Raw genomic sequence first — 54,324 nt, 5'->3', positions numbered from 1 at the left:
TGAAGATCGACATGCGCCACATGGTCATGCCCGGTGCACGCAGGCAAATGATGGTGGTGATGAAGTTGACCGAACCTAGGATCGTGCCAAAGCCCGACAGGGCCAAACCGAAGACCCAGAGGTCACCGCCGACACCGGGACTGAACGTGGTGTTCGACAAGGGAGCATAACCAAACCAACCGAAGGCGGCCGAGCCCTGCGGCGTCAGGAAACCTGCAACAACGATGGTTGACCCGAACAGGTAGAACCAGAAGGCCAAGGCGTTGAGCCGGGGGAACGAGACATCCGGGGCCCCGATTTGCAACGGCATCATGACGTTGGCAAACCCTGCAAAGAGAGGAGTCGCGAACATCAGCAACATCAGCGTCCCGTGCATGGTGAACAGCTGGTTGTATTGATCCTTGGTCTGTACGATCTGCAGCCCGGGCTCGAACAGCTCCGCCCGGATCAGCATGGCCATCACACCGGCGAGACAGAAGAAGAGGAACGAGGCGATCAGGTACATGTACCCGATTTTCTTGTGGTCAGTGGTGGTGAGCCACTCCACGATCATCCTGCCCTTGCTGATCGGTACGACCTTGGGCTGGCTGCGCGTCAGTTCATTGGTTGCATATTCATAGGTTGCCATTTTTCATCTCACGTTTTCCTCAAACGGGGTGGCAGCTGAACTGGCTGCTTGAGCCATGCAACCGTCTCCCGACGTTTTTGCGGTGCGAAATATGTAATTGTCCCCAGCATCCTCCACTTTGAGCCAGGTTTCTAGGGTTGGTGGCCGCAGACCCGCACCGAATCGCAGGAGCGGTGTAGTTATCGTGCGCCCAGTTGCAGTCGAACTGCTCGGTATCCGAAGCCGACGGCAAACATCGCAAGTCCGCCCATGACTGCACCGGTTGGGAGCGCTGCAACAACCACCACACATCCGACCGCCCCGGAAACACCAAGCCAGACGGGACTCGTACGCTCTGCGCGCGGCTGCTTGATGGCGGAAATGTTGGCGATCAAGTAATAGACCAGAACGCCAAAGGATGAGAAGCCGATGGCGGTGCCCAGATCAAAGAATGCCACGAGCACCAGGACAGCTGCACCGGCAACCGCCTCCGCCCGGTAGGGGGTGGAAAACCTTGGATGGACCGCAGACAACCAATGCGGCAGGTCATTCTCCCGTGCCATGGCCATGGTCGTGCGTCCTATCCCCGCAACCAGTGCCAGCAGCGCACCCAAGGAGGCCAACGACGCCGCTATCTGCACCAGGGGAAGCGCCCACGAGTCCCCCAACGCGGTAGCCAACGGCTTGGTAGTTTGGGCAATTCCCGCGGTGCCCAAGATCTGGATGAGCACCACAGCAACCGCTGTATACAGAAGCACCACGATTCCAAGACCGATTCCGATGGCACGGGGAATACTCGTCCCCGGATTCCGCACTTCCTCCCCCAACGTCGCGATGCGTGCGTAGCCGGCAAATGCGAAGAACAACAGGCTCGTTCCCTGAAGAACACCCAGCACTCCGGTGTAGGTCCCCGGCGCATGCGTCGGCAAGGAGTGGTTTCCTGCTGCGATCATGACCAAGATAACGGCCACGAGCGCCAAGACCGTGATGGCGATGATCTTGGCGACAGTCGCCGTGCGCGTAACACCAAGACAATTGACTCCCACCAGCACTACAACGGCCAAGGCAGCTGCTGGCTTCACCCAGGATTCAGGAACTGTGTATGTCGCAAAGGTCAGGGCCATGGCAGCGGCGGACGCCGTCTTGCCGATCACGAATCCCCACCCGGCGATGAACCCGGGCCAGGGCCCCAACACCTCGCGTCCATATGCGTAGGTGCCGCCCGAAGTCGGGTATTGTGCCGCGAGCTGGGCGCTGGAGCGTGCGTTGGCGTAAGCTAGGGCCGCGGCAAGGAACAGGGACACCAAGAGTGCGGAGCCTGCGGCCGAGGCCGCTGGCGTGAACGCCGAAAAAAGTCCCGCGCCAACCATGGCCCCAAGCCCGATCATGACGGCGTCCGACGTGCCTAGCCGACGTTGCAGGCCCTGGCCCGCCTTTTCCCCACTTGTATCTCGCATACCTAACTTCTACTACGCAGAGGTGAACAACTGGTGTCATATCGGCCTTGGGTTCGGTTACGACCCAAGCCCGACTCCCCCGCACCGGGCAACAAAAATGCTCTTCATTCCGAACTGCCCGGAATCACCTACTGCATTTCGGACCATATTCCGATCAGTGCAGAAGTGCACAATCACCCGGTACGCGATTTCAGCAAATGCGACCGCGCCGGGGGCTCAAGCACTATCGAGGCGGCTCGGGAAAACCTGAAACCATTGGAGTCTTCCCGTCCCGTCGGTTTTCTTGGAATCTTTTGTCTTCGACTTATCAGGACGTTCCAGAGACAAACACCACTCCAAGGATCCATGGGATGCGAGACCCGCTTCCCGGAATCGGTGTTTCCCCTGAAGACATCGGGGCATGGAACGTCTAGCGTTTGATTCCAAGATAGTTCAGAAGTACATGCTCGGCGATGGCCATCGCTGAAGTTGCTGCCGGCGACGGGGCATTGCGAAGCAGGGTGATCGGTCCGATTTGGTCAACCGCGAAGTCGTCCAACAATGATCCGTCCTTGGCCCATGCTTGCGCGCGAACCCCCGACATGGTCTTGTGAGTCAGGTCCGAGAGCTTCAGTTCCGGGATGAATGCCTGCGCAGCACTGAAATACAGCGGCTTCAAAACCGATGCAGCAATTTCCTTGCCGCCCATTTTCCAATGTTCCCTGGCCAGACGGCCGGCCCCTGGCCAGCGCAGCACTTCCCAGAGCTCTCGAGGCGAAATCTTGCCCCACGAATATCCTTCCCTGGCCAACGCAGGCACGGCGTTGGGACCGACATGAATATCGTCATAGACCCCGCGAGTGAAATGGACGCCGAGGAATGGAAACGCAGGATCTGGTACCGGGTAGATCATGCCGTTGACGAGGTTGCTACGTGCTGGATCCAGCGCCCAATACTCGCCCCTAAAAGGCAGGATCCGCGGTGCATCGGCAGCACCGACAAGCTTTGCAATCACATCGGAATGGAGTCCTGCGCAAACCACCAGGCGGTCGAAGGTATGGGTGCCGCCGGTGGTCGATACCACGCAGGTTCCGGAAACAGACTCAACAGCAGCAACTTTTTGGTTCAGCAACACGCTCCCACCGGCCAACCGGATTTGGTTTGCCATGGTTTCGGCGATCGCAGCGTAGTCGACCACCGCAGTATGTGGGGAGTGCAGAGCTGCGACTCCCGCTGCGTGCGGTTCGATTTCACGCATTTTTTCCTGAGACACCCTGGCCAGATCCGGCACCTTGTTGAGTGCCGACCGACGCTCAATCTCATCCAGGCGGGAGATTTCGCCCGCATTCAAGGCAACCACTAGCTTCCCGGTTTCCTTATAGGGCAGCGAATGTTCCTGGCAGTATTCACGGGTCATCACCCGTCCCTTGGCACAGAGCTTGGCCTTGAGGGAGCCTGGTTGGTAGTAGATCCCTGCATGGACCACTCCGGAATTGTGCCCGGTTTGGTGCGCCGCGACCCGGGGCTCCTTTTCAAGAACCGTCACTTCATGGTCACCTGTGCGGGACAATGCCTGCGCGATGGCAAGGCCTACGATTCCCGCACCGACCACACCAATGCGCTCTGTCATCGTTTCGGTATCCCCTCGTAGTACCAGACGCTCCTCCCAAGCTGTCCTTGGGAGTCGAATCATCTCACGTACTCGGCTACTTCCACGCCGCAACCCAGGGCACGTCCCAAAGTCCTTTGCCGCGTGGCCGGTATCGGTGGTCCTCAGCCATTGCGAGCAAATCCTGGGTACGTCCTACTCTGTGAGCGTGGAAGAAACCTCTTCCCCATTGATGCTCTGCACTTTCCAAGAGCCACTGTCATTGTCAACCAGCGAGATCGAGCCATTGTGGATACTGTCGAATCGGTGGCCTGCGAGCGCGGAGAGGGTGTATCTAATGATCGTTCCGTGGCATACCACCGCGACGTTCTTTCCCGGGAAATCGGCGGCAATTCGTTCGATCGCGGAACGACCACGAGCCACCACGGATTCCAGGGGTTCTATTCCGCCCCCGGTCTTGTTGGGCCAGAGGTTCTCGGAGTCTGCAACGCGCATGCCTTCGGCTTGACCGTAATCGCGCTCAATCAGTTCGCCATAGCTCTGTCCCAGCTCAATGCCCAGGCCCGAGGCGATTATTTCGGCTGTTTGCCTAGCCCGGGACAGGGGAGAGCTGACGACCACGTCCCAGGTACTTGTACCGAGAACCGCCACGGCGTCACGGGCCTGCTCCCTGCCCACGTCGTTCAGCGGGATGTCGCTTGATCCCTGCAGCCGGTCTTCTGCGTTCCAATTGGTTTGGCCATGACGGATGAATCCAAGTTTCATGCTTCTATTCTCCTTCGTTTTGTTCCCGACCCCGATTATTTGTAACTCCGGTTGGTACGAAGCCTTTCGAACGCGGTTTTCTACCCGGAAGCTGTGGTTCGACCCGTGGCTACTCCTGGTTTCCATATGCGTGTGGGTGCTGCGGGCAGCCCAAAGACCTGAAGTCCACCGGTGGGCCGCGGCAATGCCACGGACAAAAGGTCAGCCCGCCATGCTCCGTTCCTGTGGTCAAGCGATCGGACAGCACCATCAATGCCGGCTGGTTTCGGGCCGGCGCTGCCGCTAGGTCCTTCCCGGGCATCACCTTCGATCAAAATGGGGATGACGCCTAGGCATAGGTTGGATGCATGACTACCATCGAGGAAGCCTTCTCCATCACCGTCAATGGATCACGGATCTCCGCACTCTTCTCCGAACCTGTTGAGGCGGTCGCCACGATCGTGTTGGCCCACGGGGCCGGTGCCGGCATGGACCACCCATTCCTCACTGGCTTTACCGAGGCGCTGAACGATCTTGGCCTCACCACGTTGCGTTTCAATTTTCCCTACATGGAGGCTGGCAAGAAGTTTCCTGACAAGCCGCCTGTCGCGCTCGCAGCATGGCGCGCTGCAATGGATTCTGCCAGGGAGCGTTCCGCGGGACGTGCCGTTTTTGCTGTCGGGAAGTCATTTGGCGGGCGCATGGCATCAATGGCGGTCGCCGAAGGCATGGATGCCGCCGGACTGGTGTTCCTTGGCTACCCCTTGCATGCGCCCAAGAAGCCGGAAAAAATGCGCGATGCGCATCTCTACGGCTTGGAGCTTCCCATGCTGTTTCTTCAGGGAAGTCGGGACCCATTTGCCCAGCCAAGGGAACTGGAACCGGTGGTGGAGCATATTGGGTCCAACGCAAACCTGGATTGGTTCGAAGGCGCAGACCATTCATTCAAAGTTGCCTGGTCCAAACGCACCACCGGGCAAGACGGTGCGTTGCTGGCAGCCCCGGTGTTGGCGTTCGTTCGCGCCAATTCCTAGATGGGTGCAGCGTACTGAAACAGCACGCTCAAAAAAGACAATGGCGGCACCAGCGAGTTTTTTGCTGGAGCCGCCATTGCAGGGTTCACCTGTCATTTCAGGTCTTTGAGGACTAGTTCCAGATGTCGTCTCCACGCAGGGAGGCATCCGCGCCACCATCTGCGTAGATGGTCTGACCGGTGACATGCGTGTTCTCTTCGCTACTCAGCCAAGCCAACAAGCGGGCCAAGACGATTGATTCCGAGTGGTAGTTCAGCGGCATAGGAACATGGCTGTCCGTCATTTCGCGGCCCTCAGGGGTGGAGAGCAGCTCAGCGGTCATCGGGGAGATCACGGTTCCCGGAGCGATGGCGTTCAGCGGGATGCCGGCACCTGCCCACCTCTCGGTGATGCATTCGCGACGAACCCAGCGGGAGAGCGCACGCTTGCTCGAGGGGTAGTTAAGGTAGCCCTGGCCGGGCCCCTCCGCAGCCAATGCGGTACCGATCCTTACTGCCGTCTCTTCGTCACCGGCCAGCATTGCATCGACAAGTTCACCGGAATTCGGCTGCAGCGACGCCATGGAGCTCACGACAACAGCGCGTGGGGAATCACTCTTGGCGAGGGCCGGCGCCATGTGCTCGAGGAACTCGGTGACACCGAAGTAATTGACCTTGACGGTCAGCGGCGACGGAGCGGCGATGCCTGCACAGGCAATCACTGCATCGACCTTGCCGTCCGCAAGCTCCAGTGCCTTTTCGGCTGCGGCAACGCGCCCCTCGGAAGTACTCAAATCGGCTTCCACTTCTGCGCCACGAAGGTCAACACCAATGACATTTTCCCCGCGTTCGCGCAGCAGCTGCGCGGTCGACGCCCCGATTCCCGAACCTGCTCCAGTGATGATGTATGTGCGACTCACGATGTTTCTCCTTCATTGACGTCCATGTTGGACGATCCGTAGGGGGATCCGGAAATACTCCGTTTTGGCGGGCAGCGCTCCCGCATGGGGCACTGGTTCTACGCTTCCCGTTCAATCAACATCATAACATGTTTACTGTCGTAAGGACAGTACTCCGCATCTTCGGCAGCTCTCACGGACCAGCACGCCATGCGCAAAAAAATGCCGGCAGTGCCCTTACGGACCCACCGGAGCCCTTCGCTTCCCCTGCCGCGCAAAGCCTTCATGGCGCCAACCAATCACTTACGCGGGCCGTATCGAACCGCACGGAAGGCCTGGCTGGTCGGCAACGAGGAAGGCCGGGTCCTGTCAGACCCGGCCTTCTTCGCTGTGTTTCCTACAAAAATTTCGACTCGGTTTAGACGTAGTCCTTGTACTTTTCCAGGTGGCGGACCGGGGTGGAGAGCGCATCGCGGCGGAACGGGTCGCCCAGTTCGCGGGTGCACATGACCTCAATGACGGTGGTCTTGCCCTCAAGCATCTGGGCGTCGATTGCTTCCTTGAGCGCAGCACCGACGTTGTCCAGGTTGTCCACGACGACGCCCTCAGCGCCCATGGAGCGGGCCATTTCGGCAAACGACTCGCCATTGTCCAGCTCGCCTGCAATGAAGCGGCGGTTGTAGAACTCGACCTGGTTCTTCTTTTCCGCGCCCCACTGGCGGTTGCGGAAGACCACCGCGGTGACCGGGATGTCGTGCCGGACGGCGGTGAGGACCTCGCCCATGCTCATGGCCCAGGCTCCGTCACCTGCGTAGGCTACGGCCGGGCGGTGCGGCGCAGCGGCCTTGGCGCCGATGATGGTCGGCAACGCGTAGCCGCAGTTGCCGAAGGACATCGGGGCGAAGAAGCTGCGCGGCTTCTCGAAACGCAGGTAGCTATGGGCCACGGAGTTGATGTTGCCGATGTCGGTGGAGATCATGACGTCCTCCGGCATCGCATTCTCCAACTCACGCAGGACCTGGCGCGGGTGCAGCCAGTTGCCTTCCTCGCCCTTGGCCTCTTCGATGACATCGAGGGAGTATTCGTCCTTTTCGTGCGTCCAGTCGGAGAGCTCCTGCTCCCAGGCTTCCTTTTCGGACTTGATGGTTGCCGCGCGCTCTGCCTTGGTGGCATCCGAGGCAAGCTCGATGCTCTCGAGGCGCTTGGAAAGTTCAATGGCAACGGCCTTCGCATCGCCGGTGATGCCCACGGCGATCTTCTTCACCAGGCCGAGCTTGGTGTGGTCGGCATCGATCTGGATGATCTTGGCTTCTGTGGGCCAGTAGGCCTGGCCGTACTGCGGCAAGGTGCCGAACGGGCCAAGCCGGGTGCCCAAGGCGATCACGACGTCGGCCTGGGAAATCAGCTTCATGCCGGCCTTAGAACCCTGGTAGCCCAGCGGTCCCGCCCAGAGCGGGTGGCTGGCCGGGAAGGAGTCGTTGTGCTGGTAGCTGTTGACCACCGGTGCGCCCAGGCGCTCGGCCAACGCCTTTGCTTCCTCGACGCCGTCGGCCATGACCACGCCGCCGCCGGAAACGATAACCGGATTCTTGGCCGTTTTGAGCAATTCGACGGCCTCGTCCAAGGACTTGGTGCCACCGGCACCGCGGTCGACCCGGCGCGGGGCCGGGATCTCGGTGATGGATTCACCGTAGAAGTAGTCACGCGGGATGTTCAGCTGGGTCGGACCGTTTTCACTCATCGCGCGGTCGAAGCAGCGGGCGGTGAACTCCGCCATGCGGTTCGGGTGGGTCACGTGACCCTGGTACTTGGTGAATTCCTGGAACATCGGCAGCTGGTTGGCTTCCTGGAAACCACCCAGGCCGATGGTGTTGGTTCCGGCTTCGGGCGTGATGATCACGACGGGGCTGTGGGCCCAGTATGCGGCGGCGATGCCGGTGACGCAGTTGGAGATGCCGGGACCGTTCTGGCCAATGACAACCCCGTGGCGTCCGGAGGCACGTGCGTATCCGTCGGCCATGTGGGCCGCACCCTGCTCGTGAACCACCGGCACCAGTCGGATACCGGCCGGGGCGAAGATGTCCATGGCGTCCATGAAGGCGGAACCCATGATGCCAAACATGTCGGTGACATCGTTGGACACCAACGTCTCAACGAAGGCTTCCGACGAGGTCATCTTCTGCGCGCCCTTGACGACTTCGCGGGAAGTGGGCTTTTCGGTCAATACATCGGTCATTACGACTCTCCTTCGTTGAAAATTAAGACCCCATGGATACGCAAAGTCTCAAAAAATGATTCAAACCGCTCCCATAAACGGGATTGAATACAAATCTATGCGTCCCAGATCACATCCGTCAACCCCCTATCTCATTTATTACTGCTCCTGATACGATTTAATGAAACTTCGCATACCTGCAGATTGGACTGATCATGGAAAACCTCACGGAACCGGCTCTCGGCCCCGCGGGCGCTGTCCAGGGAGAGACTCCGGCCCTGCGCCTGTTCGCCTTGCTGGAGCTGATCACTACGCGTGACCAGCTCTTCACGTTGCAATCGCTGGTGGACCAGACGGGACTGCCCAAACCGACCGTGCACCGCATGCTTCAGCAGCTCGAAGGGGCGAACTTGCTCACCCGCCAAGCGGACGGAAGGCACTACGGAACCGGTTCGCGCATGCGCCGCATGGCAGAGGACGTGCTGCTCAACGACACGCGGCACGGCACAAGGCACGCGATCCTGCGTGGACTGGTCGATGAAATCGGCGAAAGCTGCAACATCACCTCCCTGTCGGGAACCGAGGTCATTTATCTCGACCGCGTCGAAACCAACGAGCCGTTGCGGGTACACCTTGGACCCGGATCCCGTGTACCGGTGCATTGCTCGGCCAGCGGAAAAATAATCCTCTCCCAGTTCGGCCCCACACAGCGCGAACGGGTGCTCTCCACCGGGCAACTGCAAAAGTTCACCGCCCACACTCTCACCGACAAGGCCGGGATCGAAGAGGAGTTGAACCGGATCCGGCTCGATGGATATGCTGAAGACCGCCAGGAGTACCTGGACGGCCTGGTCTGCCTGGCCGTGCTGGTGCCCAACCCCGCCGGACGCTCGAACCTCTGCGTCGCGGTGCAGGCGCCGGTGATGCGAAAATCCTCGGCCGACCTGCTTGAACTGCTGCCGGCCCTACGCCGGGCGGCCGAGGCAATCGCCCGTATCGAAGACCATTCGGATCTGGGTTCGCCCGAGTCCGAGCCGGTAGCTGTGGGATGGTGAACAACATGAATCCGGAATCACCCATGACCCCGGCACCGGAAATGGTCTCGGCCCGCGAACTCTTCGGCATAGACCACGACCTGCTTGTACCCCGGTTCCCCAAGGCCACCGAGCATGTCCCGGCCATCGATCCGGCCTATAGGTTCAACCCGGACGTCACCCTCGCCATACTGGCCGGCTTCACCCACAACTCCAGGGTGCTCATCCAGGGACTTCACGGCACCGGGAAGTCCACTCACATCGAGCAGGTGGCCGCCCGGCTCAACTGGCCCCTGCTGCGGGTGAACCTCGATGGTCACATCAGCCGGCTGGACCTGGTCGGCAAGGACACCGTGGTGATCCAGGACGGCCAGCCGGCAACCAAGTTCCAGGAAGGGGTGATTCCCTGGTCAATGGTCCAGCCCATGGCGCTGGTCTTTGATGAATACGATGCCGGACGTCCCGATGTCATGTTCGCCATCCAGCGGCTGCTTGAACGCGACGGCGGCTTCACCCTCCCGGACCAGAACCGCGTGATCCGCCCGCATCAGCATTTCCGGCTCTTCGCCACGGCCAACACCGTGGGCCTGGGCAACCTCAACGGCCTCTACCATGGCGTCCAACGCCTGAACCATGCCCAGCTGGACCGCTGGAACATCGTCGCCGCGCTGGACTACCTGGCGGTGGAGGACGAAATCGGGATTGTTGCCGCCCGCGTCCCCGCCTTGGCGCAAACACCATCGGGCATGGACTTGATCCGCTCCATGGTCCAGGTCGCCAACCTGACTAGGGACGGCTTTGCCGCCGGTGACATCTCGACCCTGATGTCACCGCGCACGGTGATCACCTGGGCGGAAAACATCTCCATCTTCCGCGACCCGGCACGCGCCTTCAGGCTCTCGTTCATCAACAAGTGCGACGAAGCGGAGCGATTCATCATTTCCGAGTACTACCAGCGCGTCATGGCCTCCGAACTCGACGAGTCCTACGCACTGCTTGCCGCCGGTACCTGAGATGCCGGGGCAGGAAACGGTCCCATCCCGGCTGATGGAACGGCGCGCCCAGGAAATCAGGCAGCTGTGCGCTGCCTCCCTGCGGGCGCTCGGTGCAGACCCGCGCCTGGAATTGCTGGGCACCAGGGCCTATCGCGGCACCTCCGTGCTGCCCTTCAATGCCCCACACCTCTATCCGGCACTGCCGGATGCCGATTTCGTCTCGTTTCGTGGGGCCAGCGACGGGCTAGCCCTGCGGGCCACGCATTCGGATGACGAGAAGCACCAGGCATTGCTCCCTGGGTCCCCCAGTGCCAGGTTGGTCTTCGAGGTGCTCGAGCAATTCCGCTGTGAATCATTGTCCACCTTGCCCGGCGTCGTGGAGAACCTGCGGGCACGGCACATCTCGTGGTCCAAGGAATTCATTGCCTCGGGGCTCACCGAGACTTCGCTGGGAATGTTGCTCTACACGATCATCCAGGTCACGCGATCGCGGATCACCGGTGAACCGGTGGTGCCCGAGTCCGAGGACATGATCGAGGCAACTCGTGCCAACCTCTCCTCAAGTCTTGGCCCGTTGCTTCCGCACCTGCGCCGCAAGGCACACAGCCAATCCGCCTTCGCCCCGCATGCGTTGGACATCGCTGGCCTTGTGGACGAGGCGGTCAACGCGTTGGAGTCCAAACGGCCCGCGCGCGCGCGTTCCAAGGACAAGGAAGCCAAGGCTCCCTCGTTCTCCCTGCTCATGGACGTCGAGTCCGATGCCGCGGCCATCGGCGCCTTGGTATCGGGAACCAGCAGCACGCTGGAACAAGCGCAGGACGGGTACACGGTCTTCACCCGCGCCTATGACAAGGTTTCGGTTGCCGGGGATTTGGTGCGCGCGGACCTGTTGCGCGGATATCGCGAGCGCGTCGCCCAACGGGTGCATGAGGAAGCGGTGAATGTGGCGCTGCTGGCCAAGAAACTCCAGGCGCTGCTCTGCGTCCAGGAGCGTTCCGGCTACGATTCCGGCGCCGAAGAAGGGCTGCTCGACGGCGCCCGGCTGGGCCAGCTCGTCGCATCGCCGACCGAGCGCAGGGTGTTCAAAACCGACCGTTTCGAACCATCCGCCGCGGCAACCCTGACGTTCCTGGTGGACTGCTCGGGCTCCATGAAGCAAAACGCACCGGGCTTGGCAGCCTTCCTCGACGTACTGGTGCGGGCACTGGAACGAATCGAGGTGCCCTGCGAAGTTTTGGGCTACACCACCGGGGCCTGGAACGGCGGTCGCGCCCTGAAGGACTGGCGGCGCGCCGGCACCCCCGCGAACCCCGGCCGGCTCAACGAGCTTAGCCATCTGGTCTTCAAGGACGCCACGACCTCGTGGCGCACAGGACGCACTTCTCTTGCCGCAATGCTCAAGTCCACGCTGTACCGGGAGGGAATCGACGGGGAGGCGGTGCGCTGGGCGTTGGGACGGCTACGGGATCAGGATGCGGATTCCCGGTTCCTTGTGGTGATATCGGACGGCAGCCCCGCCGATGGCGCCACGGCCAACGCGAACGACGAGAACTACCTGCAACATGACCTTGCGGGGGTGCTGCGCACCGCCGAGGCCGCCGGTGGAACGACGATCCTGGGCCTGGGCCTGGGGCTGGACATGAGCCAGTACTTCCGCCGCAGCACCATCCTGGATGCCGAACGCCTCGGTGGTTCCGAATCGGTGCGCGACCTCCTGGGTCTCCTGGAACGCTCGGTACGCGCAGCACGCTGAGCCCGGCCTGGAACGACCGTGGACCAAGAACGTCCTTGGCTGCTACCGACACAGGCAGAGCAAGGACGTCCCACTCATGGCAAAAACAGGAATCGACGGTGCAGTCAGAGATTCCGGCGCATGACGAGCCGCGGCATCCGGCTGGCCACGGCATCGGTGGTGCCGATGACTCGGAACCCTTCCTGCTCGAACATTCCCCGGGTCCCGACGAACGCCATGGTGGTGTCCAGGCGACCCACCGGGTCCACCGGTTGGGCTTCGATTACCGGTGCTGCGCATGATGCGGCGTATTCAACGGCACTCTCGAGCAGGTGGGTCGGGATGCCCTGCTATCGGTGCCCGCTGCGAACGACCACGCAAATGATGCTCCACACGGGAACCACGTCCTCGGGGCGGATGAGCTTGGATCCCGCAAGGCGCGGGATCCCTGTCCGGGGACCGATGCTGCACCACCCGACGGGTTCGCCGTCGCGGTAGGTGATCACACCGGGTGGGCCCTCCCGCTCGCACAGCCTGCGCATGGCGTTCTCGACCATGGAACCATTCTGTCGTTCTGCCTCCGTCCTGGCCATGGAAGGCCCCACAAGCAACTTGGCATCGAGAAGAAGTGCCGATGGCCACCACGCCGTTGAACCGGGCATGGCAGCCATCCGCATCCTGGTGCAGGCCCGGCCTAGTGGCTCGATCAGGACGTTTGCTAGCGAGCGGACCAGCCCCCGTCCATCGTGTAGCTGGCACCGGTCACCATGGACGCTTCGTCGCTGGCCAGCCAGGCCACTAGGGAGGCCACTTCCTCCGGTTCGATCAGGCGCTTGATGGCGCTTTCCGTCAACATGATCTTGGCCAGCACCTCGGCCTCGGGGATGCCGTGTACCCGGGCCTGGTCCGCCACTTGTTTTTGCACCAGTGCCGTGCGCACGTAGCCGGGGTTGACGCAATTGCTGGTCACACCGCGCTCGCCACCTTCAAGCGCGGTGACCTTGGACAGACCTTCGAGTCCGTGCTTGGCGGTGACATAGGCCGCTTTGAAGGGCGAAGCGCGCAGCCCGTGCACCGAGGAAAGGTTGATGATCCGACCGAATCCCTGCGCATACATATTCGGTAGGGCCGCACGGATCAACAGAAACGGGACCTCCAACATGAGGTTCATGATCCGCCGGAAGTCCTGCGGATTGAAGTCCTGGATCGGGCTGATGTGCTGGATCCCGGCATTGTTGATGAGGATGTCCACCCCATCGAGCGCTTTATCCAGCCGCTCGTCGGCAACCGCGGCCGGATCCAGCAAATCGACCACCCAGCTTGAGCCGCCGGCTTCCGTTGCCACCGCCTCGGCCGCGGCCCCATCCTTGTCCGCGACGATGACGTGGGCGCCTCGGGCAGCCAGCGCGTGAACCACGCCCAGTCCTATACCGCTGGCGCCGCCGGTGACCAGCGCCCGTCTGCCCGCCAACGGCTGGGAAGCACTCCGGCTCATCGGTTCGGTTTCTTGGTTGGTCATGATTCTTCCCTTACGTGGAGCATGGTGGTTCTGGTTCCGGCGGCGGAGCGGCTCAGGCGTTGACCCGGGCCGTGGTGAGCCCATGCTTGCGGGCATCGGCGTCGTCGATGTCGTGCAGGGAAACGCCCTTGGTCTCTTTCAGGGTGATCACCGCGAAGGCCGTGATGGCACAGGCCACTGCCACGTAGATGGCCACCGGCAGCCAGGAGCCGTAGTTCTGCAGCAACGCGGTAGCGATGATCGGCGCCATTGAGCCGGCGATGATCGAGGTGACCTGGTAGCCCAGGGAGACGCCTGAGTAGCGCATGCGGGTGGGGAACATCTCGGCCATGATGGCCGGCTGGCCCGCATACATCAGCGCGTGGAAGCACAGGCCGATGGTGACCGCAGCGATGATGATGAACGGGTTCCGCGTGTCAAACATCGGGAAGGCAAAAAACGCCCAGCTGGCTCCCAGCACCGCACCGGCAAGGTAGACCGGCTTGCGGCCGAAGGCATCCGAGAGCCGCCCGACCTGGGGGATCACGATGAAGTGGATGATATGGGCCACCAGCAGGGCCAGCAGCAGCTGGCTCGTGTCATAAGAGTGCACGGTCTTCAGGTAGACGATGGTGAAGGAGACGATGATGTAGTAGAGGATGTTCTCTGCAAAGCGCAGGCCCATGGCGCCGAAGATGCCCCTGGGGTACTTCTTCACGACCTCCAGCACGCCGTAGCGGACTGCCTTGTCGGCCTCCACCTGGGCACGGGCCTCAAGGAAGATCGGCGCCTCGGAAACGTGGGTCCGGATGTAGTAGCCGATGATGACGATCAGTGCGGAGACCCAGAAGGCCACACGCCAGCCCCAGCTCAAAAACTGCTCGGTCGGGAGGATCCATGACATGCCCAGCAGCACCAAGGTGGCGAGCAGGTTGCCCACCGGCACGGCGGCCTGGGGCCAGCTCGACCAGAAGCCGCGCGATTCGTTCGGGCTGTGCTCGGCGACCAGCAGGACCGCTCCGCCCCACTCGCCGCCCACGGCGAAGCCCTGGAGGAAGCGCAGGATCACCAGTAGCGCAGGCGCCCAGTAGCCAATGGCGTTGAAGCCCGGCAGGCAGCCCATCAGGAAGGTGGCCACGCCGACCATGATGATGGTGACCTGCAGCGTGTGCTTGCGCCCGAGCCTGTCTCCGATCTGGCCAAACACGATGCCGCCTAGCGGACGGGCGATGAATCCCACCGCGTAGGTCAGGAACGCGGCGATGATGCCGTCCAGTTCCGTATCCGAGTTGGGGAAGAAGAACTTGCCGAAGACCAGCGAGGCTGCGGTGGCGTATAAGAAGAACTCGTACCATTCCACCACCGTGCCCACCATGGAGGCGGCCACGATCTTTTTCAGCCCCGATTTCTCCGACTTCGGGACCTCATTCGATCTGACGAAACTCATGGGCTTGCTCCTTATTGTTCTGCGGATGTCGGCGTTGACATCGACGCTGTAGGGGATCTGTGCGCCACCTCACAGGACGGCTTTATCCAGTATGGATACTGCAACGCTGTGCAACAATGCCCAAATTGGCACAGTTCGGTTGCTTAATTGCAGATATGAACCCTCCGCCCCTTACTGCTGCTTCCCCGAATCCCCATCACCTGCTGGTTCTTCTGACGGTGGCACGAACCGGAAGGTTCACCACCGCGGCCGAGGCCCTGGGCTTGAACCACACCACCGTTTCACGCCAGATCGCTGCGCTGGAGAAAAGCCTCGGTGGCCGCGCACTTGCCCGCACCGTGGGCGGTTGGGAGCTGACGGACCTGGGCCGCCGGGCCGTGCGGGCGGCAGAGGACGTGGAAGCCGCGGTGGCCACCATCAATGAAGGCGAGGAAGAAGCCGACAGGATTTCCGGCGTCGTCCGCATCTCTGCCACGGACGGGTTCAGCGCGTTCATCATCGCTCCGGCGATTGTGCAGCTGCGGCGCAAACACCAGAACCTCAGCGTGGAGATAGTCAATGTCACCCGCCGGGCGCTGCAGCACCGATCAGGGCTGGATCTGGAAGTGGTGGTCGGTGAACCGCAGGTCCACCGGGCGGAAGCGATCCGGCTTGGCGATTACACGCTGGGGATGTACGCCTCGCGCCGCTACCTTAAAGACTTCGGCACACCCACCAGCATGGCCGAACTGGGCGAGCACCGATTGGTGTATTTCGTCGATTCGATGCTGCAGGTCGATGACTTGGATGCCCCGCGGCGGCTGGTTCCCGGGATGCAGGATTCGCTGAGTTCCACCAACGTTTTTGTCCATGTCGAAGCCACGCGTGCCGGCGCCGGGATCGGCTTCCTGCCGTGCTACATGGCAGGTCGCCACCCGGACCTGGTGCGGCTGCTACCCGAGGATTTCGCCGAACGCCTACCGTACTGGATGGTGCTGAGACCGGATTCGCTGCGCCAGCCCGCGGTCGCGGCAGTGGCCGAGGCTCTGCGCCGCCGGACGACCGTCGTCGAAGAAGCCTTGTTGGGCAACGAACCGCTGGGCTCCTGACAACAAAGGGGCGCGTGTGCACCCCGGAGGAACTCGCCGAACACCGCGGCGGCCATACGTCAAACAGCAATGGGCGTGTGGGGGGGGGAAACCCTTCCGCCCCACACGCCCATTCCTGGTGGCCGGGACACATCCCCCGGCCGTCTTGCTACATCTGCAGCAGCAGCACCCCGGCGTAACCGAGTCCGGCAATCAGCGCCCACGAGCACAGTGCCATGACGATCGAGACGCCCTTCGAGTGGAAGAGCTGGCGGATCCGCACGGCGGAACCGAGTCCGAAGAGGGCGGCGGCAAGCACGATGTCCTGGACGATCGTTGCGGCGTCCAGCAGCTCGGGCGGCAGGTTGAAGATCGAGCGCACGGCCACCAGGGCAACGAACCCGATGATGAACATCGGCACGATCGGGGGCAGCTTCAGCCCCTCTTGCTCCGATCCGCCCTTGCTGGACCGCCGGCTCATCACCCCGGCAATGGCGACCATGGGAGCCAGGGTCAGGACGCGGGTGAGCTTGATGACGATGGCGATGGCCAGGGCAGAGGCCCCGGCGGTTTGCGCGGTGGCAACAACCTGGCCCACGTCGTGCACGGAGGCTCCGACCCACTGGCCAAAGGCCTCCGGGCTTAGGCCCAATGGACCCATGAGCAAGGGAAGCACCGCGATGGCCAGGGTACCGCAGAGAGTCACCAGCGCCACCGGGATCACGGTGTCCTCCTCCTTGGAGCGGCGCACCGCACTCATCGCACCGATGGCCGAGGCCCCGCAGATGGAGAAACCCGTGGCGATCATCAAAGGTTGGTCCCCAGGCAGGCGGAAAGCCTTGCCCAGCAGATAAGTCCCCCCAAAGGCCAACAGCACGATCACCACGACCACCACGAAGGTGGCCCAGCCCAGCGCAAGGACGTCAACAATGCTCAGCTTCAGGCCCAGCAACACGATCCCTGCCCGCATCAGCTTCTTGCCTGCGAAGCCGAGCCCCGCCTTCCACGGGCCCGCCACCAGCTTGCTGGGACCGGGAATGTTCGCCGAGAGTACCCCGAGCACCACCGCGGTGGTCATCACCGGGATCGAGGGGATGAGCATATGAACCAGGAACGCCAAGGGTACGGCCACGGCGCAGGCAGCCAAACCGGCCCAGTGCTTCCGTATCCATGGGCTGGTCTTGCCCGGTGCCGGGGCGGGAGCGGGCGAACCGGGGGGCTGCGCCAGAGGCTCCTGTGTTTGATGGGCCATAAAGTTCGCTCCTTCGTGAAGTCGTGGCAGCGGGGTGAGCCCGCAAGACCCGGACCGGATGTATCCGGTAAGGATCCAGCGGAAGCACCCCGAGCATTGCCTTGGTTAGAATCCTTGGACTGCCCGTTTCTCAGGCATCCCCAATCACCGAGGGACGGAGGACTTGAATCGGGTGCCCTCGGGACGCGGTGCGCCCAAAACGAGGATATCAACCTGGTCGTTGGACAGCGTCTTGTTGTGCTTCCTGCGCACCAGGAAGAACACGATGCCCAGCAGGGTCCAAACGGCCAGCGCCGTCATGGATTCCTTGCCCAGCACGCCCGGGGAGCCCGGGATGAGGAGCAGGGCCATGAAGACCAGGGCGGTGACCGCGCCCAGCGCACTAAGCACCTTCTTCGAGGTGGAGTGGATCCCTTCGAGGTCGCCCGGAAGTTCCGGGGATTTGGACGTTCGGAAGATCCTGAAGGCGCACAGGCAGGTGTAGAGGTAGGCAACGGTCACTCCGACCGCGGACATGTCCACGACCCAGGTCAACGCGGCACGACCGAACCAAGGGCTGATCAAGCAGATGGCGCCGACGAAGATAATGCCCACGTAGGGTGTCTTGTACTTGGGGTGCAGTCGGGCGAACATCTTCGGGACCATCTGCGCCCGGCCCATGCCCAGCAGGACGCGGCTTGCCGCAACGTAGAACCCGTTCAGGCCGGTGCTCACGCCCATGGTGATGCCGATGGTCAGCAGCAGCAATCCGGATCCTCCCATGACCCCGGTCAGCGCGTCCGCGGTGCCCCAGGCCGAATCCCCGGCAACGAGCGCCTCCCACGGGGCGGCCATGGCTACCGCGGCGATCATTGCCCCGTAAAGCAGCGCAGCAGCCAACAAGGCCAGCACGATTAGCTTCATGGCCTTGGACGGCGGGAAGTCGAACTCCTCCGCTGCCTGTGGCACGTTGTCGAAGCCAATGAACGCCCAAGGTGCGATGGCCACGATGGCGGCAATCGCGGCAATCGGGTTCACGCCCTCGGGGAAGGCCGGAGTTACGTTGGAGAAGACTGCTTCCGGGCTGGCCAGAACGGCAACCAGGATGCAGGCGACAGCGATGAGCATTATGACGCAGGCGATGAACTGTATGCGTCCGGAGATCGCGGTGCCTCGGATATTCAGGTAGGCGAACACTGCAAGGGCAGTCATCGAGATGAGCACCTCTACGAGGTAGACGTCCCATCCGGCCACCGTATACAGGTAACCCTGCTGGACCACGTCGGGCATGATCTTGCGGAACAGCAGCGCCAGCGCAGAGGCGTTCAGCGCCACGATGCAAATGTACCCAAGGGTCAGGAACCAGCCGCAGAAGAATGCGTGGGTCCTCCCGAAGCCGACGAGTGCGAAAGCCAGCTCGCCGCCGGAGACAGGGAAGGTCTTGATCAGGAATCCGTAGCTGACGGCGATGAGCACCATCAGTGCGCCGCCGATCATGAACCCGGAGATCGCGCCGAGCGGGCCTCCCATCGCCAACCAGTCGGTGGGAAGGATGAAGGCGCCCCAACCGACCGCCGAACCCAGGGCAATGGCCCAGACCCAGTGGGCCTTAAGGGTCCTTTGCAGGCGCTCCGGCTGATCGCCTTCGTAATTTGGGGCAGTTGGGCCCGATGGGCCACTCACTGGTGGTGCCGGCATATCTGGTTTGGCTTTCATTGGAACCTCGTTGGTAGGCGGGATGACAGCATTGTCATTCCGTGTGAAGTACGGTACCTGCGGAACCGTTCCTGGTCACGTCTGGTGAGATTGCAGCATGCTGATAAGGGAGACATTGACAATGTCCGCGACGCTCGCGCCGCGTGAAAGATCGTTGATCGGTGCAGCCAACCCTTGCAGGATCGGCCCATAGGCTTGGGCCCCGGCAAGACGTTGGGTGATCTTGTACCCGATGTTACCCGCGGCCAAGTTGGGAAAGATGAAGACATTAGCGTGGCCGGCCACCATCGAGTCCGGGGCCTTGGATTCGGCAACCGAGGCAACCAGGGCCGCATCGAACTGCAACTCCCCGTCGATCATCAGTGTCGGGTCGACCGCCCTGGCCAAGGCCGTTGCGGTGCGCACCGTGGAGATAGTCTCATGCTCCGCCGATCCGGCCGTGGAAAAGGACAGCATGGCCACCGCCGGCTCCTGGCCCGTCAACGTGGCGAAGGTATGAGCCGTTGCGATGGCGATGTGCGCCAGCTGGGTGGAATCGGGTACGGGAATCACGGCGCAGTCACCGTACCCCATGTAGCGTCCATCGCTCAGCCTCATGAGAAACGAGGAGGAAATGGTTCCACCGGTTTGCGGTGTTCCCACCACCCGAAGCGCCGCACGCAGCACGTCCGAGGTAGGCCTGGTAGCCCCCGCGACAACAGCCGAGGCCAGCCCCGCCGGCACGGCGGCGACGGCAAGGAACAACGGGTCATCCATCCAACCGGCGGTCTTGGCCGGATCCAGGGCTTCGATGGCCCCCGCCAAGTGGATCCCGGCGGGACCTGCCCTCAGCTCTTCCACGCCCATGACGGTGGTGGAATCGGTGAGGGTAACCCCCGCGGTGAGCGCAATCGCCGCAATGCGCTCGCGCTCACCAACAAGGATGGTTTCCAGACCGAACTCGCCCAGCAACCCGGCCGCCGCGATGGCCCGCTCGTCTTGGCCGTCGGCCAGGACCAGCGGCCCGCCGACACCTGGCACGTGCTGGGCCATGAAGCGGGCCAGCATGTTTTCATCGACCCCCTGGGGCCGCACCGGTGCGATGGTCATGAGCGGATTTCCCTTTCCCGGGTCCTAGGCCGAGGCCGAGGCCAGTGCGGCGGGCGCCTTCAGGAAGCTGTCCACCGCTCCCATGACATGGTCGACCTTGTGCAGCAGGTCATCGAGTACGTCTTGGTCGGCAACCAGCGGCGGGGAGAGCACCAGCATCGTCGCGCCGCGGTTGTCCGGGCGGGTGATGAGGTTGACCTCGCGCATGGCCTGGGGCATGACCTGGCCGAGCAGTGCCTTGGACTCGTCGGCGGTGAGCTCGCGGCCGGTTTCCCTGTTGCCCATGAGCTCGATGGAGTAGAAGAACCCTGCGCCGCGGTATTCCTTGATGCTGCTGTGCGCCGAAACGATCGAATCCAGGCCGTTCTGGAAGTACGGCTCGAGGCTGCGTACGTTGCCCACGACATTTTCTTCCTTCAGCGCCTTGAGGTTCGCCACCGCGACCGCCGTGGACACCGGGTGCCCGCCCCAGGTCGCGCCGTGGGTAAAGACACCGGCCTGCGGGGAGGCGAGCATGCCATCGGCCAACGGCTTGCGGATGATCACCCCTCCCAGTGGTGCGTAGCCGGAGGTGGCGCCCTTGGCGAAGGTGATCATGTCCGGGACCACACCGTATTTGATGCTGCCGAACCATTCGCCCAAGCGGCCGAATCCGGTGATGACCTCGTCGGCGACCAGCAGGATCCCGTGCTCGTCACAGATCGAGCGTAGTTCCTGCCAGTAGCCCGGCGGTGGAACCAAGGCGCCGCGTGAGTTCTGCACGGGCTCGGCGAACAGCGCGGCAATGGTGTGCGCGCCTTCGCGGGCAATGACCTCGCGGATGGCTTGGATGGAGGGCAGGTCTGCGGCGGATCCGCCCTCGGGGATGACTTCCCCCAAGGTGTTGGGCACGTGGAATACCCCGGGCATCAACGGGCCGAAGGCTTCCTTGTAGGCTGGGATGCCGGTGACGGCCAGGGCGCCTAGGGTGGTGCCGTGGTAGGCCATGTGGCGGGCGATAATCTTGGTGCGCTCCGGTTCGCCCTCGCCGCGGTGGTACTGGCGGGCGAACTTGATGGCCGATTCCACGGCCTCGGAGCCCGAGTTCACGAAGAAGACGACGTCCAGGTCTCCGGGGGCCTGCTCGGCGATGGCGGTGGCCGCGTCGACGGCCGCGGGGTGCGCCGAACCCCAGTTGGTCCAGAAGGCCAGCTTAGACATCTGCTCGTATGCTGCGGCGGGGATGTCCTTGCGACCATGGCCGATGTTGGCGCAGAAGAGTCCGGCCAATCCGTCCAGGAACTTGTTGCCGTCCTCGTCAAAGAGGTAGCTTCCCTCGCCCCGGACGATGATGGGCAGGTTCGGGTCGTTCCACACCTGGCCGGTAGTGAAGTGTGGGTAGAGATGCCGTTGCGCACGATTGCGGATATCTGAGTTGGTCACGAGACCCCTCCAATTCAAAGTTTTCGTCTCAGGGGCCCTGTCGCGTCATCGCTGCCGGCCCCCGCACCATCCGATGTTGCGGTGTGGTGGGTATCACTCTGCCCCTATGCTGGGTCCTTTTCCAGACCCAAAACGGCGTCCCTTTTTAGGTACCAGAAACCTACCTACAAGTAGATCCGCTGGACCCTGGATCCCACACCGGTCAAAACCTCGTAGGGAATGGTCCCCGCCGCGGCAGCCCAAGCCTCCACATGCGGCTCCTTCGAGTCCCCTGGCCCGAAAAGAAGCACCTGGTCACCGGCCACGACATCGTCATCGCCCACGTCAACCACGAACTGGTCCATGCAGACCCTGCCCAGCACCCGGTAGCGGCCCTCCCCGACCTGCACCGGCCCCACCGAGCTGGCACTGCGGAAAACACCGTCTGCGTAACCCAGCGGGACCACCGCCAAGGTGGTCTCCTTGGAGGTGGATTCGGTGTGGCCGTATGAAATTCCTGCACCCGCGGGGGCACGCTTGGTTTGGACGACCGCAGCGGCCAAGGTCATGGCCGGACGCAGCCGCGGGCAGGTCTCCCGGGCTTCTTGTGGCAGCGGGTTCACCCCGTAGATGGCAATCCCGGGGCGGACCATGTCGTAGTGCGCCTCCGGGTTTCCCAGGGTCGCTGCCGAGTTGGCGATGTGCCGCAGCTCCGGCTCCAGGCCCAGTGAACGCGCGATGGAGAGCGCGGATTCGAAGACCGCCAACTGCGCCGCAACCGAGGCGTGGCCGGGCTCGTCCGCGCACGCCAGATGGGACCAGATACCCACCACCTTGATACGTCCGGCGACCTCAAGTTCCCGGGCCGCGGCACACAGCTCGGGCCAGTCAGCGATGGTTGCCCCGCCACGCCACATGCCGGTGTCGATCTTCAGGTGGATCCGCGGCGCCGCGGACACCAGGTTCCCGGCGTCCGCGATTTCATGCAGCTGGCCCAGGGAATACGCTGCCAACTCGATGTCCGCCTCGACGGCCCGGGCATAGGGCGCCCCCGGAGCGGAGAGCCAGGAAAAGAGCGGGGCCTCGATCCCGGCTTCGCGCACGGCAAAGGCCTCCTCGAGCACTGCAGTGCCCAGGTAGTCGGCCCCGCCATCCAGTGCCGCCCGGGCCGCGGGAACAATCCCATGCCCATAGCCATCTGCCTTGAGCACAGCCAGGAGCTTGGCCCCGGAGGCAACCCGCCGCAATGCCCGCACGTTGGCGGTGATTGCAGCCGTTTCAATGTAGGCCGCCCGCTGCGGCACGGACCCGGCGTTCCCTCGCGCCCCTGCGTCCGAGATGGTTTTGTCCATGTTGGCCTGGTTCATCGAAGACTCCCTTGTCCATGTTGCCGGTGCCGGCACCGTTACGGGACGCGAAGGCAGGAGCCTGCGCGTCACCTTCCACTGTTCTGTACCCGGGGCTGTCGGCCCAGATCCAGATCGCACGCGATTGATTGGGTCCACCGCGGTCCGGGTTACCGCGCGAGGCTACCCGTCGAGTTCCGCGATGACGCGGCCGAGCTCCTTGATGCCGGGGCGGATGGCCTCGAGCTTGATGGCTGCAAAGCCCAGCCTGAAGTGGTTGCGGTTTGCCTCGGGGTCATCGAAAAAGACGTCCCCGCGCTCGATGACGATTCCTGCTTCCAGCGCGGCAGAAGCAAGCGCCACGCAGTCAAGCCCCTCGGGTCCGCGGATCCAAATGCTCACCCCACCCGGGGGCGCGGTGACCGACCAAGGAACGAATTCCTCTAACGCCTCGGTGAGCACTTGCCACTTGCGCGCCAGTTGCGTGCGGCGGCGCGAGATCGTGCGCCGGTACTGCCCCGACTCGATCAACAGCGCCATGGCCCGCTGCGGGTGCCCGGCGATGTGCCGGATCTTGTAGCGTCGCTGGTTACGCAGCTCGGTGATCAACTCGGCCTCGGCCACCAGGTAGCCCATGCGCAACCCCGGGGCCAGGAACTTGGTGAAGGACCCGAGGTAGATGACGTGTTCTGAATTCGGCAGTGCTTTCAGCGCCGGGGTCGGCTTGCCGCGATAGCGGAACTCGCTGTCGTAGTCGTCCTCGATGACCAGGGCTCCGCCCGCGGCGGTGCCCTCCAGGATCTGCCGTCGCCGGCTTGATGAGAGCGTGACGTTGCTGGGGCTGTGGTGGCTGGGTGTCAGGTAGAGCAGGTCCAGGTCCGCCAACGAAACCGGTGGCACCAGGCCGTGCTCGTCCACTTGAAGCGGGCACAGTGTTGCACCAGTGCGGGCAAAGGTGTGCCGGGCATCGACATATCCGGGATCTTCCACTCCCACGAGGGTGCCCCGGCCCATCATGGTCTGCGCCAACAGGTCGAGTCCCTGCTGGGAACCCGCGGTGATCAGGATGTTCTCCGGGCGCACCAAGATGCCGCGGGCCGGCAGCACATGCTTGCACAGCATCTCGAGCAGAAACGGGTCGTCCTCGTCCACTGAGTCGCGCAGCGAGTAGAAAAGATGCGGTGGGTCAAGGGCCTCGCGAAGCGCCCGGGACCAGCCCAGCCGCGGGAAGTCGCGCTCATCGACCTGCCCCGCCACGAACGGGTAGGGATAGGTGCGCCAGTCGCGCACCTTGGTGATCTCCGGCATTCCCGCGTCCTCGCGCGGACGGATGTGCCTGGACCAGTCGACTACCGAGGTTCCGGCACCCGCCTCGGCGCCCGAAGGCTGGGCCCCGCGCAGCATCTGCGTATTGATGAAAAAACCGCGGCGCGAATGCGACTCGATGACACCCGAGGCCAGCAGTTCCTGGTAGGCGGCATTCACGGTGTTGCGCGAGAGACCCAGCTCCCGCGCCAGCTCCCGGGACGAGGGCAACGGCAGGTTCGGCGGGAGCGATCCGGCGATGATCTGGCTTTCCAGTGCCTCGCGCAGCTGCCTGTACAGCGGTTTGCCCGAATCAACGCTCACGGCGATCGGCGCCATGACCCGGGCGTAGGCGTTTTGTGGCAGCTGTTGGTCATCTTCGATCATGGCGTTGTGCCGGGTGCGACCCTAGAAGCGTCCCGGTCCCTGGGACGCGGTTGCCGGGACGTGGAACCGTGGGACCACAACCATGGGCACTGGCAGGGCACGGAGCATCTTGTTGGCGGTGGAACCCAGGAAAATGCGGCTGCGTTCGGCCAGCCGGCTGGAACCGATCACCACGATTTCCGAGTCGTCCCATTCCAGTGTCTCGATGGCGGCCTCGATCGATCGCCCTTGGGCGACGTCCGCAGTGACTACCGTGCGGCTGTGGACCCCTTCAATGGCACGTTCAAGGGTGGAGTTTGCGTGGGCGCGTGCCCACTGCCCCGAATCCCCGTGGTGCGAGTCCTTGTCCAGCGCCACTAGGGAGATCAGGCGCAGCGGAACGTGGCGGGCTGCCGCGGAATCCACAGCGACCTCGAGCACCGAATCGGCGCCGGCCCGGGTTCCCAGCGCTGCGGTGATCCTGGTGATCTCGCGCGGCGGCAGGTACCCGGAAGGCGCCAACGCCACCGGGACCGGGGAGGAGTGCAGCAGTGCGTTGGCCACGGAACCGACGGTAAAGCGCCTGAAGGGACCGGCGCTGGCGGCGCCCACGACCACAAGGTCAGCCTTGAATGCGGAGACCGCCTCGAGCAGCCCCTCGGCCATCGACCCGGCGAAACGGATGTGGGTGCGTGCGTTCATGCCAGAAGGGACCAGGGCCAGTGCGCGCTCCATCCACGTTTGCGCGGTTTGCGCAAGGAATTCCTGGTAGACGCGCTCACTGTGCGATCCCGCATCCTCCGGGGCCGAGCCCCTGATGATGTGGACCAGTTCCAGCTCGGCCTGCGCCGGGTCGGCCAGGGACTTGGAGAGGGCAAGGGCCAGCGAAATGGCCTCTCGTCCGCGCTTGTCTTCCGTGCATCCGACGACATACTTCATTTCAGTGGTCCCTCCGTTGGGTATCTGGCAAAGCTCGCTTCCTGCTTCACATGCCTATCAGCATTGCCCGTCCCAAGGAAAGGATGACGCCTCTATGACGCAGCTCACTGCTTGTCGCCTGAGTGCTGGGCCAGGAAGGAATACACTTCGGTTTCGTCCACGCCAGGGAAGGCGCCCTGGGGCATGGCCGCGAGCAAGTGGGTCTGGGCGCGGGCACTGGGCCAGGCTTGGCCGGCCCAAGCCCGCTGCAGCGCCAAGGGCGGTCGCCGGCAGCACGATTCATCGGGACAGGTAGAGGCGGAGCGCTCGGTGGTGTCGCGTCCACGGAACCATTTCACGTGCACGTATGGCACCCCGATGCTCAGCGAGAACTTCCCGGTGTTGGAGCGCTCGGTGCGCGCAGTGCACCAGAAGGTGCCCACGGTGGTGTCGGTGTACTGGTTGTAGGCGCTGAACTGGTCCGGCACGTCAAAGACCTCACGGCTGGTCCAGTGCCGGCACACCGTCTGGCCCTCGATGGCGCCGATGTGGTCCATCGGGAAGTTTACCCCGTCGTTTTCGTAGGCCTTGTGGATGATGCCGGACTCGTGGACCTTCTGGAAGTGCACGGTGATGCCCAGGTGCTCCGTGGCCAGGTTCGTAAAGCGGTGTGCAGCAGTCTCGTAGGACACGGCGAACGCGTCGCGGATATCTTCAACGGCAAGTTCGCGGGCGCTCTTGGCGCGCTGCAGGAATTCGACGGTGGCCTTCTGCGGCATCATCAATGCGGCGGCGAAGTAGTTGGTGGCAACGCGTTGGCGCAGGAACTCGGCGTAGTCCGACGGCGGGGCGTGCCCTAGCACGTGGTGCCCGAACGCCTGCAGCAGCACAGAACGGGTGGAATGCTCGGAGCGCTCGGACTGGGTGAGATACACGCGCATGTTCTTCAGGTCGGTGACCGAGCGGGTGGAGTGCGGCAGGTCCGAGACGTTGTGCAGCGAGAAGCCCAGGTGCGAGGCGATGTCGGCGACCTCGTGGTGCGAAAGCGGACCGGCCGCGTGGCCAATGGCCCTGAGCACGTTGGAGGCTTCCTTTTCGATCTCCGGGTAGTAGTTGTTGCGTTCGCGCATTTCCCCGCGTAGCTCTGCGTTGGCCCGCCGGGCTTCCTCCGGGGTGGCCGACTGCTCGTTGAGGCGTCGCTCCAACTCGCCTTGCAGCCCGACCAGGGACTCGAGGACATCCATGGGCAATCGCGAGGAAATCCGCACCTTGGGCAAGCCAAGCGCCTGGTAGAGCGGACCGCGCTGGGCACGTTCCAGTTCGATCTCCAGGGCCGCTCGCCGGGTGGCCGGTGCCGCCCCGAGCAGTTCCTCGAGCCCGACCTCGAAGATCCCGGCCAGCGCTTTGAGCATGCTCAGCTTGGGTTCGCGCTTCCCGTTTTCCATCAGCGAGAGCTGGCTCGGTGCCGTTCCCACGGCCTGCGACAGGTCGTCAAGGGTCATCGACTTGGCCTTGCGCAGGTGGCGGATCCGCCGACCAAGGGAAATGACATCGAGTTCCTCGGTGTCGGCAGTTGACAAGACGCTCTTCTCCGGCAATGCGGGCCGGTTCCACGTGGGGGTGCTCACATTTTCATGGTACGGGAAGAAGTCAACTTCTTTCCAAAGATCGAACCCAAGCGCCTCAGTCGGAAGTGACGGGTTTGAGCTTTTGGGGAGAAGTGTGGGGCGGCCCTGTTGGCCCGCCCCGCACTTGCTAGATCTGCTGGCGTCGGGCCAATCGCGTACCGGTCTTGACCAACATCATGACCAGCAGCAGGATCCCTACGTAGCCGTTGACGACGTAGACGATGTTGACCATTTTTGAGAAAGGCAGGATCAAACCGATCAATGTCCCGATCGCGGCCAAGGCAATGGTCAGGTACTTGAACCGCAGCGTCTTATCAGCAAAGAACCGCGAAGAGACCGTCCACAGCAAGGGGACGGCAGTCGTGTAGATGCCGGCAATGACCATGACTGAGATACCGGCGGCAAGCACGGGGCTCATGTCCTTCGCCAGGACAAGCATCGGGATCTCGGTTCCGCCGACCCGAACGATGTTCGCGAGCAGGCCCAGTCCCACGATGATGCATGCCACCGAGAAGGCGACGGCGCCAAGCATTCCGCCGGCGGCTGCTTCCTTGCGGCTCCGCGCCGTCTTGCCGAGCGCAGTCAAGAATGCCGCGAGCCACAACATGCAGAAACCGACGTAGGACAGGCCGGCCATGAACCAGCTGGTGGAGGCCTGCGTCAGCTCAAGACTGGGAAGCAAGGCATTTCCCTCGGCGATTCCGCCGGGATTGCGCAGGATGCCCAGGATCCCGAGCGCAACCGCGACCACGACGATCAGCGGGCCGATCTTACCAATGACATCGACCAGGTTCTTCAACCCGAACCACACGCTGATCGCTACGGCCAGCGCCAACCCGACGCCCCCGATGTACTTCGACAGGCCGTAATGCTCCTCGAAGACCGCGCCTGCGCCGGCAACCATGACGGTGAAGCTAAGGAACACGAACAAGATCGAGAAGAAATCGAAGAACGTGCCCAGGTGCTTCCCGCAGTAGTAGTGGAAGATTCGCGAAGGTCGATCAAACTTCTTCTTCTGGCCGACCACGAAGAACTCAACGGCCACGTATGTCATCAGGACGAGAACCAGAAGCCCGGTACCGAAGACGCCCCAGTATCCGTAGGAAGTGAAATACTGCATGATCTCTTGGCCGGTGGCGAATCCGGAACCGATAAGGAATGCAATGATTGCCCCCGCGTAGGTGAGAACGCGCAGGACGCTGGTCTTCTCGGTGGTCTCCAGGTGCGCTCTGGTATTCGTCCTCAGTGCCATGTACTTCACTTCTCCCTTGGGGGTTCTCCACAACAACCAAAAGTTGTCGCCAGCTGATATATCAACCGCATGGAAAGGCTAGGGCCTGGCTGTGAGCCAGTCAACATTGCTGGAAGATGTGACGCGCCCAACGTCGTCTCGAGATGACCGTATCCTCAGAGATTCCATGGCTCACCAGTACGGACTGACTGCGAAACCTCAGGCCCTGCGTCGTAGGCCGCTCGTGCACCGAACACTTTCACCTGACTCGTTGAGCGGTCTGCCGCAAGCCCCGAAAAGGCCATGTCCCAGCGTACACACCGGGCCAGGTTCGCTTTCGCGGCGATCGGATCACCGCTGATCGTGAGGCACGGGAACCATTCTTTCGACGGAACCTCGTTCAGTGCTCTGATAAGATCGGGGCCACTTCCGCGACGCGTGGCTTCGAATTCATCGACGCGGTCGACATCTTCAGAAGGCGCATAGTTTTCCCATGTCCGATTCTGTTTCGGCCTACCTGCCCTTGCGGCTTGCGGAGGTAGCCGGCGTCTTTTTTGCCGGCTCGAGATAGATCTGTCCTCCCCCGGTGATTTCCTGCCATGCGGCTGCCGCCCAGAACCGGACGGCCCTCGCCGGTGCCCTCTCCACACCGAACCATTTCCCCGCTGCGCCTCAGCCACGGCCGTGCAGCGAAAAGGACAGTTAGGCATCATTTTCAATGCAAAAAATATCCGAGCACCAAATCCGCGCATCCTTGATCGATGCTTCCCTTCGCGAACGCAAGTCCCTCTCCCTACCCAAGCACTTTGGTGAACTCGACTGGGAAAACCTCGACTTCCTTGGGTGGCGCGATGAGAAGCTTCCGCTTGTCGGTACGTGATAACCGTTCTGGACGGGGAATCTGTCGGCGTCATGTTCCGCAAGGCCCAAGGCAAGACCCGCAACAGGCCGCAGTGCTCGTGGCGCGAGGACGTGAACCTGCCCAACGACGTGACGTTCTTCAATGCCAGGCAGGCGGGGCCCGCCGGCCGAAACGGCGACACCATCAGCACCCTGGTGTGCGAAAAGTTCGAATGTTCAATCAACGTGCGGACCCCCCAGCCCTAGCCCTACATCGGTTTCGACCGGGAAGCCGCCATGGCACACCGCATCCAGGTGTTGCAGGAGCATGTGAAGAACTTTTCCCAACGGGTTCGCGACGGCGACAAGTAACCGGTTGACGCCGGAGGCCGAACGTGCGGTCTGCCGGCGCACCGTTCCTGATTGCCCCAACGTGTAGCGGCGGTTACCACGGAGCACGCCCATGCGTTCGATGGCATTTGCCTGTTGCCAGCAATCGGTTCAGCAGCGTTGGTCAGCAACACTGGCAGCGCATATGCGGGGGAAGTGAAGTGGGGATTTGATTGCCCGTACCCCGGTTTTTGCCAGACTGCGTTTTGGGCTTCGACCCTGCGGAACCACCGCGTGCGGCCAGGAGAGAATCACTGATGGACGCGATCGTTCATGACACCTTGAGGTTCGCGCGGTCATTCGATACCCGACTGGCCAATATATGGGCCGCCTTCGCGGACTCGAACCAACGCGCCAGCTGGAGTGTTCCGCCGGGCGAGGCGCTGGTGCACGACGAAGCCAATTTCCACGCCAGCGGCAGGGACATGTACCGGTGCGGACCACCTGAAACCTTGGAATTCCGCGGTGTCCTCCACTACGTGCAGATCGTTCCGGAGTCCGTTATCGTCCACACGGACACCGTGACGCACAAGGAACAGGTAATCGCCGTTGCTCTCCTGACCTGGGAATTTGAGGATCACGGTGATACGACCGTGGTTCGGCTCACAGACCAGGTGACCTCATTCGTAGGAATGGGGATGATCGATGGCCATAGCAACGGCCATGCCAAAGCACTCGAACAGCTCGGCACCTTCATCGAAAACCGCGCGAGCAGCACATGAAAACGACCGGGATTCAATGCCAACCGTCACGGGATTGACCAGCAGGCCGGTGTCGTACAGACGCCCGCAACCCGCTTAACCTGGCTACGCTCGAGCATGAGCACAGCCAGGTAAAGTTTGGTATCTTCTCTGCTCCAGTGCAATGGCTGCAAGGCCGGAGGAATCTTCCCAGCACTTGGTGTCGCCGATGATGGGTCAATGGACCTGAATCCGATATCGCGGAAAGTATGAACCCTGCAGGCATGCGATCGGTATGCGTGCTGGCTTTCCCTCCATCTTCTTCTTTTTCACGAACCAGCGGCTTGCGCTCGGTGTCAAAATTCGACATCGCCCTCCGCTCCCTTGATGGATTCAGCCCTGGCCGCCACTTTTCTTCGCCATCGACTACTTCGTTGCCCAGAGAGCTGACTGGTCATTGAACGACAACAGCTCACTGACGCGAATCTTGGCGTCAGCTACCGCTTCGGCGGGGACATCGAAGAGTACTTGGTAAGACGCTTTCCCTCCGTTGGTCAGGGTCGGGGCGTCGGTTGCAGGCTTCGGCGGCACGGCCATTGAGGTCGAAGAGTCATAGATACGCGCATCGGATCCGACAAGCTTCGGCATCAGGTCGATCCAGGCATCACCCTCATCAGCACCGGTGTAGACCACCGAGAGATCCACTAGCACGTACTGGCCCGTGGCCTTGTCGTTGAACTGGTTCGCCGCAGCGACTTCCTTCGTAGAGTCGAGGGACACGGAATCGACGGTCACCGTGTACTCCCCGATCTCTGCCGGCTTCCCCAGCGTGAGAACCTGGGCCGGATCGGTTGCCTGCTCGACGACTTTCGCCGGCGGGGCTGCCTCTCCGTTGACTGAGTCCTCGCTGGCTGTCGATACCTCGTCGATCACGGCGGAATAGGCGGCCTGTGTGATGAACACCAGGACAATTGCCGTGACTGCGATGATGCTGGACGCGATTCCCAGTCCTTTGCTGCCGTTGCGCTTGGCCGCCACAATCAACGAAATGATGCCAAGCACGAGGGCCACAAGGCCAAGGAAGGCAGCAAAGTTATTGATGATCGGCACCCATCACAGGCTCAGGGCTACGATCGCGACGACCAGCGCAGCGATGCCCAGCCCTTTCCCTGCACTCGACTTCGGTACCGGATCGTATGTTTGCGGTGATGGTGTTGGTGCGAGCTGATTTTCAACAGGCATGATTCCCCCAGGTGTATGCGGCGCCGGCTAGGCGTCTAAAGCGTCGACGGACGTCCTAGTCGTCGGGCGGGACCAAAATCGATCCGGCAATAAGGCTATGATTAGGCTCCGACGGTTTGGATTAGAGGACAAGTGCCGTCAGTCGGCTCCACACTCGACGGGGCGCCATCCCGCGGGCGGCTGTCTCCCATTCCGGTTCTTAAGCCCGTCGCAGCAACCTTCACGACAATCCCCATACTCGCGCCGGGGAGATCTTACCTGCGCGGCAGAAACCACGGCCATGGATGCGGACCGATATACTGGCCGATCCTTCTTGACGTGGATTTTCTGTAGCCTCGGAACATGATCGATTTCAACAACTCTTCCGTTTTCAAGCTCAGCCCCTGCAACCCGAACGACGTGGCGGGGGAAATCACACCCCTCTTCGTGCAAGGCGAAGAACTGCTCGCGGTATTCAAAGGCGCGCGCGACTACGTGGCCTTCACGAACAAGCGGCTCATCGCCGTAAATATCCAAGGGCTCACCGGAAAAAAGCGTGACTACACATCTTTGCCGTACTCAAAGGTCCAGGCGTTTTCCGTGGAAACCGCCGGAACCCTTGACCTCGACGCCGAGCTGGACTTGTGGTTCAGCGGTTTGGGCAAGGTTCGTCTTGAGTTCAAGGGGAAGGTCGATGTTCGCGCGCTCTCACAGCTCATCGCCTCCCACGTCCTCTAGCTTGGTATCCCTCGGCGGATTTCCACGCTTTCCCGGAGCGAAATCCCGCCTCTTTTGCGGTGCACCCCACTTCACCGCCACCCGCAGAATCGTGTAGCCACCAGGTTCGAGACCGAGGCAACACCTGGGTGTGCACTTCTGCCTGAGTGCATCGCTCGTTGCTTCGACGTCTGACTCTTCCATGCCCGCGGCATCGAATTTCGTTGAACCGCCCGCATGCTCTCTTGGTGGCACTCCAGCGGCTTCGGCAATTGCCCCGCGACTGGTCCCAAAGCGCCCTATCTCCATGGTTACCCGCCAATTCATTTGCTCCGAAGGCAATCACGCTGGTCTGTGGCCGAAAGCCGTGGCGGCCGGTTCCCTTTTACGCGATGAAAACAACTAGGCGCTGTCCCACTTGAGATCGCCGTACGAAGCCGACCCAGCGGTGGTGCTGCGTCCTTGCTGGCACAGCTGAGGATGGCTTCGTCCGGCCTGGACAACCGCCTGCCTGAGCCCTAGGAATATCCACTGACTTGGATGCCGAAGCAACCGCGGATTCTTCATCGTCCAGAAATCCGCCCCTTCTTCGAGCACTTTGCCCGGACTGCAACCGGTTTTGCGGTTTCTCGGTGGATCCGATGTGCGAACCGGCGCAATTTGAGGTTTAGCGAAGAAGTGCGAATCTTTCCAATGAAACCCACTAGCGGTCTGCGTCAAAGTGCGGAAATGTAGTTCTTACGCAGAAAGAATGCTGGAAGAACCTACCAAGGCCACAAAGACCACGACCCTGGACCGGCATCCGGCAACCCAGCAAGGAGAAGGAAATGACCGAGCAAAACTCAACCGAGAACCGCATCGCAGCTATCGAAGAGGATTGGGCAACCAACCCCCGCTGGAACGATGTCACTCGTGATTACTCGGCGGCAGAAGTTGTGAAGCTGCAGGGCTCCGTGCAGGAGGAGCACACACTGGCAAAGCGTGGTTCCGAGAAGCTCTGGAAGCAGCTCACCGAAGAAGGACCGTCCGGCGGCTACACCAACGCACTGGGCGCCTTGACCGGCAACCAGGCCGTCCAGCAGGTCAAGGCCGGCCTCCGCGCCATCTACCTTTCCGGTTGGCAGGTCGCAGCAGACGCCAACCTCTCGGGCCACACCTACCCGGACCAGTCGCTGTACCCGGCCAACTCGGTTCCGTCGGTTGTCCGCCGCATCAACAACGCCCTGCTTCGCGCCGACCAGATCGAGCATGCAGAAGGCATCAAGACTGTTGAGGATTGGCTCGTGCCCATCGTGGCAGACGCGGAGGCAGGCTTCGGCGGCCCGCTGAACGCCTACGAACTGATGAAGTCCATGATCTCCTCCGGCGCCTCGGGCGTCCACTGGGAAGACCAGCTCGCTTCGGAAAAGAAGTGCGGCCACCTCGGCGGCAAGGTGCTCATCCCCACGCAGCAGCACGTTCGCACCCTGAACGCAGCCCGCCTGGCAGCAGACGTCGCCAACACCCCGTCGGTCGTCATTGCCCGCACCGACGCCGAGGCAGCAACCCTGATCACCTCGGACGTCGATGACCGCGACAAGGAATTCGTCACCGGCGAGCGCACGGCAGAGGGCTTCTACAAGGTACGCAACGGCATCGAACCGTGCATCGCACGGGCCAAGGCCTACGCACCGTATTCCGATCTCATTTGGATGGAGACCGGGACACCGGACCTGGAGCTGGCACGCAAGTTCGCCGAAGCCGTCAAGGCCGATTTTCCGGACCAGATGCTCTCCTACAACTGCTCCCCTTCCTTCAACTGGAAGAAGCACCTGGATGATGCGACCATCGCCAAGTTCCAGCGCGAGCTCGGCGCCATGGGATTCACCTTCCAGTTCATCACCCTCGCAGGCTTCCACGCCCTGAACCACTCGATGTTCGACCTGGCGCACGGGTACGCACGTGATGGCATGAGCGCCTACGTCCAGCTCCAGGAAGCCGAGTTCGCTTCCGAGGCACGCGGCTACACCGCAACGAAGCACCAGCGCGAAGTGGGCACAGGCTACTTCGACGACATTGCCACCGTTCTGAACCCGAACGCGTCCACCCTGGCCTTGGCAGGATCCACCGAAGCCGGTCAGTTCCACTAAAGACACCACGGCGGTTGCCGCCGCGGTTCGGGTGGGGCCGGCTGAACACAGCCGGCCCCACCCGGCCACCCGCACTACCCCGATTTCCCCAGGCACACCGCCACAGAGAAACTTGATTCAAGAAGGAGTCACAGCCATGAACGATCCAATCACCCTGAACGGTATTACTTTGGTCGCTGCCCCGGTCCGCCGGCAGGAAGAGATCCTCACTCCACAGGCGCTGGACTTCTTGGCCCAGCTCCACAAGGCATTCGACGCCCGTCGTGCCGAACTCATGCAGACCCGCCAGCTCAACCGCGCCCGCATCGCCAACGGCTCGGACCCCAAGTTCCGCCCGGAGACCAAGTCGATCCGCGACGACGAGACCTGGCAGGTTGCCCCGATCGCACCAGGCTTGGAGGACCGTCGCGTGGAAATCACCGGTCCTACCGACCGCAAGATGGCGATCAACGCACTGAACTCCGGCGCCAACGTCTGGCTGGCAGACCTCGAGGACTCCTCGACCCCCAGCTGGTCCAACGTCATCAACGGACAGCTGAACCTGCGGGCGGTACTCGATCGCAACATCGACTTCACTTCCCCCGAGGGCAAGGAATACAAGCTGACCGGTGAAAAGCTCACCGACATGCCCACCATCGTGGTTCGCCCGCGTGGCTGGCACCTGCCGGAGAAGAACCTGCTCGTTGGCGGCAAGCCGGTCTCCGGCGCCTTGGTTGACTTCGGCCTGTACTTCTTCCACAACGCACAGCGCCTGATCGCCCAGGGACGCGGACCCTACTTCTACCTGCCGAAGATCGAGAACCGCCTGGAGGCACGTCTCTGGAATGACGTCTTCGTCTTGGCGCAGGACCTCCTCGGTATCCCGCAGGGCACCATCCGTGCGACGGTCCTGATCGAAACGATCACCGCGGCCTTCGAGATGGAAGAGATCCTCTACGAACTGCGCGACCACGCAGCCGGCCTGAACGCAGGGCGCTGGGACTACATCTTCTCGATCATCAAGAACTTCCGTTCCCGTGGCCCGCGCTTCGTGCTTCCGGATCGCGGCATGGTCACCATGACAGCCCCGTTCATGCGCTCCTACACCGAGCAACTCGTTCGGGCCTGCCACCGTCGTGGTGCGATGGCCATCGGCGGCATGGCTGCCTTCATCCCCAATCGCAAGGACGAGGCAGTGAACACCGTGGCCTTCGAGAAGGTCCGTGCAGACAAGACCCGCGAAGCCAACGACGGCTTCGACGGCTCCTGGGTTGCACACCCGGACCTTGTCCCGGTGGCACGCGAGGTCTTCGACGCGGTGCTGGGCGGAAATCCGAACCAGCGTGAGCGCACCCGTGAGGATGTCGTTCCCGATGACAAGGAACTGCTGAACATCGCCGGGACCGAAGGCAAGATCACAGAGGGCGGCATCCGGAACAACATCGAGGTGGGCATCCGCTACATGGAAGCCTGGCTGCGTGGCAACGGCGCCGTTGCCATCCACAACCTCATGGAGGATGCGGCAACCGCCGAGATCTCGCGTTCGCAGATCTGGCAGTGGATCCAGCAGGCAGCCATCACCGACGAGGGTGAACTGGTTTCCCGCTCATGGGTTGAGGATCTTACCGAAGAGGAATTCGAGAAGCTCTCGCGCTTCGAGGGCGACCGTTTCGAGGACGCCCGCGAGATCTTCGAGGCATGCGCACTGCGTGAGGACTTCCCGACCTTCCTCACCGTCCAGGCCTACAACCGCTACCTGCGCGAAGCCAAGGCACTGACACCGGTCGGAGCCTGAACAATCTTCGGTGGCGGGGTCGAGGGGTCAGCGCAATGACGCGACAGCCCCTTGGATCCCGCCACCAAGAAACAACTCCATAAACTTCGATCGTCCCCACCGGCAGAGCTGCCTCAGGCGGGGACGATCGTTTTTTAACCTGGGAATCGTGCCAAAAGCGACGACACAACCAGCCGCTGTCGCCAATAACACCAACCCGTGTCGTCACCAAAGACCGAGCATCCAGGGGCACGGGCCGATAATGAGAGGTGGCGCCCGCGCGGGCCCGAAAGCCGCAAGAACGTCAGAAGGAGCCCGGTGAGCCAGCCCCACGATCCCCCAACGAAACTCTTCACCCGGGATTTCGTGCTTGCCGCCATGGCCAACCTTTTCATTTCCATGGTCTTCTACCTGTTGATGACCTCGATGGCACTCTACGCCGTTGACAGGTTCCAAGCATCCGACAGCGCCGCAGGGCTGGCTTCAAGCGTCTTCATCATCGGCTCGGTCACCGCACGCTTCTTCGCCGGCAAGCTGCTTCAGGTCCTGGGCCGCAAACGGTTGATGGTCATCTCCCTGTGCATCTATGTGCTGGCATCGGTGCTCTACATCTACAGCGATACGTTGTGGCTGCTGTTGATCGTGCGTTTTGTCCACGGCATTGCGTTCGGCGCCGGGAACACTGCCATCGCCACCGCCGTCCAAGCCATCATTCCGCCCGCACGGCGAAGCGAGGGAACGGGGTACTTCGGTCTTTCCACCACGCTTTCTACCGCGGCCGGCCCTTTCCTGGCGGTAGTGTTGGCAGCCAACGGCGACTACACTTCGGTATTTTTGTTTTGTACGGTTTCATCCGTCGCAGCCCTGGTCATCAGCCTGCTGATGCAGATGCCGGAGCCCGCGCGAATCCTTGAAAAGCCCGAAACCCACGCACGCCGAGGCAGCTTCATCCGGTCCATTATCAGCCCGGCCGCCCTGCCCATCTCATTGGTTCTGCTGGTCTGTGGCGTTGCCTACTCGGGGATCATCGCATTCTTGGCCCCTTTCCTGATTTCCCGTTCCATGGCGGAGGCGGCCAGCTGGTTCTTCCTTGTTTACGCCGTGACAGTATTGGCCTCCCGGCTCTTTGCCGGACGCATCCAGGACCGGCGGGGCGACAACGCGATCATGTATCCGTTGTTGGTCGTCTTCGCCTTGGGCATGGCCGCGCTGGCTTTCACCCCCAGTAACCTGACCGTCGCCGCAGCGGCAGCCTTGACGGGGTTTGGCTTCGGCGCACTGATGCCCTGCGCCCAGGCCATCGCAGTCTCCGCTGTTCCACCGGCAGAGTTGGGCGTGGCCACCTCGACGTTCTTCCTGATGTTGGACATCGGCATTGGGGTTGCTCATCCCCCACGTGGGATACAGGGGCATGTTCGGAATCCTTGCGGTACTTTCGGCGCTCGGGATCGGCCTATATTTCCAAGTACACGGCCGGCACGACCGCGCAATGCAGGGGTGGGGCGCATCCTAGCGAGGGTGCGCGAACTTCCGGCCGGGGCTGTCCCGCAGGAATGCCACGACGGTCCAAACAACGAGGGCGAGCGCCGCTACCCACAGGATGAGCAGTCCCGCCTGCAGGTATAGCATCGCCCCGGCAAAGGAACCGAACGTAATCATGGCCCACAGCGCACCATAGGGAAGCCACGCCCATTTGGGGCCACCCACCAGCGCCGTCGCCAGATGCTGACCCATCTTCACCAGCGCTCCGGTCATGTACGTCAAGCCAACGCTGACTTCACCCCTGCGTGTGTAGGTCGCGTTGATGGAGCCCATGGACATGGCCATCAATAGTGCCGTCCAAACGCCACCCGCGCCGTCCAGCGTTGTCAGTGCGGCGCCCAGCAGGAAGAGCGAAGACACCGAAAGCACTGCCCCGCGACGTTGGACCGAAGCCACTTGGCTGGCCAGGGTCGCAGCAGCCACTCCCAGCACAAAACCACCGACCAGTCCCATGGCCATCGCCCAGGCCCCGAAGTCGCCTTCGGCCAGGGAAGCACTCGACCTGGTGGAGTTGCCGCTCATGAAGGAAACGAAGTACCCGCCGAAGTGGATAAACGCCACTCCGTCAACGAAGCCGGCAATCGCCGTGAGTCCACTGGCAAAGGCGATTCCACGCCATCCCAAGGACCTAGCCACGCGTTTTTCTCCTCATCCGTGCCCCGTTATGAGGCAATGAGGCCTCGGGACAACCATCAAAAATATTGGGCAGGTGGTTTCAAGCAACGCTTGCCCGCCCCAACCAGTGTATTGACCCAACCTAACCACGGGTGATCCGCACCACCGGATCGGGGCCGAATCGCACTACCCATTTATCATTAGTTAAGCCCCTTCCACCCAAAGGTTTGTTTCCGTGCCCCATTTTGCCCAGGCGCTTGCCCGTGGCCTTAACGTCCGCCACGTCCGCTTCATGGCGCTTGGCTCGGCCATCGGTACCGGCTTGTTCTACGGATCCGCCGCGGCCATCCAGGCCGCTGGACCTGCGGTCCTGCTGGCTTACATGATCGGCGGCGCCGCGGTCTTCATGGTGATGCGTGCCTTGGGCGAGATGGCTGTGCGGCATCCGGTTTCCGGGTCCTTCGGACAGTACGCATCCAAGTACCTTGGCCCTTTCGCAGGGTTCATCACCGGTTGGACGTTCACGTTCGAAATGGCGATCGTGGCGCTTGCCGACGTCACGGCATTCGGCATCTACATGGGTTTCTGGTTTCCCGGCGTCCCGCGCTGGATCTGGATCCTCGCGGTGGTGTTCTTTATTGCCGCACTGAACATGATGAAGGTCAAAGTCTTTGGCGAGACGGAGTTCTGGCTCTCGCTGATCAAGGTCTCGGCCATCATCGCGATGATCATCGGCGGGATACTCATCGTGCTCTTCGGCTTCGGTCTGCCCGCCGAGGCGAAGCCCGGCTTCTCCACGTTGCTGGCTGCCGGCGGGTTCTTCCCCAACGGTTTCTGGGGCCTGCTGGCATCCTTCTCGATCGTCATGTTTGCCTTCGGCGGCATCGAAACCATCGGCATCACCGCCGGCGAGGCAGAGGACCCCAAGTCGGTGGTCCCGGCAGCGATCAACACCGTGCCGGTGCGTATCTTGCTCTTCTACATCTGCACACTGGGCGTGCTGATGATGATCTATCCGTGGAACGAGATCGGCACCGAGGGCAGCCCCTTCGTTCAGATCTTCGACAACCTAGGCATTCCCGCAGCGGCACATATCCTCAATGCCGTCGTGATCACCGCAGCGATCTCCGCCATCAACTCCGACATCTTCGGTGCAGGGCGGATGATGTTCGGGTTGGCCCAGCAGGGCCACGCCCCGGCGTCCTTCGCAAAGATCTCCCGCAACGGTGTCCCGTGGATGAGCGTGCTGACAATGGGAATCGTGCTGCTGGTCGGGGTCGTGCTCAACGCGTTGCTGCCCGAGTCGCTGTTTTTGATCATCGCCTCGATCGCCACCTTCGCCACGGTATGGGTTTGGGTCATGATCATGCTTTCGCACATCGCCATGAAGCGGGAGATCAAACGGGAGTCCTTGCCGGAGTCCGAGTTCCCGTCGCCTTGGTGGCCCGTCGCATCCTATGCGGCGCTCGGGTTCATGGGGTTCGTAATCGTACTCTTGGGCCTCATTCCGGGCACCCGCATTGCGCTGGTCGTGGGAACCGTGTGGATCGGGTTGCTCTTCGTTGCCTACAAGACGTGGGTGCGGGGCAACGGCCTCGAACGCGCCGAACTCGAAGACGAGACCGGACGCGAGTACGCGTCAGTCAACTCCAACTGACCGCCTCCCCGGGAAGGGAATATCGGCCCGTGGGTCGCCGTTGTCCAAGACATGACCAAAACACGCTTGAACGTTGACATCTATTCCGACATTGCCTGCCCATGGTGCTTCATTGGCAAGCGTCGTTTCGAGAAGGCCGTCGCTGCTCTTCCATTTGGTGAAAATATCGACGTGAAATGGCACGCGTTCCAGCTTGACCCTTCGGCACCAGAACATTTCGAGGGAAGCGGAGCCGACTACTTCGTCAAAGAACAGGGCATGCCCGCCGAGCAGATCGAAGGAATGCTGGAACATGTTTCCGCCCAGGCCGCCGCCGAGGGCCTTTCCTTCGACATGGCTTCAGTGCGTCCCACCAATTCCTTCACCGCCTTGCGGCTGCTGGCACTGGCCAAGGAACGCGATCTCGGGGCCGCAATGAAGGAAGCCCTGCTATCGGCACACTTTGAAAAGGGCGTGGATACCGGTAGCAGGCAAGCGCTGCAGCGCATCGCCGACTCGGTGGGCCTGGATCCTTTGGAATCCGCTGAGGTTCTCGCCGGCGAGAAGTACGCCGAGGCGGTACGCGCCGATGGGATTCGCGGCCGCGAGCTGGGTGTAAGCGGCGTGCCGTTCTTCGTGTTGGAAGACAGGTACGGAATTTCCGGCGCTCAGCCTTCGGAGGTCTTTGAACAAGCCCTACGCCAGGTCTGGGACGAAATCAGCGCTGAAACAGAAAGCCTGAAGCTGATCAGCTCCGTTTCACCCGACGGCGAGGCATGCGGTCCCGAGGGCTGCAGCTAACCCCTTACCCGTTCTTTTTCTCCTTGGGCTTCGGCGGGGTGCATCCCAGTTTCCCGGGTTTCTTGTTGACCTTTTTGTCCTTGACCAAGTCCTTGTACTTGGTGCCGATGACCAAGTCGACGGTCGCGCCCGGACGCTTTGCGTCAAAGACGTAGACCAGGTCCTTGATGTTCCGCTGCATACTCATGGCCTGTGCGTAGCCATCGGGCCCGGAAATCACTGCGCCAACTACGTCGACGTCTGAGATCCGGGCATTGCCCACCTCGCCCACGGTGAACCCACGCTTTTTCAGCTTCGTCCCCGTGGCACCGGCCAAGCCTGACACCTGGGTGGCATTCATGACGTTCACCGTCATCTTGCCCGGATCGATGTAGCTGAATTCAGTGGTGGGGCAGGCTTCCACTTCGGTAACGGGCGTCTCGGCCACCGGCCGGGGTTCGAGCGCATCGATGACAACGGCACGGGTATTGACCAGGTAGGCCAGGACAACGGCGGCAACAAGGGCTAAAAGCACAATAACCAGGATGATCCCGTGGCGGATCGTGCGCCGGCGCTTGATGCGCGCATCGGTCGTAAATGCCGGGCTCGCCAACTCGTCCTCCGAGATGATTCGGTGGCCATGCCAGTCGTGTGGATCCTTGTTGCGCGCCACTGTTCGCCCTAGTTTTCCAGCACCAGCACACGTGCGTGCAGTATCGAACGTTGGTGCAGGGCGGTGCGCACTGCCCGGTGCAGCCCGTCTTCAAGGTAGCGCGTCCCCCGCCACTGCACGACGTGCGGGAACAGGTCCCCGAAAAACGTGGAGTCCTCGGCCAGCAGCGCTGCGAGGTCCAGCGTGCTCTTGGTGGTCACGAGCTCGTCAAGGCGCACCTGCGTGGGGGCAACGGCCGCCCAGTCCTTGGGGGTGAGGTAGCCGTGCTCGGGGTACGGGCGCGAATCGCCGACAGATTTGAAGATCACTTGACCAGCTTAGGAAACTTCTAGCCACATGTGGCCCGATTTGCTCCTTTTCGTGCGAGTCGCGCAACTATTCGGTGGATCCACGGTGCACGTCAAGGGCCATGACGCATTGATTCACAGTCCGGAACGTGAAGTAACTTTCGATCCTACAAACCGGAAGCTCGGGTGCATTCTTGATCCATGACTACAGTTCTCACCACAGTCCCCGTACTAGACATGTCCACGGCACGCCGTGCCGATGGAACATTCGACGAAGATTTCATTGCGTCGCTGCGTGATGCGGCCCATCGCGTGGGGTTCTTCCAGATCACCGGGTTTGGTGCCGCCGAAGGCACAACGCAGGAACTCCTCAAGACCTTGGCCGGGTTCTTCGCCCTTCCGGTGGATTCGAAACTGAAGTTGGACAACCGCACTTCGGCGCAGTTCCGGGGATACACCCGACTGGGCGCAGAAATCACCCGCGGCAGGGCGGACTCCCGGGAACAGATCGACTACGGTCCCGAACGCAAGGTCCTCTCCAGGGTCCCGGACGATTCCCCCCACCTGAACCTGCAAGGCCCCAACCAGTGGCCGGCAGACTTCCCCCGCCTTGAATCTGCCGCGATGGACTGGGCCTCACTGATGAACAAGGTGGGTGCAGAGCTGCTTTCCGGGCTGGCCGTGGGCTTGGGTCTGCCCGAACGGTACTTCGAGGAACCCTTCGCCCATGCTCCCGCGTGGATGGGAAAACTGGTTCACTACGTCGGCGGCGGAATCGTCCCCGGGGCAGGCAGCCAAGGCGTGGGAGCACACGCCGACTACGGTTTCATCACCTTGCTGCTACAGGACTCCGTGGGAGGACTGGAAGTACAGCCATACGGACAAGACCAGTGGATCGAGGTCGAACCGATTGAAGGCGCATTGGTCGTCAACATCGGCGAGATGCTCGAAGTCGCTACCAATGGTTACCTGATGGCGACCATCCACCGGGTCACCGCTCCCCCTGCCGGTGTAGACCGCTACTCTGTTCCCTTCTTCTACTCCCCCCGGCTCGACTCGGTCATTGGCACCGTCCCGCTGTCCGCCGAACTTGCCGCCGAGGCCCGCGGCGTCTCCGCGGATCCGGGGAACCCGATGCTCGCCTCCTACGGTGCCAATGTTCTCAAGGGTTGGCTTCGTGCCCACCCGCAGACGGCCCGCGCGCATTACCCTGCCCTAGTGAACTAGCCACTTCGGTTCTGGCGCGGGGAAAAGAAGGCCTCGGCGCTTGCCGCCGCCCGGAAGTTCTTGCGTGTCCCACACCGGGCCCACCAAGAATCTATGCTGTATCTATGAGTGCCACACAAACCGGCGATCAGCGCCATGTCAAACACTGGTTGCCGGCATTGGTCGCAAGGATCGCCACCAAGGGCGTCCCGTTTGCCGACCTGTCGCTGCGGCGCAAGGTCGGCTGGTCGCAAACACCGGTGTTCCTGGCGGTGGCCATTGCCTGCATGTTGGCCGCTTTCATTTCACCCGCGGAAGTCTTCACCGACCCCTTCTTCCTCGCAGGGGTGTCCCTGACCGTGCTGAACACGGTGTTGGCATGGGCCCTCCCGTGGAAGGCCATGGGACCCGAACAGGTCTACCTCACAATTGCGGCCTCGGGGCTTGTTGCTGCCGTCTTGATGGCGATGGGAGCCTATCCTTGGGTCAGTGGGGTAAGCCTGCTGGCAGCCTTTCCGATTTTCTGGTTCGCCTGGTCCGGTTTCGTTCCGCGCTTGACCTTGCTGCTCTCGTTCACGGTGCCCTTGGCAACAATTTGGCTGCAGCTGTTGCACCACGAAGTCCCTCTCACCTTTGAGGCGATGATCAAGCCGATGCTTGTTCCCTTGCTCATCCTCGCGCTGGCCACCACAACGGTCATCGCCGAACACAACTCCGCCTTGATGGAACAGAAGCTGCGCACCACCTTGACCGACAGCCGACGCCAAACACATCTGCTCAACGCCGTGCTCAATGCGGCCAACGTGGGTGTCGTGGTGGTGGATCGCGACGGCGGCGACGTGTTCATGAATGATGTCCAACGCTTCCAGCACCGCTATGCAACTCCCGAGGGGAACCCCGACCCCAACGAATCAGAGCTGCTCGTGCACGCAGTCACCCCGGACTATGAGCCGGTTACCGAGCTGTTGGAACCCCGCAACCGGCCAGTGGTTCGCGCAATTCGCCAGGAAGAGTTCACGGACGAGCTCTTTACGTTGGGTCCGCTGGAGAACCCCATGTACCTCTCCACCTCGGCACGCTCGTTTTTTGACGAGGAAGGGGAATACGATGGCGCGGTAACCATGTTCAAGAACATCACCCCGCTTATCGAAGCCTCAAAGACCAGGGATCGTTTTCTGGCCAACGTGAGCCACGAGCTTCGCACCCCGCTGACTTCGATCCTGGGTTATGTGGAACTGCTCGAGGACGAAACGGAGCTCACCGATGCCCAGCGCCAGTCGGTAGGCGTGATCACCAGGAACTCGGAACGAATGCTGCATATGGTCAACGACCTGCTCGCTGCTGCCGCCGGACAACACCAGGTAAATATTGTCGCCATGGATCTGGGCGAAGTCATCCATGCGCAAATCCAGTCCCTGAGACCGCGTGCAGAAACCGCGGGAATCTCCCTGATCGAAGGGAACCTGTGCCACGAGCTGGTGTTGGGTGACCCGTTGCGATTGGCACAGGTGGTGGACAACCTCGTGTCCAACGCCATCAAATACACCAAGGCCGGCGGTACGGTGACGGTGGGGATGGGTTGTGACAGCAACGAAATCAGGTTCGGGATCAGCGACACCGGCCAAGGGATGTCCCAAGACGACGTCGACGGCCTTTTCACCCGGTTCTTCCGCACAGATGAGGCACGGCGTTCGGGTCTGCCGGGGGTTGGCCTGGGGCTGGCGATCAGCCAGGAACTGGTCGCGGCCCACGGTGGGAAAATCAAGGTGGAAAGCCAGCTGGGTCGTGGAACCACAATGACTGTCATCATGCCGCGCAAAAACGCCGGCAATGCCACACGCTCCTTGGCCCAATCCCTTGGTTTGCCCTCGGTACGCCCTGGAGAACCGCGCTGACGCCATGGCATACACCAAAGGCGTGGGTGCCGGATTCCTCTGGCGCCCACGCCTTTCAACGTTCGTACGTTTCTCTCGAGCCCCCAAGACACGAGAGATGAACCATCAACCCAGGTTCTTCGTATCCACTCACACCCCCAAGATGTGAGAGGTGAACCTTGAACTGGCACCGGGGATTCATCAGTTTCCCCTTTGGCCCAGAGGAATCGAGTGAACTACTCCGCCGGACAACAACCAGTATTACCTGCCAACATCAAGTTTTCATCCATACGCGGACAATATCGCCGCACAGTATCCTCAAGAATAACGGTTTGATACTTGAGCGTTCCTTGAGCATATTTGGGGTTCGATCGTGAGCTTCGCGCTCCATGATGTAACCATGACGTTGCATCCTTTTTCCCAAGACTCCGCGGTGTGCACCCGGACGCTGGGGAAACTGTGCTCCGAGCTTGGGACCGAACCCGTCATGAACTTCATTTCGCAGTTCCATCTGCTGTGGCCCACGCGCGTCGCCAGGTTGCACAACGCGCTTGCCTCCCATGACCGTTCCATTGGTGAAGATTCCGCCCTATCGATGAAGTCAGCGGCAACCATGGCAGGGGCCCACGATCTGGCCCATCTCGCGCACTTGCTGCATGCGGCCTTCCGCGATGGCGATCAGGGTGCACAGTGCTCCCTCATCAGCCGCATCGAGGCAGCGGGGACCGGGATCCTCTCGGTGCTGGAAGAACCCAAGTTCGCCGAGCATGCACTTCTGAGCTACATGGGCTTCGTTAGCGCCTGATGACGGATCGGTATCCCACGCCGCGCACCGTTTCTATCCAGCGCGGCTCATGGGCGGAGTCCCCGAGCTTGCGACGCAGGTTGCCCATATGCACCTCCACCGAACGCTCATCGGCTGACGAGACGTAGGTTCCCGCGTCGAAATCCTCATTGCGCAGCCGCCTGACCAGTTCCGGCTTGGTCCGGATATGGCCCCGGGCCCCCAACAAGGAATCAAGCAACGTGAACTCGGTCGGAGTGACGCTTTTCGCGTCCCCGTCAACGTGAACGGTGTATGTGGCTACATTCATTTCCAGCCCGTTGAGCGCGCGCAGGTGGGCCTGGTCAACGATGTCCGGCTCGGCAGTCGATGCCTTTTCCTTCGATGCGATGTTGCGCGAGGTTCCCATCGGGCTGGTGCGTCGGCGCATGATCGCATCGACCCTGGCGCGCAGCTCCCGCGGACGAAATGGCTTGGTCACATACTCGTCCGCTCCCGACTCAAGGCCCAAAACCGTGTCGATCTCGTCGGATCTGGCCGTCAGCATGAGTATGTGTGCATCGGAAATCACACGAATGCGACGAGCTGTCTCAAACCCATCGATGTCAGGCAACCCGATATCGAGGGTCACCAGGTCGGGGTTGTGGGCACCCACCATTTCCACACCCAAGGCTCCGGTCTCGGCGGAGTGGACGTCAAAGCCTGATTGCTGCAATACAACCTCAAGCAATCCCCGGATATCTGCGTCGTCTTCCACAATCACTGCGGCACGGCGTTCGCTCGCCACATCTACCCCTTAAGGTTGCACTCGCTGACGAGACGGCATCCCCGCCATCGCACTATCCGTTAGTCTAACGATTTCCGGACCAGTGTTGTGCAACTTAAACGGAATCGGTCTTGACTTGATTTCTCAAGTCAAGACCGATTCCGTATCCGCGGAGGATGGGGGATTTGAACCCCCGAGGGCGTGAACCCAACACGCGTTCCAGGCGTGCGCCATAGGCCGCTAGGCGAATCCTCCAGCTTGCTCCAAAGAGCAGGTTCCAGCATAGCGGAGATTTTCAACGACAACTAATCCATGCCCCGAGACCGATCCCAGGGAACCGATCATCGATCATGGCGGGCCTCCCGCACAGGCGCTTGTCGTGTGCGCGAGTCTCCACCGCTGGTCGATGCCTGGGCACTGGAACAACCATCTCGGGGTTCACTGGACCATGGGTAAGTTTGCGGCACATCAGGACAATTCTGGCCCCTGGGAGGGCATCGCACCACCTGCCGGGTCACGATTTTACTGCGGGCTGCACGGCTTCTGGGCCACCTGCACCGAAGGCTTCCTGGGACGGGAGCCGCTCGCACGCGCAGTTGCGAAACTCACTTCCACCCAATGCCCCCGGACCCCCGGCCAAGGACTCGAGCAGCTACGGGCCCTCGCAAGGATCCGTGCGATGGTGGACGGACTGGAGTCCACCTTGCTTGCCGACACCAGCGAGATGGTTCAACGGGGCATGCCAACCCCGCTGTCGGAGGAAAACCCCACCCTTTTCGACTACAAGCAGGAGGTCGAGGAACACGGATATCCGTTGCTGAGCGGGGACCGGGACCTGAACCGGTCCTCGTTAGTGGCAGAGGCCGCCATCGTCACCAGGACTTCCGAGCGCTCCACCTTCAACAGGTTGGCAACGGCCGAGGGGTTGCGCAACGTGCACGAACGTTCGCTCTTTGCCTTATACACCGGAAGCATCACTTCACGTACCGCCGCGGCGCTGGTAAAGCAGACCCAAGGCATCCCCCGGGCAACAGCCCGGCAGATCGAAGCGATCTTGCTACCAACCGCGGCAACGGCTTCGGATGCGTCGATGGCGCTGCGCATCAAGCGTGCCAGGGAACGGTTGCACCCGGAAGCAGCGTCGGACCGCCGCTCGCGGGCGGAAACGGGGCGTTCACTCATGTGGTGGCCCGAGCCCGACGGGATGGCAGTGCTGCAGGCCTACCTGCCGGCCGAGGACGTGCTCTCTATCTACAACACCGTTTCCATGCATTCGAACCTGCTGGCCTCAAGTGAAGAGCAGCGGCCGCTGGGCCAGCTTCGCGCCGACGTGTTTCGGGATTCGTTGATCGAGGGGTGGCCCGGACAGCATGCCAAGAAGCAGCCGCCCTTTGTGGGGCTCACCATTCCTGCACTGCAACTGCTCACAGACCCCGAACGCGGGACCGCCAATCTTGAGGGGTACGGGCCCATACCGATCGGGGCCGCCTTGCTGCTGGCTGCCCGGGCTCCGACGCTAAGGGCCATACTCACCGACCCCTGGACGGGATCCGTGCTGGACCTGGGCCGCAAACGATACAAGCCCTCAAAGGCACTGCGTGATTTCCTGCGGGTGCGAGACGAACACTGCCGCTTCCCCGGGTGCAGGCGCGCACCGGAGTCCTCCGAGTTCGACCACATCGAGGATTGGGCAGCGGGAGGTGTGACCTCGACGCAGAACGCCCAGTTGTTGTGCAAACGGCACCAGATCTACAAGCACGTGCTGGGGTGGCGGGCCGTCCACTTGGGCAACGGCTCGTTGCAATGGCGGACTCCGCACGGGGTAACCGAGCTGGAGCTGCCCGACGGGCTGCTATATCCACGCGCACTGGGCCCGGAACCCACGCCGATCCAGGCGATGTTGCCAGGGACCTCCATCGACGCGCAGGCCAAGAGGTTGCTGTGCTGGGACGAGACGGCCGAGATTCCCGGGATCCCTGACACCGGGCCCGAACCGCGTGACGGGGACGGGTGAGCCTTCTGGCAGCAGCGGATTTCAAGCCGGGGCCCTACCTCGGGTATACTATTTGACGGCCCCTCATGTGGTGTCATCCTGTCGAACTCCCCCAGGACCGGAAGGTAGCAAGGGTAGATGGGCTCTGGCAGGTGCATGAGGGGCCTTTACTGTTTCCCCGTGTGCGCGTTGACCCATCCACGCCGAGCCCGGGAATCGACAAGGGAGTAGGTCCATGGGTGCCGGACGGTTCGCTCCCAGCCCCTCCGGGGAACTGCACCTGGGCAATTTGCGTACCGCGGTCCTTGCCTGGCTCTTCGCCAAGTCCACAAACCGTGAATTCCTGATGCGCATAGAAGATCTTGACCGCGCACGCGCCGGCGCCGAGGCAATCCAGCTCGGCGACCTGAGCGCCCTGGGATTGACCTGGGACGGCCCGATCACAAGGCAAAGCCAGCGTCTCCCCTTGTACGCCAGCGCCGTTTCGCAACTTCGGGACCGCGACCGGCTCTATGAATGCTTCTGCACCCGGCGTGACATTGCCGAGGCTGCCAGCGCCCCGCATGCCGCACCCGGCACTTACCCAGGGACCTGCCGAAACCTGACCGAGAGCGAACGCGCCGCGAAGCGGGAACTGCGTCCTGCTGCTTGGCGCCTGCGTACACAGAAGGACACTTTCACGGTCACTGACGTGCTGCACGGGCAGTACACCGGAACGGTGGACGACTTCGTGGTGTTGCGCAGCGACGGGGTCCCGGCCTACAACCTTGCGGTGGTGGTTGACGACGCCGCCCAGGGAATCGACCAGGTGGTGCGCGGCGACGACCTGCTTTCCTCTGCCCCGCGCCAGGGGTACCTGGCCGGAGTGCTCGGCCATGAGCCGCCAACCTACGCCCATGTCCAACTGGCCCTGAATTCGGCAGGCAAGCGCCTGGCAAAGCGCGACGGGTCGGTGACCCTGGGGCAGTTGGCCAACGAGGGCACCGTCGCTGCAGCCGCACGTACCTTGATCCTCAACTCGTTGGGTTTGCCCGCCGAGTCACTCGATGCTGCGCTGGCTGCCTTCGATCCAGCACGACTGCCCACGCATCCGTGGGTCTTCACAACCGACCGGGAGGGGGCGCACGGGATGCGCATCCCGCCGGAAAACCGATAGGGTGGCCCTCGTGAGTACAGCTCTTTACCGTCGCTACCGTCCAGACACTTTTGCGGATGTGATCGGGCAGGAACATGTCACCACACCGCTGATGAAGGCCCTGGAAAAAAACCGGGTCAACCATGCCTATCTCTTCTCGGGTCCGCGCGGCTGTGGCAAGACAACGTCCGCCCGCATCCTTGCCCGCTGCCTGAACTGTGCCCAGGGACCAACCCCGACCCCGTGCGGCACTTGCCCCAGCTGCATCGAGCTTGCCAGCGGCGGCCCTGGGTCCCTCGACGTTATCGAGATCGACGCGGCCTCGCACGGCGGTGTCGACGACGCACGTGACCTGCGTGAACGCGCGACGTTCGCCCCGGTGCGCGATCGGTACAAGATCTTCATCATCGACGAAGCCCACATGGTCACTTCGGCCGGTTTCAATGCGCTGCTGAAGATCGTAGAAGAGCCGCCGGAGCACATCAAGTTCATCTTCGCCACGACCGAGCCGGACAAGGTCATCGGCACCATCCGCTCACGCACCCATCACTACCCCTTCCGGTTGGTGCCGCCAGAGCCGCTGATCAAGTACCTCGAGTACCTCTCCGCGGCCGAGGGCGTCACCGTGGCCCCCGGAGTACTCTCACTGGTCATCCGCGCAGGCGGCGGTTCGGTCCGGGACTCGCTCTCGGTGCTGGATCAGTTGATTGCCGGAGCCGGGCCAGAAGGCCTGGACTACGAGCTAGCAGTTTCGCTTCTTGGATACACCCACGCCACGTTGCTCGACGACGTGGTCGACGCGCTGGGCGCCGGTGATGCGGCCACCGTGTTTTCGGCAGTGGACCGCGTCGTCCAGACCGGCCATGATCCGCGTCGTTTCGTCGAGGACCTGCTGGAACGATTCAGGGACCTGATCATTGTGCGTGCGGTTCCCGAGAACGCATCGCAGATCATTCGCGGATTGCCCGAGGACCAGCTTCACCGGATGCAGGCCCAGGCCGCCGGGCTCGGCCAGGCCGAGCTCAGCCGTTGGGCCGACGTCACCAATGCCGGTCTGACAGAGATGACCGGGGCGACTTCGCCTCGGCTGCACCTCGAGCTGCTTTGTGCCCGCTTGCTGCTTCCTGCATCCGATGCCTCCGAACGTGGCTACAACGCACGCATGGATCGCATTGAACGCCGTTTGGCACAAGCAGGTGACGACCTTTCCTTGGACCCAAGCGATGTCTCGGGCATGACTGGCCAGCATGGCTCCGGCCTAGGCTACGAAGGAGAATCCTCCGGCCAGGGCGCCGCGTCGGTACGTGAAGCGCTGCGCGCTGCCCGCGCACAAAAGGGAAGCGACACACCGTCCGAAGCCTTCGCCGAGCCTTTGACGCGACCCGCACCTTCACAACCCACTGCATCACCAGTTCCCTCGCCGCCCTCGGCACCTTCCTCGTCAACCCCCCAGGCATATGCTTCCTCGGCTTCTGAGGCAGCGTCTTCCCCGACGAGCCCCGCGGCGCCGGCTCCCCCGGCTCCTGCCGGGGAGACAGCCGAGAACTCCTCTGATTGGGGAGGCATCTGGGGCCCCGTACCAGATGGTCCCGTCAACCCGGTCACCGAGCCGGTATCCGCTGCGCAAGGGTCCCCAGTGAACCCGCCGGCAGATGTGCCACCCTTCAGCATTCTGCCCGATCGCGCTGCAGAGACCAGTGACGAAGCTGCGGCACCCGCCCCGGAGCCCGCACCTATCCAGCAGAACCAAGCCATGGCAGATTTCGCCAAGAAGGTCAAGGAAGATCAGGCGGCCAGCGAGCGCGCTGCAGCCGAACAAGCCGCGGCCGAACGTGTTGCGCAGGAAAAAGCTGCTGCAGAACGAAGTGCTGCCCAGGAACGAGCCGCGCAGCAACAGTCGCAGCCCCCTACGCAGCAGCAGAATCAGGTGCACCAACAACCAGCCCAACAACATCAACAAACCGCTACTCAACAGCAACAGCAAGCCTCCACACAACAGCTTCCGGCTCAGCAACAGCAAAGCCGGGCACCACAACAGCAGCCACCGCATCAGCCCCAGGCTGCACAGCCCGAGCGCAGCCGAGCTCCAGCAGCGCAATCCGGCGGCGCCGGCTCCGTGGAAATGTTCCGTCGGGCATGGCCCGACATCATGGAGGAACTAAAGAGCAACAAGCGGTTCGTCTGGATGATGGTGGCACCGAACGCCTCCGTCACGGGGTTTGACGGTCGTACGCTGACAGTGAGCTTTGCCCACACGGGCGCCTTGAATGCGTTTACCGGCCGAGCGGAGAATCTCGCGATTCTGGGGCAGAGCATCCAGAAGGTGCTCAGCGTGAACATTGAATTGGTTGTCACCGAGGGAGATTCCGCACCTGCGGGTGGTTCTGGCCCAAAAGTTGATCGCCGGCCCGAGCCGGCGGTGACCACAGGTCCAGCTGAATCCGCACCACAGCAGCACACCGCCCCCTCCTCTTCCAGTGCGCCCGCTCCAACCCAACCCGGCAGGAGCTCGGCAACGCAGTCCGGCACCCGGAGCGCAGCCGAGCCGCCTTCAGCGCCAACTGCACAATCCCCTTCCGGAACGCCTCCTCCAAGCCAACCCGGGTGGGGCTCCGCAACGCAGTCCAGCACCCGGAGCACATCTGGGGCATCCGAGACACCAACTGCACAGCCACTTTCCCGTGAACCCGCTGCACCACGACCGGCCAGCCAACAACCCGCATCGGAATCTGCAGCGCCAGCCCCGGCATCGACGCAACAGTCCGTCACTGCCTCGACCGACGACGAGCAGGGTTTCGGCTCGGAACCGACATGGGATTCCGAGCCATGGGACGACGACGGCGGCGACTGGGATGCATCCAACGTTCCCGTTCCCGACTGGGAAGGGGACCAGCGATCCGCGGCCACCGAACCCGAAGCAGGCAGGACCACCGCACCCAAATCATCCGCTCCCGCCAGCTCGCCGCCGACGACACCCAAGGGATACGTTGCCCCGACCCCGTCATTCGGCGTCGCAGACCGTCCCGTCGCGCCTCCTCCGGGTGCATCCGCTGCGACTTGGGGCATGCCCGTCACGGCCCCGGCTCCAGCCGCTGCGGAACCCGGCACTCCCGTGCCCCCCAACAACGGCAAACTCAGCCGCTACCAGCGGCTGATGAACCGCGCAGCGGGGATCGTCGATTCCGGTCCCGCGCCTGTCCATGCCCCGATCACCACCGATCCGGCCGCCGGGGCCTGGGGCAACCCCGATGACGCCCCTGATTTCGCCCGTCCGCGCCCAACGCCCGAAGCGAACCAAGGGGCACGGAAGCCCGCTGCACCCATAGAATTGGATGAGACGGAGTTTGTCCCCAGTGACGAGGACATCGAGATCGAGGATTCCTCGCTTATCGGAGTACCGGCCATCGAGCGCATACTCAACGGCCGAATCATCGAGGAACGCGATGCCCAGGGCAACGTGATCGAGCGACCCAACCGCCCTCGCTGATTCCACGTGTTTTACCACGGCCGGGATCAAGCGTGGTGCCAGGCATGTAGTGTCTGCTGCACGGACAATGAATGTACGGAACGGCAAGATTAGGCAGTGTGAAACCAAGTGTACGAAGGCGCAGTCCAAGAACTGATTGACGAGTTGGGAAGGCTTCCGGGTATTGGCCCCAAGTCCGCCCAACGCATTGCCTTCCATATCCTCGAGGCTGACGCGGAGGACATGAAGGCACTGGCCCAGGCCATCTCCGTGGTCAAGGAACGCGTGAAGTTCTGCGTCGTGTGCTTCAACGTCTCCGAATCCAAGATGTGCTCCATCTGCCGTGACGAACGCCGCGGAGATGACATCATCTGCGTGGTCGAAGAGTCCAAGGACGTCATCGCCATCGAGCGTTCGCGTGCCTTCACCGGCCGGTACCACGTGCTTGGCGGTGCCATCAACCCGATCAACGGGATCGGCCCTGAGGAGTTGCACATCCGCGAGCTGATTTCCCGGCTCGGCGACGAACGTATCACCGAGATCATCCTTGCCACCGACCCCAACCTTGAAGGCGAGGCGACGGCCACCTACCTGGTTCGCACCCTGCGTCCACTTGGCTTGAAGATCAGCAGGCTGGCCTCCGGGCTTCCTGTGGGAGGGGACCTCGAATACGCCGACGAAGTTACTCTGGCCCGCGCCATCGAGGGGCGCCGCAACACAGCCCCTTCTGCACCCGCTGCCCCGTTGGTCCGTACCGCAAAGCCTGCCGTGGAGCCCGTTTCCGCCTCCTGAGACGCGATCTTCCAGGCACGGCCGTTAGCCGCGCAAACGCCCCATCTTCGGGTCGAAGAGCGGGTCCGCAGTCACCGTCGCCGGAATCAACCGGCCAAAGTACTGGATCTGGGCTTGGTCTCCCTCAACAGTTTCAGCAGGAATCCACGCGTACGCCAGCGGGGTGTGCACTGTAAAACCGTAAGCGGCGCTCGTCACTTATCCGGACGGGGTGCTGTCGATGAACACCGGTTCCTGGCCCAGCACCATCGATTTTCCGTCGTCCACGACCAGGCGGCGCAGGGCCCGATCTCCGGGTTTCCCGCGCAACGAGGAGATCGCTTCGGCCCCCAAAAAGCCCGTTTTTCCTTGGCTATGGAGAAGCCAAGACCGGATTCGACCGGGTTGTGCTCGGGGGGGTGCCCCTATCTTTTTCGCAAGTCCTTTTCGGGTTTTTCCCGGAAAATGTTTGGGGATCTCGGAACCGGCGTTTTTGGGCATGGCTTCGCGGCCTGACCCGGCGGCGTGGGGTCGGACTTT

Annotated in this window: 45 protein-coding genes, 1 tRNA gene, 1 other RNA gene and 1 pseudogene; 22 read left to right on the top strand and 26 right to left on the bottom strand. The window is 62.3% G+C overall.

The features are described 5' to 3' along the window. The 4 genes from ABEA12_RS04560 to ABEA12_RS04545 all read right to left on the bottom strand — a co-directional run. On the bottom strand, positions 1-628 hold a 628-nt coding region (locus ABEA12_RS04560; RefSeq protein WP_345466645.1), incomplete at its 3' end, for a cytochrome c oxidase subunit I. Positions 629-807: 179 nt separating this feature from the next. After that, positions 808-2,064, bottom strand: coding sequence for an APC family permease (locus ABEA12_RS04555; protein WP_210102067.1), 1,257 nt, complete (start codon positions 2,062-2,064; stop codon positions 808-810). 409 nt (positions 2,065-2,473) lie between these two features. Continuing rightward, positions 2,474-3,673: an L-2-hydroxyglutarate oxidase gene (lhgO, locus tag ABEA12_RS04550; protein ID WP_210102068.1), complete on the bottom strand. Its 1,200-nt coding sequence runs from the start codon at positions 3,671-3,673 to the stop codon at positions 2,474-2,476. Between the two features lie 174 nt (positions 3,674-3,847). Continuing rightward, complete coding sequence (locus ABEA12_RS04545) at positions 3,848-4,417, bottom strand: histidine phosphatase family protein (protein ID WP_210102069.1); 570 nt, start codon at positions 4,415-4,417, stop codon at positions 3,848-3,850. Between the two features lie 347 nt (positions 4,418-4,764). Here ABEA12_RS04545 and ABEA12_RS04540 point away from each other — a divergent pair, with 347 nt between their 5' ends. Then, positions 4,765-5,430 carry an alpha/beta hydrolase family protein gene (locus ABEA12_RS04540; RefSeq protein ID WP_210102070.1) on the top strand — a complete coding sequence of 222 codons (666 nt, stop codon included), beginning with the start codon at positions 4,765-4,767 and terminating at the stop codon, positions 5,428-5,430. Between the two features lie 112 nt (positions 5,431-5,542). On the opposite strand, the gene ABEA12_RS04535 is transcribed toward ABEA12_RS04540, so the two are convergent. Together ABEA12_RS04535 and xsc are read right to left on the bottom strand one after the other, a co-directional pair. After that, on the bottom strand, positions 5,543-6,328 hold the full coding sequence (locus ABEA12_RS04535) for an SDR family oxidoreductase (protein WP_210102071.1): 786 nt from the start codon (positions 6,326-6,328) through the stop codon (positions 5,543-5,545). 397 nt (positions 6,329-6,725) lie between these two features. Then, entirely contained in the window at positions 6,726-8,543 is a 1,818-nt protein-coding gene (gene xsc, locus ABEA12_RS04530) for a sulfoacetaldehyde acetyltransferase (protein WP_210102072.1), read from the bottom strand. Between the two features lie 194 nt (positions 8,544-8,737). Here xsc and ABEA12_RS04525 point away from each other — a divergent pair, with 194 nt between their 5' ends. The 4 genes from ABEA12_RS04525 to ABEA12_RS04510 all read left to right on the top strand — a co-directional run bounded on the left by ABEA12_RS04525 (position 8,738) and on the right by ABEA12_RS04510 (position 12,585). Next, the gene (locus ABEA12_RS04525; RefSeq protein WP_210102073.1) at positions 8,738-9,577 is read left to right on the top strand and encodes an IclR family transcriptional regulator; all 840 of its coding nucleotides are present in this window, start codon (positions 8,738-8,740) and stop codon (positions 9,575-9,577) included. Positions 9,578-9,582: 5 nt separating this feature from the next. Next, entirely contained in the window at positions 9,583-10,569 is a 987-nt protein-coding gene (locus ABEA12_RS04520) for an AAA family ATPase (protein WP_210102074.1), read from the top strand. Between the two features lie 34 nt (positions 10,570-10,603). Continuing rightward, positions 10,604-12,304 carry a cobaltochelatase CobT-related protein gene (locus ABEA12_RS04515; RefSeq protein WP_210102075.1) on the top strand — a complete coding sequence of 567 codons (1,701 nt, stop codon included), beginning with the start codon at positions 10,604-10,606 and terminating at the stop codon, positions 12,302-12,304. A 98-nt stretch (positions 12,305-12,402) separates the two neighbouring features. Next, a complete protein-coding gene (locus ABEA12_RS04510) occupies positions 12,403-12,585 on the top strand; it encodes a hypothetical protein (RefSeq protein WP_345466636.1) in 183 nt (60 codons plus the stop codon). Positions 12,586-12,633: 48 nt separating this feature from the next. On the opposite strand, the gene ABEA12_RS04505 is transcribed toward ABEA12_RS04510, so the two are convergent. The 3 genes from ABEA12_RS04505 to ABEA12_RS04495 form a co-directional block, all read right to left on the bottom strand. Beyond that, complete coding sequence (locus ABEA12_RS04505; protein ID WP_345466633.1) at positions 12,634-12,840, bottom strand: hypothetical protein; 207 nt, start codon at positions 12,838-12,840, stop codon at positions 12,634-12,636. A gap of 161 nt (positions 12,841-13,001) precedes the next feature. Further along, a complete protein-coding gene (locus tag ABEA12_RS04500) occupies positions 13,002-13,802 on the bottom strand; it encodes a 3-hydroxybutyrate dehydrogenase (protein ID WP_345466629.1) in 801 nt (266 codons plus the stop codon). 52 nt (positions 13,803-13,854) lie between these two features. After that, on the bottom strand, positions 13,855-15,228 hold the full coding sequence (locus ABEA12_RS04495; RefSeq protein ID WP_210102076.1) for an MFS transporter: 1,374 nt from the start codon (positions 15,226-15,228) through the stop codon (positions 13,855-13,857). A 155-nt stretch (positions 15,229-15,383) separates the two neighbouring features. On the opposite strand from ABEA12_RS04495, the gene ABEA12_RS04490 reads away from it, so the two are divergent. Beyond that, complete coding sequence (locus ABEA12_RS04490) at positions 15,384-16,316, top strand: LysR family transcriptional regulator (protein ID WP_345466626.1); 933 nt, start codon at positions 15,384-15,386, stop codon at positions 16,314-16,316. Between the two features lie 148 nt (positions 16,317-16,464). On the opposite strand, the gene ABEA12_RS04485 is transcribed toward ABEA12_RS04490, so the two are convergent. The 9 genes from ABEA12_RS04485 to ABEA12_RS04445 all read right to left on the bottom strand — a co-directional run bounded on the left by ABEA12_RS04485 (position 16,465) and on the right by ABEA12_RS04445 (position 28,547). Then, positions 16,465-17,547: a YeiH family protein gene (locus ABEA12_RS04485; protein ID WP_210102078.1), complete on the bottom strand. Its 1,083-nt coding sequence runs from the start codon at positions 17,545-17,547 to the stop codon at positions 16,465-16,467. Between the two features lie 144 nt (positions 17,548-17,691). Next, a complete protein-coding gene (locus ABEA12_RS04480; RefSeq protein WP_345466623.1) occupies positions 17,692-19,242 on the bottom strand; it encodes an APC family permease in 1,551 nt (516 codons plus the stop codon). A gap of 75 nt (positions 19,243-19,317) precedes the next feature. Then, on the bottom strand, positions 19,318-20,331 hold the full coding sequence (locus ABEA12_RS04475) for a phosphotransacetylase (RefSeq protein ID WP_345466620.1): 1,014 nt from the start codon (positions 20,329-20,331) through the stop codon (positions 19,318-19,320). 24 nt (positions 20,332-20,355) lie between these two features. Further along, on the bottom strand, positions 20,356-21,753 hold the full coding sequence (locus ABEA12_RS04470) for an aspartate aminotransferase family protein (protein WP_210102079.1): 1,398 nt from the start codon (positions 21,751-21,753) through the stop codon (positions 20,356-20,358). A gap of 164 nt (positions 21,754-21,917) precedes the next feature. After that, on the bottom strand, positions 21,918-23,099 hold the full coding sequence (gene alr, locus ABEA12_RS04465; RefSeq protein WP_210102080.1) for an alanine racemase: 1,182 nt from the start codon (positions 23,097-23,099) through the stop codon (positions 21,918-21,920). A gap of 162 nt (positions 23,100-23,261) precedes the next feature. Then, positions 23,262-24,770 (bottom strand): MocR-like pyridoxine biosynthesis transcription factor PdxR, encoded by a 1,509-nt coding sequence (pdxR, locus tag ABEA12_RS04460; RefSeq protein WP_210102081.1) that lies wholly within the window; start codon positions 24,768-24,770, stop codon positions 23,262-23,264. Between the two features lie 21 nt (positions 24,771-24,791). After that, entirely contained in the window at positions 24,792-25,688 is an 897-nt protein-coding gene (locus ABEA12_RS04455) for a universal stress protein (protein ID WP_210102082.1), read from the bottom strand. A 104-nt stretch (positions 25,689-25,792) separates the two neighbouring features. Continuing rightward, positions 25,793-27,295, bottom strand: coding sequence for a helix-turn-helix domain-containing protein (locus ABEA12_RS04450; protein ID WP_425571731.1), 1,503 nt, complete (start codon positions 27,293-27,295; stop codon positions 25,793-25,795). Positions 27,296-27,422: 127 nt separating this feature from the next. After that, a complete protein-coding gene (locus tag ABEA12_RS04445) occupies positions 27,423-28,547 on the bottom strand; it encodes a YkvI family membrane protein (protein WP_210102083.1) in 1,125 nt (374 codons plus the stop codon). Between the two features lie 697 nt (positions 28,548-29,244). On the opposite strand from ABEA12_RS04445, the pseudogene ABEA12_RS18610 reads away from it, so the two are divergent. Both ABEA12_RS18610 and ABEA12_RS04430 read left to right on the top strand, forming a co-directional pair. Beyond that, positions 29,245-29,633 (top strand): annotated as a pseudogene (locus ABEA12_RS18610) (FBP domain-containing protein). Between the two features lie 380 nt (positions 29,634-30,013). Then, positions 30,014-30,478, top strand: coding sequence for an SRPBCC domain-containing protein (locus ABEA12_RS04430; RefSeq protein ID WP_210102084.1), 465 nt, complete (start codon positions 30,014-30,016; stop codon positions 30,476-30,478). Positions 30,479-30,862: 384 nt separating this feature from the next. Here the strand turns inward: ABEA12_RS04430 and ABEA12_RS04425 are convergent, their stop codons facing one another. Continuing rightward, positions 30,863-31,546, bottom strand: coding sequence for a DUF4352 domain-containing protein (locus tag ABEA12_RS04425; RefSeq protein WP_210102085.1), 684 nt, complete (start codon positions 31,544-31,546; stop codon positions 30,863-30,865). Between the two features lie 474 nt (positions 31,547-32,020). Between ABEA12_RS04425 and ABEA12_RS04420 the strand changes: the two genes are divergently transcribed. From ABEA12_RS04420 to ABEA12_RS04405, 4 genes are all read left to right on the top strand, one after another. Further along, positions 32,021-32,395 carry a PH domain-containing protein gene (locus ABEA12_RS04420; RefSeq protein ID WP_210102086.1) on the top strand — a complete coding sequence of 125 codons (375 nt, stop codon included), beginning with the start codon at positions 32,021-32,023 and terminating at the stop codon, positions 32,393-32,395. 806 nt (positions 32,396-33,201) lie between these two features. Next, positions 33,202-34,503, top strand: coding sequence for an isocitrate lyase (aceA, locus tag ABEA12_RS04415; protein ID WP_210102087.1), 1,302 nt, complete (start codon positions 33,202-33,204; stop codon positions 34,501-34,503). 136 nt (positions 34,504-34,639) lie between these two features. After that, positions 34,640-36,277 carry a malate synthase A gene (gene aceB, locus ABEA12_RS04410; protein ID WP_210102088.1) on the top strand — a complete coding sequence of 546 codons (1,638 nt, stop codon included), beginning with the start codon at positions 34,640-34,642 and terminating at the stop codon, positions 36,275-36,277. A 297-nt stretch (positions 36,278-36,574) separates the two neighbouring features. After that, entirely contained in the window at positions 36,575-37,882 is a 1,308-nt protein-coding gene (locus ABEA12_RS04405; RefSeq protein WP_345466601.1) for an MFS transporter, read from the top strand. On the opposite strand, the gene ABEA12_RS04400 is transcribed toward ABEA12_RS04405, so the two are convergent. Beyond that, positions 37,766-38,434, bottom strand: a complete 669-nt coding sequence (locus ABEA12_RS04400; protein ID WP_210102089.1) for a YoaK family protein — start codon at positions 38,432-38,434, stop codon at positions 37,766-37,768. The two genes, ABEA12_RS04405 and ABEA12_RS04400, sit on opposite strands and share 117 nt — an antisense overlap. 271 nt (positions 38,435-38,705) lie before the next feature. Here ABEA12_RS04400 and ABEA12_RS04395 point away from each other — a divergent pair, with 271 nt between their 5' ends. Next, positions 38,706-40,070: an amino acid permease gene (locus ABEA12_RS04395; RefSeq protein WP_345466650.1), complete on the top strand. Its 1,365-nt coding sequence runs from the start codon at positions 38,706-38,708 to the stop codon at positions 40,068-40,070. Between the two features lie 51 nt (positions 40,071-40,121). Then, positions 40,122-40,850, top strand: a complete 729-nt coding sequence (locus ABEA12_RS04390; RefSeq protein WP_210102091.1) for a DsbA family oxidoreductase — start codon at positions 40,122-40,124, stop codon at positions 40,848-40,850. A gap of 4 nt (positions 40,851-40,854) precedes the next feature. Here ABEA12_RS04390 and ABEA12_RS04385 read toward each other — a convergent pair whose 3' ends face one another. Both ABEA12_RS04385 and ABEA12_RS04380 read right to left on the bottom strand, forming a co-directional pair. Then, positions 40,855-41,502: a LytR C-terminal domain-containing protein gene (locus tag ABEA12_RS04385; protein WP_210102092.1), complete on the bottom strand. Its 648-nt coding sequence runs from the start codon at positions 41,500-41,502 to the stop codon at positions 40,855-40,857. 8 nt (positions 41,503-41,510) lie between these two features. Further along, a complete protein-coding gene (locus ABEA12_RS04380) occupies positions 41,511-41,810 on the bottom strand; it encodes a type II toxin-antitoxin system VapB family antitoxin (RefSeq protein WP_210102093.1) in 300 nt (99 codons plus the stop codon). A 180-nt stretch (positions 41,811-41,990) separates the two neighbouring features. Between ABEA12_RS04380 and ABEA12_RS04375 the strand changes: the two genes are divergently transcribed. The 3 genes from ABEA12_RS04375 to ABEA12_RS04365 all read left to right on the top strand — a co-directional run bounded on the left by ABEA12_RS04375 (position 41,991) and on the right by ABEA12_RS04365 (position 45,674). Further along, positions 41,991-43,016 carry an isopenicillin N synthase family dioxygenase gene (locus ABEA12_RS04375; RefSeq protein ID WP_210102094.1) on the top strand — a complete coding sequence of 342 codons (1,026 nt, stop codon included), beginning with the start codon at positions 41,991-41,993 and terminating at the stop codon, positions 43,014-43,016. A 104-nt stretch (positions 43,017-43,120) separates the two neighbouring features. After that, positions 43,121-44,890, top strand: a complete 1,770-nt coding sequence (locus tag ABEA12_RS04370) for a sensor histidine kinase (protein WP_210102095.1) — start codon at positions 43,121-43,123, stop codon at positions 44,888-44,890. Positions 44,891-45,269: 379 nt separating this feature from the next. Next, complete coding sequence (locus ABEA12_RS04365; RefSeq protein WP_210102096.1) at positions 45,270-45,674, top strand: Hpt domain-containing protein; 405 nt, start codon at positions 45,270-45,272, stop codon at positions 45,672-45,674. Here the strand turns inward: ABEA12_RS04365 and ABEA12_RS04360 are convergent. Next, on the bottom strand, positions 45,664-46,440 hold the full coding sequence (locus ABEA12_RS04360) for a response regulator transcription factor (protein WP_210102097.1): 777 nt from the start codon (positions 46,438-46,440) through the stop codon (positions 45,664-45,666). The genes ABEA12_RS04365 and ABEA12_RS04360 overlap by 11 nt on opposite strands. Before the next feature lie 149 nt (positions 46,441-46,589). Next, positions 46,590-46,674 (bottom strand) — tRNA-Ser (locus ABEA12_RS04355). Between the two features lie 424 nt (positions 46,675-47,098). On the opposite strand from ABEA12_RS04355, the gene ABEA12_RS04350 reads away from it, so the two are divergent. From ABEA12_RS04350 to recR, 5 genes are all read left to right on the top strand, one after another. Continuing rightward, a complete protein-coding gene (locus ABEA12_RS04350; protein WP_210102098.1) occupies positions 47,099-48,433 on the top strand; it encodes an HNH endonuclease signature motif containing protein in 1,335 nt (444 codons plus the stop codon). 54 nt (positions 48,434-48,487) lie between these two features. Then, an RNA gene (gene ffs, locus ABEA12_RS04345) (signal recognition particle sRNA small type) lies at positions 48,488-48,584 on the top strand. Positions 48,585-48,647: 63 nt separating this feature from the next. Further along, positions 48,648-49,568 (top strand): tRNA glutamyl-Q(34) synthetase GluQRS, encoded by a 921-nt coding sequence (gene gluQRS, locus ABEA12_RS04340; RefSeq protein ID WP_210102099.1) that lies wholly within the window; start codon positions 48,648-48,650, stop codon positions 49,566-49,568. Between the two features lie 10 nt (positions 49,569-49,578). Further along, positions 49,579-53,034, top strand: coding sequence for a DNA polymerase III subunit gamma and tau (locus ABEA12_RS04335; protein WP_345466591.1), 3,456 nt, complete (start codon positions 49,579-49,581; stop codon positions 53,032-53,034). Positions 53,035-53,142: 108 nt separating this feature from the next. Continuing rightward, positions 53,143-53,805 carry a recombination mediator RecR gene (recR, locus tag ABEA12_RS04330; protein ID WP_210102101.1) on the top strand — a complete coding sequence of 221 codons (663 nt, stop codon included), beginning with the start codon at positions 53,143-53,145 and terminating at the stop codon, positions 53,803-53,805. Positions 53,806-53,829: 24 nt separating this feature from the next. Here recR and ABEA12_RS04325 read toward each other — a convergent pair whose 3' ends face one another. Together ABEA12_RS04325 and ABEA12_RS04320 are read right to left on the bottom strand one after the other, a co-directional pair. Next, complete coding sequence (locus ABEA12_RS04325) at positions 53,830-54,003, bottom strand: glycine cleavage T C-terminal barrel domain-containing protein (protein WP_345466587.1); 174 nt, start codon at positions 54,001-54,003, stop codon at positions 53,830-53,832. Further along, complete coding sequence (locus ABEA12_RS04320; RefSeq protein WP_345466584.1) at positions 54,004-54,138, bottom strand: hypothetical protein; 135 nt, start codon at positions 54,136-54,138, stop codon at positions 54,004-54,006. Between the last annotated feature and the right edge of the window lie 186 nt (positions 54,139-54,324).

This window comes from Paeniglutamicibacter antarcticus, assembly GCF_039544305.1.
In the GTDB taxonomy this organism is placed as follows: domain Bacteria; phylum Actinomycetota; class Actinomycetes; order Actinomycetales; family Micrococcaceae; genus Paeniglutamicibacter; species Paeniglutamicibacter antarcticus_C.
Note: the sequence above shows the minus strand (reverse complement) of the source record. Positions and strands in the feature narration are given on the sequence as shown.

What these genes read in the sequence shown, in the direction of transcription:
- aceB (WP_210102088.1), top strand. Translation starts at nt 34,640, where the DNA reads ATGAACGATCCAATCACCCTGAACGGTATTACTTTGGTCGCTGCCCCG.
- ABEA12_RS04350 (WP_210102098.1), top strand. Translation starts at nt 47,099, where the DNA reads ATGGTGGACGGACTGGAGTCCACCTTGCTTGCCGACACCAGCGAGATG.
- ABEA12_RS04495 (WP_210102076.1), bottom strand. Translation starts at nt 15,228, where the DNA reads ATGAGTTTCGTCAGATCGAATGAGGTCCCGAAGTCGGAGAAATCGGGG.
- aceA (WP_210102087.1), top strand. Translation starts at nt 33,202, where the DNA reads ATGACCGAGCAAAACTCAACCGAGAACCGCATCGCAGCTATCGAAGAG.
- ABEA12_RS04545 (WP_210102069.1), bottom strand. Translation starts at nt 4,417, where the DNA reads ATGAAACTTGGATTCATCCGTCATGGCCAAACCAATTGGAACGCAGAA.
- ABEA12_RS04480 (WP_345466623.1), bottom strand. Translation starts at nt 19,242, where the DNA reads ATGAAAGCCAAACCAGATATGCCGGCACCACCAGTGAGTGGCCCATCG.
- ABEA12_RS04365 (WP_210102096.1), top strand. Translation starts at nt 45,270, where the DNA reads ATGACGTTGCATCCTTTTTCCCAAGACTCCGCGGTGTGCACCCGGACG.
- ABEA12_RS04375 (WP_210102094.1), top strand. Translation starts at nt 41,991, where the DNA reads ATGACTACAGTTCTCACCACAGTCCCCGTACTAGACATGTCCACGGCA.
- ABEA12_RS04395 (WP_345466650.1), top strand. Translation starts at nt 38,706, where the DNA reads ATGGCGCTTGGCTCGGCCATCGGTACCGGCTTGTTCTACGGATCCGCC.
- ABEA12_RS04520 (WP_210102074.1), top strand. Translation starts at nt 9,583, where the DNA reads ATGAATCCGGAATCACCCATGACCCCGGCACCGGAAATGGTCTCGGCC.
- ABEA12_RS04420 (WP_210102086.1), top strand. Translation starts at nt 32,021, where the DNA reads ATGATCGATTTCAACAACTCTTCCGTTTTCAAGCTCAGCCCCTGCAAC.
- gluQRS (WP_210102099.1), top strand. Translation starts at nt 48,648, where the DNA reads ATGGGTGCCGGACGGTTCGCTCCCAGCCCCTCCGGGGAACTGCACCTG.
- ABEA12_RS04555 (WP_210102067.1), bottom strand. Translation starts at nt 2,064, where the DNA reads ATGCGAGATACAAGTGGGGAAAAGGCGGGCCAGGGCCTGCAACGTCGG.
- ABEA12_RS04525 (WP_210102073.1), top strand. Translation starts at nt 8,738, where the DNA reads ATGGAAAACCTCACGGAACCGGCTCTCGGCCCCGCGGGCGCTGTCCAG.
- ABEA12_RS04430 (WP_210102084.1), top strand. Translation starts at nt 30,014, where the DNA reads ATGGACGCGATCGTTCATGACACCTTGAGGTTCGCGCGGTCATTCGAT.
- ABEA12_RS04455 (WP_210102082.1), bottom strand. Translation starts at nt 25,688, where the DNA reads ATGAAGTATGTCGTCGGATGCACGGAAGACAAGCGCGGACGAGAGGCC.
- pdxR (WP_210102081.1), bottom strand. Translation starts at nt 24,770, where the DNA reads ATGATCGAAGATGACCAACAGCTGCCACAAAACGCCTACGCCCGGGTC.
- ABEA12_RS04515 (WP_210102075.1), top strand. Translation starts at nt 10,604, where the DNA reads ATGGAACGGCGCGCCCAGGAAATCAGGCAGCTGTGCGCTGCCTCCCTG.
- ABEA12_RS04490 (WP_345466626.1), top strand. Translation starts at nt 15,384, where the DNA reads ATGAACCCTCCGCCCCTTACTGCTGCTTCCCCGAATCCCCATCACCTG.
- ABEA12_RS04445 (WP_210102083.1), bottom strand. Translation starts at nt 28,547, where the DNA reads ATGGCACTGAGGACGAATACCAGAGCGCACCTGGAGACCACCGAGAAG.
- xsc (WP_210102072.1), bottom strand. Translation starts at nt 8,543, where the DNA reads ATGACCGATGTATTGACCGAAAAGCCCACTTCCCGCGAAGTCGTCAAG.
- ABEA12_RS04485 (WP_210102078.1), bottom strand. Translation starts at nt 17,547, where the DNA reads ATGGCCCATCAAACACAGGAGCCTCTGGCGCAGCCCCCCGGTTCGCCC.
- ABEA12_RS04475 (WP_345466620.1), bottom strand. Translation starts at nt 20,331, where the DNA reads ATGACCATCGCACCGGTGCGGCCCCAGGGGGTCGATGAAAACATGCTG.
- lhgO (WP_210102068.1), bottom strand. Translation starts at nt 3,673, where the DNA reads ATGACAGAGCGCATTGGTGTGGTCGGTGCGGGAATCGTAGGCCTTGCC.
- ABEA12_RS04505 (WP_345466633.1), bottom strand. Translation starts at nt 12,840, where the DNA reads ATGGTCGAGAACGCCATGCGCAGGCTGTGCGAGCGGGAGGGCCCACCC.
- alr (WP_210102080.1), bottom strand. Translation starts at nt 23,099, where the DNA reads ATGAACCAGGCCAACATGGACAAAACCATCTCGGACGCAGGGGCGCGA.
- ABEA12_RS04390 (WP_210102091.1), top strand. Translation starts at nt 40,122, where the DNA reads ATGACCAAAACACGCTTGAACGTTGACATCTATTCCGACATTGCCTGC.
- ABEA12_RS04540 (WP_210102070.1), top strand. Translation starts at nt 4,765, where the DNA reads ATGACTACCATCGAGGAAGCCTTCTCCATCACCGTCAATGGATCACGG.
- ABEA12_RS04370 (WP_210102095.1), top strand. Translation starts at nt 43,121, where the DNA reads ATGAGTGCCACACAAACCGGCGATCAGCGCCATGTCAAACACTGGTTG.
- ABEA12_RS04500 (WP_345466629.1), bottom strand. Translation starts at nt 13,802, where the DNA reads ATGACCAACCAAGAAACCGAACCGATGAGCCGGAGTGCTTCCCAGCCG.